General features: G+C 64.2%; 53 protein-coding genes (2 of these 53 only partly in view). 32 read left to right on the top strand and 21 right to left on the bottom strand.

From position 1 onward, the window contains the following. Positions 1–483: the 5' portion of a DUF58 domain-containing protein gene (locus NHAM_RS16660; protein ID WP_011511643.1), read on the bottom strand. Its footprint begins 459 nt before the window's first position; 483 of the gene's 942 nt are visible here — the first part of the coding sequence; its start codon is at positions 481–483; its stop codon lies beyond the left edge, outside the window. Further along, positions 483–1,523, bottom strand: a complete 1,041-nt coding sequence (locus NHAM_RS16655) for an AAA family ATPase (protein WP_011511642.1) — start codon at positions 1,521–1,523, stop codon at positions 483–485. The genes NHAM_RS16660 and NHAM_RS16655 overlap by 1 nt, the downstream gene beginning before the upstream one ends. A 338-nt stretch (positions 1,524–1,861) precedes the next feature. Between NHAM_RS16655 and NHAM_RS16650 the strand changes: the two genes are divergently transcribed. The 4 genes from NHAM_RS16650 to NHAM_RS16635 are packed head-to-tail and all read left to right on the top strand — an operon-like array spanning position 1,862 to position 4,654. Continuing rightward, positions 1,862–2,467, top strand: a complete 606-nt coding sequence (locus NHAM_RS16650; protein WP_011511641.1) for a DUF1285 domain-containing protein — start codon at positions 1,862–1,864, stop codon at positions 2,465–2,467. Positions 2,468–2,475: 8 nt separating this feature from the next. Then, entirely contained in the window at positions 2,476–3,141 is a 666-nt protein-coding gene (locus tag NHAM_RS16645; protein ID WP_011511640.1) for a CoA pyrophosphatase, read from the top strand. Then, a complete protein-coding gene (locus NHAM_RS16640; protein ID WP_011511639.1) occupies positions 3,138–3,401 on the top strand; it encodes a DUF6111 family protein in 264 nt (87 codons plus the stop codon). The genes NHAM_RS16645 and NHAM_RS16640 overlap by 4 nt, the downstream gene beginning before the upstream one ends. Further along, positions 3,398–4,654, top strand: coding sequence for a CCA tRNA nucleotidyltransferase (locus NHAM_RS16635; RefSeq protein ID WP_011511638.1), 1,257 nt, complete (start codon positions 3,398–3,400; stop codon positions 4,652–4,654). The genes NHAM_RS16640 and NHAM_RS16635 overlap by 4 nt, the downstream gene beginning before the upstream one ends. A gap of 7 nt (positions 4,655–4,661) precedes the next feature. Here NHAM_RS16635 and hemF read toward each other — a convergent pair whose 3' ends face one another. Next, positions 4,662–5,549: an oxygen-dependent coproporphyrinogen oxidase gene (gene hemF / locus NHAM_RS16630; protein WP_011511637.1), complete on the bottom strand. Its 888-nt coding sequence runs from the start codon at positions 5,547–5,549 to the stop codon at positions 4,662–4,664. A 369-nt stretch (positions 5,550–5,918) separates the two neighbouring features. Here hemF and NHAM_RS16625 point away from each other — a divergent pair, with 369 nt between their 5' ends. Then, on the top strand, positions 5,919–6,557 hold the full coding sequence (locus tag NHAM_RS16625) for a tetratricopeptide repeat protein (RefSeq protein WP_011511636.1): 639 nt from the start codon (positions 5,919–5,921) through the stop codon (positions 6,555–6,557). Between the two features lie 123 nt (positions 6,558–6,680). Here NHAM_RS16625 and NHAM_RS16620 read toward each other — a convergent pair whose 3' ends face one another. The 3 genes from NHAM_RS16620 to NHAM_RS16610 form a co-directional block, all read right to left on the bottom strand. After that, positions 6,681–7,046 (bottom strand): 6-pyruvoyl trahydropterin synthase family protein, encoded by a 366-nt coding sequence (locus NHAM_RS16620; protein ID WP_011511635.1) that lies wholly within the window; start codon positions 7,044–7,046, stop codon positions 6,681–6,683. 71 nt (positions 7,047–7,117) lie between these two features. Next, a complete protein-coding gene (gene queE / locus NHAM_RS16615; RefSeq protein ID WP_011511634.1) occupies positions 7,118–7,750 on the bottom strand; it encodes a 7-carboxy-7-deazaguanine synthase in 633 nt (210 codons plus the stop codon). Beyond that, positions 7,747–8,217 (bottom strand): tRNA (cytidine(34)-2'-O)-methyltransferase, encoded by a 471-nt coding sequence (locus NHAM_RS16610; protein WP_011511633.1) that lies wholly within the window; start codon positions 8,215–8,217, stop codon positions 7,747–7,749. Before NHAM_RS16610 ends, queE begins: the two co-directional genes overlap by 4 nt. A gap of 197 nt (positions 8,218–8,414) precedes the next feature. Here NHAM_RS16610 and petA point away from each other — a divergent pair, with 197 nt between their 5' ends. Continuing rightward, positions 8,415–8,942: a ubiquinol-cytochrome c reductase iron-sulfur subunit gene (gene petA, locus NHAM_RS16605; protein WP_011511632.1), complete on the top strand. Its 528-nt coding sequence runs from the start codon at positions 8,415–8,417 to the stop codon at positions 8,940–8,942. Positions 8,943–9,004: 62 nt separating this feature from the next. Then, on the top strand, positions 9,005–11,071 hold the full coding sequence (locus tag NHAM_RS16600; protein ID WP_011511631.1) for a cytochrome c1: 2,067 nt from the start codon (positions 9,005–9,007) through the stop codon (positions 11,069–11,071). Positions 11,072–11,147: 76 nt separating this feature from the next. On the opposite strand, the gene NHAM_RS16595 is transcribed toward NHAM_RS16600, so the two are convergent. Then, complete coding sequence (locus tag NHAM_RS16595; RefSeq protein WP_041359181.1) at positions 11,148–11,645, bottom strand: YbhB/YbcL family Raf kinase inhibitor-like protein; 498 nt, start codon at positions 11,643–11,645, stop codon at positions 11,148–11,150. Between the two features lie 320 nt (positions 11,646–11,965). On the opposite strand from NHAM_RS16595, the gene NHAM_RS16590 reads away from it, so the two are divergent. Together NHAM_RS16590 and NHAM_RS16585 are read left to right on the top strand one after the other, a co-directional pair. After that, positions 11,966–14,158, top strand: coding sequence for an anthranilate synthase component I (locus NHAM_RS16590; RefSeq protein WP_011511629.1), 2,193 nt, complete (start codon positions 11,966–11,968; stop codon positions 14,156–14,158). Positions 14,159–14,288: 130 nt separating this feature from the next. Then, entirely contained in the window at positions 14,289–14,828 is a 540-nt protein-coding gene (locus NHAM_RS16585; RefSeq protein ID WP_011511628.1) for an adenine phosphoribosyltransferase, read from the top strand. Positions 14,829–14,868: 40 nt separating this feature from the next. Here the strand turns inward: NHAM_RS16585 and NHAM_RS16580 are convergent, their stop codons facing one another. From NHAM_RS16580 to NHAM_RS16565, 4 genes are all read right to left on the bottom strand, one after another. Then, positions 14,869–15,537 (bottom strand): hypothetical protein, encoded by a 669-nt coding sequence (locus tag NHAM_RS16580; protein WP_041359179.1) that lies wholly within the window; start codon positions 15,535–15,537, stop codon positions 14,869–14,871. Positions 15,538–15,667: 130 nt separating this feature from the next. Then, positions 15,668–16,426, bottom strand: coding sequence for a hypothetical protein (locus NHAM_RS16575; protein ID WP_011511626.1), 759 nt, complete (start codon positions 16,424–16,426; stop codon positions 15,668–15,670). A 214-nt stretch (positions 16,427–16,640) separates the two neighbouring features. Next, entirely contained in the window at positions 16,641–17,804 is a 1,164-nt protein-coding gene (locus NHAM_RS16570; RefSeq protein WP_011511625.1) for a M48 family metallopeptidase, read from the bottom strand. Between the two features lie 168 nt (positions 17,805–17,972). Beyond that, on the bottom strand, positions 17,973–18,533 hold the full coding sequence (locus NHAM_RS16565; protein WP_011511624.1) for a LemA family protein: 561 nt from the start codon (positions 18,531–18,533) through the stop codon (positions 17,973–17,975). A gap of 280 nt (positions 18,534–18,813) precedes the next feature. Here NHAM_RS16565 and NHAM_RS16560 point away from each other — a divergent pair, with 280 nt between their 5' ends. Then, entirely contained in the window at positions 18,814–19,167 is a 354-nt protein-coding gene (locus NHAM_RS16560; RefSeq protein ID WP_198137048.1) for a YbaN family protein, read from the top strand. Positions 19,168–19,174: 7 nt separating this feature from the next. On the opposite strand, the gene NHAM_RS16555 is transcribed toward NHAM_RS16560, so the two are convergent. The 4 genes from NHAM_RS16555 to NHAM_RS16540 all read right to left on the bottom strand — a co-directional run bounded on the left by NHAM_RS16555 (position 19,175) and on the right by NHAM_RS16540 (position 25,463). Further along, positions 19,175–20,245, bottom strand: coding sequence for a small ribosomal subunit Rsm22 family protein (locus tag NHAM_RS16555; protein WP_011511622.1), 1,071 nt, complete (start codon positions 20,243–20,245; stop codon positions 19,175–19,177). 158 nt (positions 20,246–20,403) lie between these two features. Then, complete coding sequence (smc, locus tag NHAM_RS16550; RefSeq protein ID WP_041358263.1) at positions 20,404–23,910, bottom strand: chromosome segregation protein SMC; 3,507 nt, start codon at positions 23,908–23,910, stop codon at positions 20,404–20,406. A gap of 304 nt (positions 23,911–24,214) precedes the next feature. After that, positions 24,215–24,877, bottom strand: a complete 663-nt coding sequence (locus tag NHAM_RS16545) for a DsbA family protein (protein WP_011511620.1) — start codon at positions 24,875–24,877, stop codon at positions 24,215–24,217. 106 nt (positions 24,878–24,983) lie between these two features. Then, complete coding sequence (locus NHAM_RS16540) at positions 24,984–25,463, bottom strand: DUF721 domain-containing protein (RefSeq protein WP_011511619.1); 480 nt, start codon at positions 25,461–25,463, stop codon at positions 24,984–24,986. 29 nt (positions 25,464–25,492) lie between these two features. Here NHAM_RS16540 and NHAM_RS16535 point away from each other — a divergent pair, with 29 nt between their 5' ends. After that, a complete protein-coding gene (locus tag NHAM_RS16535) occupies positions 25,493–26,671 on the top strand; it encodes an A/G-specific adenine glycosylase (protein ID WP_011511618.1) in 1,179 nt (392 codons plus the stop codon). A gap of 151 nt (positions 26,672–26,822) precedes the next feature. Here the strand turns inward: NHAM_RS16535 and NHAM_RS16530 are convergent, their stop codons facing one another. Then, complete coding sequence (locus tag NHAM_RS16530) at positions 26,823–27,509, bottom strand: glutathione S-transferase family protein (RefSeq protein ID WP_011511617.1); 687 nt, start codon at positions 27,507–27,509, stop codon at positions 26,823–26,825. A 169-nt stretch (positions 27,510–27,678) separates the two neighbouring features. After that, positions 27,679–28,809 carry a site-specific DNA-methyltransferase gene (locus NHAM_RS16525; RefSeq protein WP_011511616.1) on the bottom strand — a complete coding sequence of 377 codons (1,131 nt, stop codon included), beginning with the start codon at positions 28,807–28,809 and terminating at the stop codon, positions 27,679–27,681. A gap of 386 nt (positions 28,810–29,195) precedes the next feature. On the opposite strand from NHAM_RS16525, the gene ypfJ reads away from it, so the two are divergent. The 5 genes from ypfJ (at position 29,196) to NHAM_RS16500 (ending at position 34,628) form a co-directional block, all read left to right on the top strand. Further along, positions 29,196–30,119, top strand: coding sequence for a KPN_02809 family neutral zinc metallopeptidase (gene ypfJ / locus NHAM_RS16520; RefSeq protein ID WP_011511615.1), 924 nt, complete (start codon positions 29,196–29,198; stop codon positions 30,117–30,119). Positions 30,120–30,256: 137 nt separating this feature from the next. Further along, positions 30,257–30,820, top strand: coding sequence for a molybdenum cofactor biosynthesis protein B (moaB, locus tag NHAM_RS16515; RefSeq protein ID WP_011511614.1), 564 nt, complete (start codon positions 30,257–30,259; stop codon positions 30,818–30,820). Positions 30,821–30,882: 62 nt separating this feature from the next. Continuing rightward, entirely contained in the window at positions 30,883–32,046 is a 1,164-nt protein-coding gene (locus NHAM_RS16510) for a PA0069 family radical SAM protein (protein WP_011511613.1), read from the top strand. Between the two features lie 240 nt (positions 32,047–32,286). After that, positions 32,287–33,015, top strand: coding sequence for a ribonuclease HII (locus NHAM_RS16505; RefSeq protein WP_049769360.1), 729 nt, complete (start codon positions 32,287–32,289; stop codon positions 33,013–33,015). A gap of 104 nt (positions 33,016–33,119) precedes the next feature. Next, positions 33,120–34,628, top strand: a complete 1,509-nt coding sequence (locus NHAM_RS16500) for a glycosyltransferase family 39 protein (protein WP_011511611.1) — start codon at positions 33,120–33,122, stop codon at positions 34,626–34,628. Between the two features lie 11 nt (positions 34,629–34,639). On the opposite strand, the gene NHAM_RS16495 is transcribed toward NHAM_RS16500, so the two are convergent. Then, the gene (locus NHAM_RS16495) at positions 34,640–35,509 is read right to left on the bottom strand and encodes a uracil-DNA glycosylase (protein WP_011511610.1); all 870 of its coding nucleotides are present in this window, start codon (positions 35,507–35,509) and stop codon (positions 34,640–34,642) included. A gap of 322 nt (positions 35,510–35,831) precedes the next feature. Between NHAM_RS16495 and NHAM_RS16490 the strand changes: the two genes are divergently transcribed. The 3 genes from NHAM_RS16490 to NHAM_RS16480 all read left to right on the top strand — a co-directional run bounded on the left by NHAM_RS16490 (position 35,832) and on the right by NHAM_RS16480 (position 40,533). Then, positions 35,832–37,493: an electron transfer flavoprotein-ubiquinone oxidoreductase gene (locus tag NHAM_RS16490; RefSeq protein ID WP_041359177.1), complete on the top strand. Its 1,662-nt coding sequence runs from the start codon at positions 35,832–35,834 to the stop codon at positions 37,491–37,493. A 196-nt stretch (positions 37,494–37,689) separates the two neighbouring features. Then, positions 37,690–39,471: a tetratricopeptide repeat protein gene (locus tag NHAM_RS16485; RefSeq protein ID WP_011511608.1), complete on the top strand. Its 1,782-nt coding sequence runs from the start codon at positions 37,690–37,692 to the stop codon at positions 39,469–39,471. A 150-nt stretch (positions 39,472–39,621) separates the two neighbouring features. Further along, on the top strand, positions 39,622–40,533 hold the full coding sequence (locus NHAM_RS16480; RefSeq protein ID WP_011511607.1) for a 4-(cytidine 5'-diphospho)-2-C-methyl-D-erythritol kinase: 912 nt from the start codon (positions 39,622–39,624) through the stop codon (positions 40,531–40,533). Between the two features lie 114 nt (positions 40,534–40,647). Here NHAM_RS16480 and NHAM_RS16475 read toward each other — a convergent pair whose 3' ends face one another. Beyond that, positions 40,648–41,658, bottom strand: coding sequence for a polyprenyl synthetase family protein (locus NHAM_RS16475; protein WP_011511606.1), 1,011 nt, complete (start codon positions 41,656–41,658; stop codon positions 40,648–40,650). 154 nt (positions 41,659–41,812) lie between these two features. Between NHAM_RS16475 and NHAM_RS16470 the strand changes: the two genes are divergently transcribed. From NHAM_RS16470 to glyS, 6 genes are all read left to right on the top strand, one after another. Further along, positions 41,813–42,061: a DUF2007 domain-containing protein gene (locus NHAM_RS16470; RefSeq protein WP_041358261.1), complete on the top strand. Its 249-nt coding sequence runs from the start codon at positions 41,813–41,815 to the stop codon at positions 42,059–42,061. Continuing rightward, entirely contained in the window at positions 42,042–42,830 is a 789-nt protein-coding gene (locus tag NHAM_RS16465; protein WP_041358260.1) for a tRNA1(Val) (adenine(37)-N6)-methyltransferase, read from the top strand. The genes NHAM_RS16470 and NHAM_RS16465 overlap by 20 nt, the downstream gene beginning before the upstream one ends. A 152-nt stretch (positions 42,831–42,982) precedes the next feature. After that, positions 42,983–43,888, top strand: a complete 906-nt coding sequence (locus tag NHAM_RS16460; RefSeq protein ID WP_430707709.1) for a S49 family peptidase — start codon at positions 42,983–42,985, stop codon at positions 43,886–43,888. A 224-nt stretch (positions 43,889–44,112) separates the two neighbouring features. Beyond that, complete coding sequence (locus NHAM_RS16455) at positions 44,113–44,304, top strand: hypothetical protein (RefSeq protein ID WP_011511603.1); 192 nt, start codon at positions 44,113–44,115, stop codon at positions 44,302–44,304. A 173-nt stretch (positions 44,305–44,477) separates the two neighbouring features. Continuing rightward, the gene (locus NHAM_RS16450; RefSeq protein WP_011511602.1) at positions 44,478–45,422 is read left to right on the top strand and encodes a glycine--tRNA ligase subunit alpha; all 945 of its coding nucleotides are present in this window, start codon (positions 44,478–44,480) and stop codon (positions 45,420–45,422) included. A 3-nt stretch (positions 45,423–45,425) separates the two neighbouring features. Beyond that, the gene (gene glyS / locus NHAM_RS16445; protein ID WP_011511601.1) at positions 45,426–47,720 is read left to right on the top strand and encodes a glycine--tRNA ligase subunit beta; all 2,295 of its coding nucleotides are present in this window, start codon (positions 45,426–45,428) and stop codon (positions 47,718–47,720) included. A 191-nt stretch (positions 47,721–47,911) separates the two neighbouring features. On the opposite strand, the gene NHAM_RS16440 is transcribed toward glyS, so the two are convergent. After that, positions 47,912–48,289 (bottom strand): DUF1236 domain-containing protein, encoded by a 378-nt coding sequence (locus tag NHAM_RS16440; RefSeq protein ID WP_011511600.1) that lies wholly within the window; start codon positions 48,287–48,289, stop codon positions 47,912–47,914. 238 nt (positions 48,290–48,527) lie between these two features. On the opposite strand from NHAM_RS16440, the gene NHAM_RS25160 reads away from it, so the two are divergent. Together NHAM_RS25160 and NHAM_RS16430 are read left to right on the top strand one after the other, a co-directional pair. Beyond that, the gene (locus NHAM_RS25160; RefSeq protein WP_011511599.1) at positions 48,528–48,683 is read left to right on the top strand and encodes a DUF3096 domain-containing protein; all 156 of its coding nucleotides are present in this window, start codon (positions 48,528–48,530) and stop codon (positions 48,681–48,683) included. A 578-nt stretch (positions 48,684–49,261) separates the two neighbouring features. Beyond that, positions 49,262–49,945, top strand: a complete 684-nt coding sequence (locus NHAM_RS16430) for a TetR/AcrR family transcriptional regulator (RefSeq protein ID WP_011511597.1) — start codon at positions 49,262–49,264, stop codon at positions 49,943–49,945. Positions 49,946–49,953: 8 nt separating this feature from the next. On the opposite strand, the gene cycA is transcribed toward NHAM_RS16430, so the two are convergent. Further along, positions 49,954–50,355 carry a cytochrome c-550 CycA gene (cycA, locus tag NHAM_RS16425; protein ID WP_011511596.1) on the bottom strand — a complete coding sequence of 134 codons (402 nt, stop codon included), beginning with the start codon at positions 50,353–50,355 and terminating at the stop codon, positions 49,954–49,956. 481 nt (positions 50,356–50,836) lie between these two features. Here cycA and NHAM_RS16420 point away from each other — a divergent pair, with 481 nt between their 5' ends. From NHAM_RS16420 to NHAM_RS16400, 5 genes are all read left to right on the top strand, one after another. Further along, positions 50,837–52,330 (top strand): FAD-linked oxidase C-terminal domain-containing protein, encoded by a 1,494-nt coding sequence (locus tag NHAM_RS16420; protein WP_011511595.1) that lies wholly within the window; start codon positions 50,837–50,839, stop codon positions 52,328–52,330. Positions 52,331–52,492: 162 nt separating this feature from the next. Next, positions 52,493–53,776: an FAD-binding protein gene (locus NHAM_RS16415; protein WP_430707708.1), complete on the top strand. Its 1,284-nt coding sequence runs from the start codon at positions 52,493–52,495 to the stop codon at positions 53,774–53,776. Beyond that, positions 53,773–55,089 carry a glycolate oxidase subunit GlcF gene (gene glcF, locus NHAM_RS16410; protein WP_011511593.1) on the top strand — a complete coding sequence of 439 codons (1,317 nt, stop codon included), beginning with the start codon at positions 53,773–53,775 and terminating at the stop codon, positions 55,087–55,089. The genes NHAM_RS16415 and glcF overlap by 4 nt, the downstream gene beginning before the upstream one ends. A 23-nt stretch (positions 55,090–55,112) precedes the next feature. Next, the gene (locus NHAM_RS16405; protein WP_011511592.1) at positions 55,113–55,571 is read left to right on the top strand and encodes a hypothetical protein; all 459 of its coding nucleotides are present in this window, start codon (positions 55,113–55,115) and stop codon (positions 55,569–55,571) included. Between the two features lie 635 nt (positions 55,572–56,206). Next, a protein-coding gene (locus NHAM_RS16400; RefSeq protein ID WP_011511590.1) for a TorF family putative porin crosses the window boundary here: on the top strand, positions 56,207–56,425 show its 5' portion. The gene runs 792 nt beyond the window's last position; 219 of the gene's 1,011 nt are visible here — the first part of the coding sequence; the start codon lies at positions 56,207–56,209; its stop codon lies beyond the right edge, outside the window.

Below are 56,425 nucleotides of genomic sequence, written 5' to 3'. Positions count from 1 at the left end.
CTGCGCCATCCTGTCGATGACGTTGCGGTTCGCGGTTGGGTTCATCAACCCGGGAACGCCGACGCGTTCGCCGCCGGCCACCAGCAATTCGGCCAGCGCGAAGGTCACGATCAAAGCGCGCTCGAGCTTGCTGTCACGCGCCTGTCGGGAGGCGAAGGCCATCGACGCCGAGCGGTCGGGCCAGACCCACACGGTGTGCGCGGCCTCCCACTCGTGCTCGCGGACGTAGAGATGATCGTCGCGCGCGGAGCGACGCCAGTCGACATTCTGCGACGGTTCGCCGGATACGAAACGGCGGTATTGCCAGAAGCTTTCTCCCGAGCCGGCGCGGCGGCGGCCATGCAGGCCGTGAATCACGTTGGCGGCGATGCGGCGGGCTTCCAGCACGAGACGCGGCAACGATGCCGCCAGCGTGCGGCTTTCACCATCGGCACGTCTGACAGCTTCGATTTCCTGCCTGGCACGCTCGGCCGCCGCGACCATCAACCGATCCGCGTCTTCAGTTGCCCGATCACGTCGGAAATGGTGCGGCCTTCGGCGCGGGCCGAGAATGTCAGCGCCATGCGATGCTTGAGTACCGGCTCGGCGAGGTCGAGCACGTCGTCGATCGACGGCGCAAGACGTCCGTCGAGCAGCGCGCGGGCGCGCACCGCGAGCATCAGCGACTGGCTGGCGCGCGGCCCCGGTCCCCACGCGATCAGTTTTCCGGTTTCGCCGCTCTCCGGGCCCGGGCGCGCAGACCTGACAAGTGAAAGGATGGCTTCGACCACGCTGTCGCCGACCGGCAGTCGCCGCACCAGCCGCTGCGCGGCGAGAACGATATCGGCGTTCATTGCGGCCTTCGCCAGGGTTTCCTCGGCGCCTGTGGTCTCGAACAGGATGCGGCGTTCCGCGTCGCGATCCGGGTAGTCGACATTGATCTCCATCAGGAAGCGGTCGAGCTGCGCTTCCGGCAGCGGATAGGTGCCCTCCTGCTCCAGCGGATTTTGCGTCGCCAGCACATGAAAGGGTTTCGGCAGGTCGTGGCGCGCGCCGGCGACGGTGATGTGCTGCTCCTGCATCGCCTGTAGCAGCGCCGATTGCGTGCGCGGGCTGGCGCGATTGATTTCGTCGGCCATCAGAAGCTGCGCGAACACCGGTCCGGCGATGAAGCGAAACGAGCGCTTGCCGCTGCCGCTCTGGTCCAGCACCTCGGCGCCGAGGATGTCCGACGGCATCAGGTCCGGCGTGAACTGGACGCGCTTGGCGTCGAGTCCGAGCGTGACGCCGAGCGTCTCCACGAGCTTGGTTTTGGCGAGGCCGGGAACGCCGATCAGGAGCGCATGACCGCCGGAGAGGATCGTCACCAGCGTGTTTTCGATAACCCGGTCCTGACCGAAGATGACGGTGGAAATCGCGTCCCGCGCCGCGCGAATTTGCTCCGCGACCTGCTCGGCCGAGCGGACGATCACGTCTTCCAGGTTCTCGACGCCCGGTTTCTCGACGCCCAGTTTCTTGACGCCTTTGTCAGGGTCCACAGCCATCCGTCACTCCTTGCGCGAGGCCGCGCCGTTTGCGTCGTCACGCCACGAACTGTTAAACATACGCGAACGCCATGTATTCATTGAATTAAAACTATTCCCACATTATCGGGTTCTCGGGCTATGAGCGGCATCACGAAGTGGCCAGTTATCGGTTCCGCCCCAACCGCACCCAGAGCGCGATCAGCGAAAGTCGATCCCGGTTTTGCGTCCGATAGCGCTCTAAACATCGAAAATACGCATGATCCTCTCGCCAAACCGCTCACACTTTAGCGGATCATGCGCTACTGGGCTTGTGTCCGCCTTTGTGCCAGAACAGGCGACCAACCTCGGGGTAAACCATGGCGAAGCAAGGGCGGTCCGAGAACCTGACACTGGACGGGCTGACGACCGCCGCGCGTGGTGCCGCCGGTTCGCCCGGCAAGGGTCTGCCGCCGGTACATTTGTGGAATCCGCCGTTTTGCGGCGATCTGGACATGCGAATCGCCAGCGACGGCACCTGGTTTTACATGAGAACGCCGATCGGCCGCCCGGCGCTGGTGCGGCTGTTCTCCACGATCCTGAAGCGCGAGGACGGCAAACACTTTCTGGTGACGCCGGTGGAGAAGGTCGGCATCTGCGTCGATGACGCGCCGTTTCTCGCCGTCGAGATGATCGTGGAGCGGGACGAAAACGGCCGCCGGCTCCGGTTCCGCACCAATGTCGGCGACTGGGTACCGTGCGATTTTGGGCATCGGCTGCGCTTCGAGCCCTCGGAGGGCGGCGGATTGAAGCCCTATCTGCACGTTCGGGCCGGCCTCTGGGCCAAGGTGACGCGGGCGCTGTATTACGATCTTGTTGACATGGGCGAGCAACGAATGATCGATGGACGGATGATGTTCGGGATCGAATCGGGCGGCGAGTTCTTTGCGATGGCGGATGCGGAACAGGTGAGGGACACAGGTTGACCGAGCCTATGGAGAAGAAAGGCGCCGCGACCACCGATGCCGGCACCGAGGATTTTTTCGACCGTGCGCGGGCGCGGCTGCGATTCGACATCCCCCCGGGGCTGACCGACGCCGGCATCGCTCCGTCGACTGGCGATCAGGGCCGCGATTTCATACTCCAGGAGACCGCCCGGGAAGAGCCGATGCGGGCGGCGGCGGTACTGATCGCGGTGGTGGCGCGCGACGAGCCGACTGTGTTGCTGACAAAGCGATCGGCCCGTGTCAGCGACCACGCCGGCGAGATCGCATTTCCCGGCGGCAAGATCGAGGCGACCGACGCCTCGCCGGTCGACGCGGCGTTGCGCGAGGCGTGGGAAGAAGTCGGGCTGCCTCGCGACTTCGTCGAGCCGATCGGGTATCTCGATCTCTACGGCACGAGTTTTGGCTACCGTGTCCTGCCCACGGTGGCGCGAGTGAGGCCGGGGTTCGACCTTCATATCAATGCGGGTGAAGTGGAAGAGGCATTCGAGGTGCCGCTGTCGTTTCTGATGAACCCGGACAACCACAAACAGGGTTGGAAGCTGGCCCGCGGCAGGATGCGCTCGTTCTACGAGATGCCGTTCGAGGAACGTTATATCTGGGGCGCGACCGCCGGGATCCTGCGCGTGCTGTACGAGCGAGTCTATCTCAAATGATGCGTCCGGTTCTTATGGAGCTCGGAATCTTCCTGATTCCGTTCGCGATCTATGCGGCGTTCCTTGCCGCTAACCGTGTGGACTTTATGATCGCCGCCTCGTGGCCGGCGCACATCGTCAAGAGGCTCACGCTGGCGGCGCTGCTGCTGGTCGTCGTCAGCTTCATTCTGCTGGCGCGGTTTTCGGGCGCGCCGCCGGATTCGACCTACATCCCGGCGCATGTCGAGAACGGCAAACTCGTGCCCGGAGTCGAGAGGTGACCACGGCCTGCTCGCTAAGCGAAGCGGGCTGGCTGAAATCGGGTCCTGCGGTGCGCGTTCTCGCGCTGCTCGGTGGAAACGGCGAGGAGGCGCGCGTCGTCGGCGGCGCGGTGCGCAACGCCCTGATGGGCCTGCCGGTCGGCGAGATCGACATCGCAACCACGGCGCTGCCCGAGGAGGTGATCCGCCGCGCGGCCGCCGCCCGCATCAAGAGCATTCCGACCGGTATCGAGCACGGCACCGTCACACTGGTCGTCGATGGCCGGCCATTCGAGATCACGACGCTGCGCGAGGACGTCGAGACTTTCGGCCGCAAGGCCAGGGTCGCGTTCGGCCGCGACTGGGCGCGCGATGCCGAGCGCCGCGATTTCACCATCAACGGCCTGTCGGTCGGCAGCGATGGCACGGTGCACGACCATGTCGGCGGACTCGACGACATCGCGGCGAGGCGCGTGCGCTTCATCGGCGATCCGGACCGGCGCATCGCCGAGGATTACCTGCGTATTCTCCGCTTCTTCCGCATCCACGCCGCCTATGGCGCAGGCGAACCCGACCGGGCCGGCTATCTCGCCTGCATCCGCGGTCGCGCCGGACTTGCCACGCTGTCGGCCGAACGATTGCGGGCGGAGATGCTGAAGCTGCTGGTCGCGGAGGGAGCCGTGGAGGCGCTGGTCGCGATGGAGGATGGCGGGCTGCTACTGGCCATTCTCGGCGGCGTCGCCTATCGCGGGCCGCTCGCGGCGATGATCGCCGCCGAGCGCGCGCTGGGGCTCGCGCCGGATCCGATTCGCCGGCTCGCGGCGCTTGCGGTATCGGTCACCGAAGACGCGCGGCGGGTCGCGCAGCGTTTACGGCTCTCCAATGCCGAGGCCAAGCAACTGGATTCGATGGGCCACCGCTGGTGGCGGCTCGGCAGCATGGACGAGGCCACCGCGCGGCGGCGGCTGTACCGGCTAGGAGCGCCGCGCTTCCGCGACCGGCTGATGCAGGCCTGGGCGCGGGCGGGCCTCGGCGCGGATCCGGGGCTGTGGCTAAACGTCGCAACCCTGCCGCAGCGCTGGCAGCCGCCGGCGTTTCCATTGAAGGCGGAGGACTTCGTCGGCCGCGGAATAGCGGCAGGTCCGGCGCTCGGACATGTTCTGACGATTGCGGAAGATGCCTGGCTTGCGGCGGATTTCCCGCTCGATTCCGCGCAGCTCTCGGCGATTGCGGATCAGACCGTCGCGCGTTTCACGCGCGATCACCGGTTGTGAACGTGATCTATGGCCACTTCACCTCGGGCGGCATCGAGGACAGGATCGACTCGACGTTGCCGCCGGTCTTCAGCCCGAAGATGGTGCCGCGGTCGTAAAGCAGATTGAATTCGGCGTAGCGTCCGCGCCGGATCAACTGCTCCTCGCGATCGGCCGCGGTCCACGGCGTGTTGAAGTTGCGCCGCACCAGTTCGGGGTAGACCTTGAGCAGCGCGCGCCCGACATCCTGCGTGAAGGCGAGGTCGGCGTCCCAGTCGCCGCTGTCATGCCAGTCGTAGAAGATGCCGCCGATGCCGCGCGCCTCGTTGCGATGCGGCAGATGGAAATACTCGTCGCACCAGGTCTTGTATTTGTCATAGTCCGCGATGGCGGCATGGGCATCGCATGCCGACTTCATCGCCGCGTGAAAGGCGACGCTGTCGGCATCCTCCTGGGTGCGTCGCCGCATAAGAACCGGCGTCAGGTCGCCGCCGCCGCCGAACCACGCTTTCGTCGTGACCACGAAGCGGGTGTTCATGTGAACGGCGGGAATATGCGGATTGCGCATGTGAGCGATCAACGAGATGCCCGACGCCCAGAATTTGGGATCGGCCTCGGCCCCCGGAATCTGGGCGCGAAACTCCGGCGCGAATTCGCCATGCACGGTCGAGCAGTGCACGCCGACCTTCTCGAACAGCCGCCCGTGCATCATCGACATGACGCCGCCGCCGCCCGGTTGGCCGGTGTGGTCGGTGCGCTCCCACGGCGTGCGGACGAAACGCCCTGCGCTGCCGGGGTAGAGCGAGGCGGGCGCGTCGTCTTCCAGCTTTTCAAAAGCGGCGCAGATATCGTCGCGCAGTTGCTCGAACCAGGCTCGCGCACGGGTTTTATGATCGTCGTACGAGGCTGCCTCCATGGAGGTCTCCTTCATGGGATGAAACCGGCTAGATCACGATGATTTTGGATCGAATCGATCCAAAATCATGAACGTGATCGATTCCAATATTATTTTAGAGCGGGATGCGGGCGGAAAACCGCCACACACTTTTCCTCATCCCGCTCTAGTGGTCCGATTCTAACATTCGCATCCCGTTGCAGCGCGCCTTCTTGCGAATGTTAGAATCTAAGGATCACTAGCAAATATAAGTTGCTAGCGGAGTTTTGAATTTGACATTCGCGTCCGAGACGTGCGGATAGGTGGGTCGCAATGTCAAATTTACTTCACTAGGCATATCGGCGTCCGCTTTTTTGCTAAACTCGTCTGTGCGTCAGGAGTGCACCATTCATGGCTGTGTCCGATATCATGCTTGCGGCGAAGCTAAACGATCAGGCCGAACTCTTCAAAGAGAAGGGTCGCTATACCGAGGCCGAGCCGCTCTACCAACAGGCACTGGCGATCGTCGAGAAGGCGCGCGGGCCCCATCATCCCTCTGTCGCGCTGGCACTGACCGATCTGGCCGAACTGTACAGCGCCCAGGCTCGCTACGCCGATGCCGAGCCGCTCTATAAGCGGTCGCTGGCGACCTGGAAAAGAGCCCTCGGGCTCGATCACCCCGAGGTCGTGCAAACGCTGAACGGTCTGGCCTCCCTGTACAGGACCCAGGGTCGCTACGCCGATGCCGAGCCGCTCTACAAGCGAGCACACGCGATCTTCCACAAGGTGCTCGGCCCCGATCACCCCTCTGTCGCGTCGGCGCTGAGCAATCTGGCCTCGGTCTACAAGGAAGAGGCCCGCTACGCCGATGCCGAGCCGCTCTACGAGCGGGCACTGACGATCCGGGAGAAGTCGCTCGGCCCCGATCACCCCGATGTCGCGTCGGCGCTGAACAATTTGGCCGACCTGTACAGCGCCCAGGGTCGCCACGCCGATGCCGAGCCGCTCTACAAGCGGGCGCTGGCGAAGGGGGGTACCCGCAGTTCTTAGAGCGTTTTCAAGCGAAGCATGTCCTCAGGCTTGACCCGGGGATGGATACCGGTTCGCGTGAAGAAAACGCGTCAAATCAAAAACATAGAGCCCGCTTCTGATTTCATCAGAAGCGAAAAGGCTCTAGATCCGCGGGCCGAAATAGGTGCAGCTTTCGCCGCAACTGTCGCGATGCACGCTGACGCGCGTCACTTGTCCTGCGGGCTGGACATGATCCCAGATGAAGCGCGCCAGATTCTCCAGCGTCGGCGGGCCGAGTCCTTCGACGTTGTTGAGGAGCTTATGATCGAGCTTGTTCCGGACCTCGCCCATGCCGCGTTCGAGCAGGCCGAGATCGAGCACCATGCCGGTCGCAGGATCAGGCGTGCCGCGGACGCTCACCTCGGCGCGGAACGAATGGCCGTGGATTTCCATGCTCGCGGCCCCAAATGTCGTTCCGGGCAGCGAGTGCGCCGCCTCGAAGCGGAACGATTTCGTCAACTCCCACATTCCTGAAAATCTGCCTCTATCTCATCCGAAGCCGCGCATGACGCTTTTATTCATTTGTATCGCGGCTTCGTCTACCTGATCCCCAGTGTCTTGTGCGTCTGCAGGCTGAGCCGCCACTGCGGATGCCGCATGCAATAGTCGATGGCGCGCGCGGTGTTGTCGGCCGCGTCCGGCCCGTCCATGGGCTGCAACGAAAATCGCTCGAAGGCGAGATCCTTGAAGTCCTCGGGCCGGGCACCTGCCTGCGGATAGACCAGCTTGAGTTCGTGACCTTTGGTGACGCGCAAATCCGCGCCGGCCTTCGGACTGACGCACAGCCAGTCGATGCCGTCGGGCGGCACGATGGTGCCGTTGGTCTCGATGCCGATCTCGAAGCCGCGGGCGTGCAGAGCGTCGACGAATGCCTTGTCCACCTGCAACAGCGGCTCGCCCCCCGTCAACACCGCGTAGCGATGGGGGGCCGATCCGGTCCATTGCGCAGCGACGGTGTCGGCCAGTTCGTCTGCGGCGGCGTAGCGCCCGCCCCGCGTTCCGTCCATGCCCACGAAATCGGTGTCGCAGAATCGGCAGATGGCCGAGGTGCGGTCTTCCTCGCGGCCGCTCCACAGGTTACAGCCGGCGAAGCGACAGAATACCGCAGCCCGGCCGGCATGGGCGCCCTCGCCCTGCAACGTCAGAAAAATCTCTTTGACCGCGTAGCTCACGAAATCCTTTCCGGGACAGCCGGCCCTGTCTGCCGCAAAGCCTCGCCCACCGCCATCGCGGCCGCCATGGCGACGTTGAGCGAGCGCAAGCCTGCCTTAACAGGTATCACCAGACGGGCATCGGCGGCCGCTGCGACGGCGTCCGGGACCCCGGCGCTTTCACGCCCGAATAGAAGAATATCGGTATCGGCATAGCGATGGTCCAGATAGGGCAGGGCGCCTCTGGTCGTGAACAGGACCAGCCGTCCACCGTTTGCGGCGCGCCATTGCTGGAATTTTGGCCAGGAATCGTGGCGCACGATGGCGACCTGATCGAGGTAGTCCATGCCCGCGCGGCGGAAATGGCGATCAGAGACCGGAAATCCGGCCGGCTCGATGATATGGGCTTCGACATCGAGGCAGGCACACAGACGGAGAATTGTCCCGGTGTTCTGCGGGATATCGGGTTGAAAAAGCGCAATCCGCATTGGCTCACGGCTCTCATGAAACGGCTTCGCGGCTGCCGGCAGATTTTGTGCACTGCACGAGTGAGCGAGTGAGACCGATAGCGCACTTGCGCTCATCCGGCGAGGGTGCCAATAGAACGGCCGCTCGCAAGATGCATCCCTGGAGTGGTTATACTAATAGCAACAAGACCGTCAGCGGATAAGAAAGGGCTGGAATCGTGACGACATCGTCTTCGGCAGGACAAAGCCGCCGTGATTTCCTTTTTGTAGCAACCGGCGCCGTCGCCGCCGTCGGCGCGGCTGCTGCTGCGTGGCCGCTGGTGGCTCAGCTGAATCCGGATGCCTCCACGATCGCCGCCGGCGCGCCCATCGAGGTCGATCTCGCTCCGATCGCCGAAGGGCAGGACATCAAGGTGTTCTGGCGCGGCAAGCCGATCTTCATCAGCCACCGCACCAAGAAGCAGATCGAGGACGCCCGTAACGTCAATGTCGCAAGCCTGCCCGATCCGGCGAGCGACCAGTCGCGCGTCAAGGAAGGTCATGACCAGTGGCTCGTCGTGATCGGCATCTGCACCCACCTCGGCTGCGTCCCGATCGCCCATGAGGGCGCCTATGACGGCTTCTTCTGTCCCTGCCACGGCTCGGTGTACGACACCTCCGGCCGTATCCGCCAGGGGCCTGCGCCGCTCAATCTTCCCGTCCCGCCTTACGCCTTCGTGTCCGACAGCAAGATCAAGATCGGATAAGGCCAAAAAGACCCGCCCCGAACGCGTCGTTCATTCCTCAGGATCGCATTCAGGATCGCATCATGAGCGGACCATCCAGCTTCCAGCCGCAAAATCCCGTCATCAAATGGATCGAGCGGCGCTTGCCGATCTTCGGCCTCGTGCATTCCTCGTTCGTCGCCTATCCGACGCCGCGCAACCTGAACTACTGGTGGACGTTCGGCGGCATCCTCTCCTTCATGCTTGCCGTGCAGATCGTAACCGGCGTGATCCTGGCGATGCACTACACGCCGGAAGCGACCATGGCCTTCAATTCGGTCGAAGCCATCGTCCGCGACGTCGACTACGGCTGGCTGTTGCGTTATCTCCATTCGAACGGCGCCTCGATGTTCTTCATCGCCGTTTATGTCCACATGCTTCGCGGCCTGTATTACGGCTCCTACAAGGAACCGCGCGAGGTCCTCTGGATCCTCGGCGTCATCATCTACCTGTTGATGATGGCGACCGGCTTCATGGGCTACGTGCTGCCGTGGGGTCAGATGAGTTTCTGGGGCGCGACCGTCATCACCAACCTGTTCTCCGCCATTCCCTATTTCGGCGAGAGCATCGTGACCCTGCTGTGGGGCGGCTATTCGGTCGGCAATCCGACGCTCAATCGCTTCTTCTCGCTGCACTACCTGCTGCCGTTCGTGATCGCGGGCGTGGTTGTGCTGCACGTCTGGGCGCTGCATGTCGCCGGTCAGAACAATCCGGCCGGCGTCGAGCCCAAGACCGCGAAGGATACGGTGCCGTTCACACCTTACGCGACCACCAAGGATGCATTCGGCCTGTCCTGCTTCATCCTGTTCTATTGCTGGTTCGTCTTCTACATCCCGAACTATCTCGGAGATCCCGACAACTACATCCCGGCCAACCCGGGCGTGACGCCCGCGCACATCGTGCCGGAATGGTACTATCTGCCGTTCTACGCGATCCTGCGCTCGATCCCGAACAAGCTCGCGGGCGTGGTGGCGATGTTCAGCGCCATTCTGGTTCTGGCCTTCCTGCCCTGGCTCGATTCCGCCAAGACCCGCTCGGTGCGTTATCGTCCGCTCGCCAAGCAGTTCTTCTGGATTTTTGTCGCGGTCTGTCTCGGCCTCGGCTATCTGGGCGCGCAGCCGCCGGAAGGCATTTATGTGATCGTCGGGCGCATCCTGACGGTGTGCTACTTCGCCTATTTCCTGATCGTGCTGCCGACCCTGAGCCGCATCGAGAAGCCTCGCACTGTTCCCAATTCGATCGCCGACGACGTGTTGGGGAAGAAACGCTATGTGGCCTCGGCCTTGGCGGTGCTCGCGGCCGTCGGATTGCTGGCGCTGGATAGCGGCTCGACGGCGCGGGCGGCGGAGGGGCATGGCCCGCCGGCTCCGTCCTCGCTGAGCTGGTCGTTCGCGGGCCCGTTCGGAAAATTCGATCAGGGCCAGCTGCAGCGCGGCTACAAGGTCTACAAGGACGTCTGTGCGTCCTGCCATTCGATGAACCTGCTGCACTATCGCAACCTGGCCGATCCCGGCGGTCCGGGCTTTTCCATCGCCCAGGCCGAAGCGCTGGCTTCCGAGATCCAGGTGAAGGACGGTCCCAACGACGCCGGCGACATGTTCGAGCGGCCGGGACGTCTCGCCGACAGGCTTCCGGCGCCGTTTCCAAACGAGAACGCCGCTCGCGCGGCCAACGGCGGTGCGGCTCCGCCCGATCTTTCCCTGATGGCCAAGGCGCGCGGCTACGAGCGCGGCTTCCCGCAGTTCATCTTCGATGCCTTTACCCAGTTCCAGGAAAAAGGCCCGAATTACATCTATGCACTCCTGACCGGTTTCAAGGACGAGCCGCCCAAAGGGTTCGCGCTGCCGGAGGGCTCGTTCTACAACCAGTACTTCCCGGGCCATGCCATCAAGATGCCGAACCCGCTGTCGGACGACCAGGTGACGTATGACGACGGGACGCCGCAGAAGGTCGATCAATATGCGAAGGACGTGTCCGCCTTCCTGATGTGGGCCGCCGAGCCGAAGCTGGAGGAGCGCAAGCGGATCGGTCTGCAGGTCATGATTTTCATGCTCGTGTTTGCCGGGCTGCTCTACTTCACCAAGAAGGCGGTCTGGGCCGACGCGCATTGAATTTGTGTGGGACGCGCTGAATCAAAACGGCTCTCTTGCGGGAGCCGTTTTTCGTTTCGGGAACGCGGGCCCGCCGTCAGCGCTTGAACAGGCCCATCACCGCCGATTTCGCCAGCGTGTTGAAATGAAGCTGGAACCCGATCACCGCCGCCGAGGTGTCGGCGTTGGCGTTGATGTCGCCGCCGACGGCATACACGGTGAAGAAATACCGATGCGGGTGATCGCCTTCAGGCGGGCAGGGGCCGCCATAGCCGGCGGCGCCGAAATCGGTGCGGGTCTGCAGCGCACCCTTCGGAAGCTTGCCGCTTTTGGGATTGCCGGCGTCGAGCGTAAGCTCCGTCACCGAGACCGGAATATTGATGACGACCCAGTGCCAGAAGCCGCTGCCGGTCGGCGCGTCCGGATCGTAGCAGGTCACGGCGAAGCTCTTCGTGCCCTCCGGCGCGCCGCTCCAGCGCAGGTGCGGCGACCGGTTGCCGCCCGCGCAGCCGAAACCGAAATCCGCCGACAGGACATGATCCTTGCCGAGGTAGTCGCCGTCCTTGAAACTGTCGCTCACGGCTTTGAACGTCATGATGTCCTCCCGGTTCAGGGTCACGTCGAATCTAGCCCGGATTGCTTGATGCGCAACCGCGTGATCGCAGCGGGTTCGAATTCGCTGCAAAAGCGGCCCGCGCCCGGCCGTGAACGCCCTTGACATCGCGCAATCAGGGTGATGATTTCGCGGCTATGAACACCGTCGCCCGCCTGACCCGTCTCTGGTGGCCCACCTTCTGAAGGTGGCCGGTGCGATTTTGTTTCAGTTTTGATCGTCAAAGGCCGTCATGCAGAACGACGGCCTTTTTTCGTTTGTCCTGTGTGGCGCTCCCTCCGCAAGTCTCGTAAGAGGACCGCATGAACAGGACCGTCTTTTCCCTTCCCGCGCAAAGCGAGTACGCGACCGCCGGTGGTCTGGTCATCAGCCGGTCGATCGAGCATTTTACCGGCGGCAGCCGGCTCGACGATCTGATCGGCCTACTCGACCGCCGCCGCGGCCTGGTGCTGTCGTCGGGCACGACGGTGCCGGGACGTTATGAGAGTTTCGACCTCGGCTTTGCCGATCCGCCGCTCAAAATCGAAACCACCGGACTGAATTTTGCCATCGAAGCCACCAATGCCCGTGGCGAGGTGCTGATCGCTTTCCTCGGCGACACCTTAAGCGAACCCTGTGCGGTCGTCACCGAAAAGACCGCGCGCCGGATCGCCGGTCACATCGTGCGCGGCGAGGCGCCGGTGGAAGAGGAACAGCGCACCCGGCGCGCCAGCGTGATGGCGCTGGTGCGGGCGCTGGTGGCGGCGTTCGCGTCGCCGGACGATCCCATGCTCGGGCTCTACGGCGCCTTCGCCTACGATCTCGTGTTCCAGATGGAAGATCTGGTGCAGAAGCGCGCGCGCGAGGCCGACCAGCGCGACATCGTGCTGTTCGTCCCGGATCGGCTGCTCGCCTATGACCGCGCCACCGGCCGCGGCGTAACGCTGAATTTCGAGTTCGCCTTCGGCGGCCGGTCCACCGAAGGGTTGGCCACGGACACCGGTGATAGCGTTTACACCAAGACCGGGCGGCAGGGTTTCACCGATCACGCACCTGGGGAGTATCAGGCCACGGTGGAAACCGCGCGTGCGGCGTTCGCACGCGGCGACCTGTTCGAGGCGGTGCCCGGACAGTTGTTTGCCGAGCCGTGCGAGCGCACGCCGGCCGAAGTGTTCCAGCGGCTGTGCCGGATCAACCCGTCGCCCTATGGCGGGCTGGTCAATCTCGGCGACGGCGAATTTCTGGTGTCGGCCTCGCCGGAAATGTTCGTGCGCAGCGACGGCCGCCGGATCGAGACCTGCCCGATCTCCGGCACCATCGCGCGCGGCGCCGACGCCATCGGCGACGCCGAGCAGATCCGCGAGCTGCTGAACTCGGAGAAGGACGAGTTCGAGCTCAACATGTGTACCGACGTCGATCGCAACGACAAGGCGCGCATCTGTATGCCGGGAACGATCAAGGTGCTCGCGCGCCGCCAGATCGAGACCTACTCGAAACTGTTTCATACCGTCGACCACGTCGAGGGAATCTTGCGGCCCGGCTTCGATGCGCTCGATGCGTTTCTCACCCACGCCTGGGCGGTGACGGTGACCGGTGCGCCGAAGAAGTGGGCGATCCAGTTCGTCGAGGACAACGAACGCTCGTCGCGGCGCTGGTACGCCGGCGCGTTCGGCGTCGTCGGCTTCGACGGCTCGATCAACACCGGCCTGACCATCCGCACCATACGCATGAAGGACGGGCTCGCGGAGGTGCGCGTCGGCGCCACCTGCCTGTTCGACAGCAAGCCGGAGCTTGAGGACCGCGAGTGCCAGACCAAGGCGGCGGCGCTGTTTCAGGCGCTGCGCGGCGATGCGCCGAAGCCGCTCTCGGCGGTGGCGCCGGACGCGACCGGCTCCGGCAAGCGCGTGCTTTTGATCGACCACGACGACAGTTTCGTGCACATGCTGGCGGATTATTTTCGCCAGGTCGGCGCCCGCGTCACCGTGGTGCGCTACGTCCACGCCCAGGACATGCTCGACAAACAGAGCTACGACCTGCTGGTGCTGTCGCCCGGTCCCGGCCGGCCCGAGGATTTCGGCATGGCCAAAACCATCGGCACCGCGCTGGAGAAGAAGCTGCCGGTGTTCGGCGTCTGCCTCGGCGTGCAGGCGATCGGCGAGTATTTTGGCGGCCGTCTCGGCCAGCTCGCACAGCCGGCGCATGGCCGGCCGTCGCGGGTACAGAATCGCGGCGGGCGGCTGATGCGCAATCTGCCGAACGAGATCGTGATCGGCCGCTATCATTCGCTGTATGTCGAGCGCGACGGTCTACCCGACGTGCTGGAGGTGACGGCGACCACCGACGACGGCGTGCCGATGGCGATCGAGCACAAGACGCTGCCGGTCGGCGGCGTGCAGTTTCACCCCGAATCGCTGATGTCACTCGGCGGCGAGGTCGGCTTGCGGATCGTGGAGAATGCGTTCCGGCTGGCTCTATCTCCCTCCCCCCTTGGGGGGGAAGGTCGGGGAGGAGCGTGACCTGGATTTCGGCCCGTCATTGCGAGGAGCGTAGCGACGAAGCAATCCAGACTGCGCTCCCTAGGTCACTGGATTGCTTCGCTGCGCTCGCAATGACGATGCAGCGGTCATCTCGATTTGGGAAAGCCACATGACATTCGAAGACGATCTGCAGGCCTCCGTCCGCACCATTCCGGATTATCCGAAGCCGGGGGTCATGTTCCGCGACATCACCACGCTGCTTGGCGACGCGCGCGCGTTCCGCCGCGCGGTGGATCAGCTTGTGCATCCCTGGGCCGGCTCGAAGATCGACAAGGTTGCCGGCATCGAGGCGCGCGGCTTCATCCTCGGCGGCGCGGTGGCGCACCAGCTCTCTGCCGGATTCGTGCCGATCCGCAAGAAGGGCAAGCTGCCGCATCAGACCGTGCGGATGGCCTATGCGCTCGAATACGGCACCGATGAAATGGAAATGCATGTCGACGCCATCGCCAAGGGCGAGCGCGTCATTCTGGTCGACGATCTGATTGCGACCGGCGGCACGGCCGAGGGTGCGGTGAAGCTGCTGCGCCAGATCGGCGCCGATGTCGTTGCGGCTTGCTTCATCATCGACCTGCCGGACCTTGGCGGCGCCGCCAAGCTGCACGCGATGGATGTCCCGGTGCGGACGCTGATGGCGTTCGGGGGGCATTGAATTCTTCACCCACTCGGGAGGGTGAAGGCGATGGACTTGCTCACCCCCGCTGCTGCGCCAGTTGCAGTTCGATCTCGCGGAAACTGAAATAGTTGTTACGGGTCCACTGATGCAGTTCGGTGGATGTATCCTTCTCCGTTCGCAGATAGTCGGTGAAGGAGAAGGTCAGTCGGTCGATGTAACTCTTGAGGAACGCCGGAAGTGCTGCGATGTGCATCACCCGACTGTGTATGAAGGTCTCGGGCAGTTCTCCGCGCAGGACGAACTCGTTATCGACGATAACGACCGCGCCGGGCGGCAGCGTTGCCCGCAGGGTTTGGTAGCCGCGTGCGGAAACGCGGTCGCTGTCGGCGATGAACAGGACAACCGGCGCTACACCACGCCGGGCGGCTTCCTTGACGAAGCCGATTTCCTCGATCATCCCGAAGAATTCATCGAAGGCGTGGTAGCCGAGGTCGATCACCTTGGCGAGCCCGTCATCGACGATCAACTGGTCCATCAGCGCCATCTTGCCGAAGGTGTCGTCGATCTCCGCGGTCTCGGTGAGGCGCGGCAGGTAGTCGACCAGCGAGGGTTCCTTCAGGTTGACGTCGAACGCAAGGACATCGCCCCGCTGCAAGCGGAGATACTCGCTGAGCTGCCGCGCGATCAGCGTCTTGCCGACCTGGGGACGGGGCGAACAGATGATGTAGACAGGCGTGCGGGGCATGACAGACATATCGGAGAGATGATCCCGATCTAGCAGGATGTCGAAAAACTCTCCACCGTCATTCTCGATGCGCAATTGCGCACATCTGAGGACGCCGCTTCGGCGGCGGTCTGGAATCTCAAACGACCGGCTACTTGCTCGATGCGCGGGAGCTGCCCTTCTCCTTGGAGGCGACAATGTCGGTGAGCTTGATGCGGTCGAACTCGCGCCAGACATTGGCGAGCCAGTGGCGGACATAGCCGCGCAGGACGAACGAGTAGTTCGCGGACTCGTTCTTCTGTCCCTTGTTGGCCACGAACTTGAGGAACGGCACCGAGGAGACCTCGACCTGCTCGTAGGCCATCTCGTTGAGCTTCGGAATGGTGATCTCGGTCGCGTCCTTGATCTTGTGGAAGTAGGAGTTGTAGGTCGCCTGGTCCCACTCGAAGAAGCTCGTGTTGTTGATGAAATTCTTCACCAGGAAATATTTCGCGCCGGACATGAAGTTCGCGGTCTCCGCGATCTCGTCCAGCGAGGCGATCGAGGGGCCGAGGATGTGGAACACCGCGAAGGTGATCTGCCCGGCCTTGGCCGCATCGAGGAATCCGATGTCGCGAAGCGAGCCCAGCGCCGGGGACAGCATTCCGGCGCGGACGTCGATCACGGTGACGCTGGCTTTGGCCGTGTTCAGCGTGTCGAAGATTTTCATCTGGTCCGAGGTCGTCGTCATGTCGACGATCTCGGTGATATCCGGGTGAAAGCGTCTCAGCGTGCCGCGCGGCGATTCAGTGTCGAAGGCACGGGTGGGCACGTTGTTGGCGTTGAAATAGTCGAGCACGGTGCGCGAAACCGTGGTCTTGCCGACCCCGCCCTTGTCCGCACCGACCACAATCACTGCTGGCTTCGCCATGAGACCCCTTTGAGCAAGCTGAAATCCGCAACCGCGCCTGGTCGCGTGGCCGGAATATCCCCAATGCTGGCTTGGGGCGCGACCATGGCAGAAACGAGGGAGAATTCAATTCGATATGTTAAATCTGGTAAAATTCGTTAAGGCGTGAAGATATCGCGGCCGCTTGCGCGCTGCGCGAGCAGGAACCGGCTTCGACACGGCGACGATCAGAAGATCAGGAGCGATTGCCCCACGGGCCGGGAGCGGGCGGCGGCGCGCTGGCCGGCGGCGTGGGCTCGCTCCACGGCCCCGGCGCGAGTTCCTGTCCGCCGGGCAGTTTGGGATCGGTCGCGGCGCGCTCGGGCTGGTTGTGCGGCTGCATCGGGCCGGGATCGTGGCCGCCGGCATATGTCACCAGCGCGCGCACCCGCGTCTCGATCGACGGATGGGTGGCGAACAGGTCGGCGAAGCCTTCGCGCGGGTTGTCGACGCACATTTCCATCACGGCCGAGGTCGCGCCCGGTAGCTCGCCGCGGTTCTCGATCTTGCGCAGCGCCGAGATCATGGCATCTGGATCCTTGGTCAATTCGACCGAGCCGGCATCGGCCATTAGTTCGCGCGAGCGCGACAGCGCCAGCCGCACCACCTGCGACAAAAACCAGGCCAGCGCGATCAGGGCCACGGCGAGAATCACGGCGATGATGGCGCCGCCTCCGCCGCCCTTGCTGTCGCTGCTGCCGCTGGACGAGGACGAGCGGGACGAGCGCCAACCTCCGCCGCTGATCCGCGTGCCGCTGTTGAAGAAGATGCGGAAGAACAACTCGGCGACGAAGCCGATCACCCCGGCGATGACGACGGCGACCACCATCAACTGCACGTCGCCGTTGCGGATGTGGGTCAGCTCGTGGCCGAGCACCGCTTCCATTTCCCGGTCGTTGAGCGCCTTCATCAGACCGGTGGTGACGGTGATGGCGTATTGGCGGCGGTTCAGGCCGGTGGCGAAGGCATTGACCGCGTCGGTGTTCACCACCTTCAGCTTCGGCATCGGGATGCCGCGCGAGATGCAGAGGTTTTCCAGCAGGTTGTAGAGCCGCGGCTGGTCCTTGCGGCTGACATCATGGCCGCCGGTGACCGCATCGATCAGCCACTGATGGAAGAAATAGGCGATCACGATCCACAGCGCCGAACCCGCCGTGGCGAAGGGGAAGGCGACGATCAGGTCATGCCAGGCCCGGGTGAGATAGAACGTCGCGGTGCGGCTGGCGTCGAACTGCAGGACTTCGCCGATCAGCGCGCCCGCGAACACCATCACGTAAATGAGGACGAACAGCCCGGCGAGCAAAAACATCGAACGGATCTTGTTCGATGCGATGTGGGTGTAGAGACCGTAGACTGCCATCGCTGTGCCGGGTTGGAATGCTTGAGGTGTGAAATCAGGTCGCCGTCATTGCGAGTGAAGCCAGTAATCCAGTTGTTCTCAGAAAGACTGGAGGGCCTCGTCGCTGTCGTTGCTCGAAGACGAGGAACGGGGTTCCTCGTCTTGACAGTCGAATTGCATTCGTTCCGCTCAGAACTTCACCTGCGGCGTCTGCTCCACCACGGTGCGGCTGGCGCCGAGGTCGAAGAACTCCTTGCGGGTGAAACCGAACGTCCCGGCGAACAGCGCCGCCGGCATCTGCTGGATGGCGGTGTTGTATTCCTGGACCGCGTTGTTGAAGAAGCGGCGGCTGGCGGCGATCTTGTTCTCGAGGTCGGACAGTTCGCCGGCGAGCTGCTGGAAGTTGGCGCTGGCCTTCAGGTCCGGATAGGCCTCCGACAGCGCGATCAGGCGGCCAAGCGCGCCGCTCAACTGGTTCTCGGCGGCGCCGACCTGCGCCGGCCCCTGCGCCGACATCGCGGCGTTGCGGGCCTTGACGACATCGTCCAGCGTCCCGCGCTCGTGAGCGGCATAGCCTTTCACGGTTTCGACAAGGTTCGGGATCAGGTCGTGACGCTGCTTGAGCTGCACGTCGATGTCGGCGAAGGCCTGGCCGACGCGCTGGCTGAGTGCGACCAGTCGGTTATAAGCGACAAGCGCGAACACAGCGAGAACGACGATGGCGCCGAGAACAATCCAGCCGGTCGACATGAGAAGGGCTCCTGAATAAGATGATGCGAAGGCGGCTACCGTAGGCGAAATCACGCGCGAGCGGCAGCAAACGGCAGGTTCCGCCGGGAGGCGGCACCTTTAGGTCTGGAATATCCTTAGAAAAGTTCAAGTTGTCCGGCATTTTGTTCTATGGGAAGCATGGACCTGCAGGATTTTTGATGTGGCGGATCAGGACGGCGAGCGAATGATCGCGGACGAACAGTCTTTCGGCGCAGCGGTGGCCACTGCCGTGGACCCGCGGGCCGCCACGTCGCGGATGATGCGCTGCGTGTTTCTGGTACTGGGTATCGGGCTGGTTGCACTCGGCTTTGTCGGCGCGTTCCTGCCGGTGCTGCCGACGACGCCATTCCTGATCCTGGCCGCCGCCTGTTTTGCGCGCTCCTCACCCCGGCTGGAAAACTGGCTGTTGCAGCATCCGCGTTTCGGCTCGCTGCTGCGCGGCTGGCGCGAGCGCGGCGCGATCCCGGCAAAGGCCAAGCTGATGGCGCTGGGCGGCACCGCGATCGGTTTTGCCGGTTTCTGGTTTGGCAGCCATCCGGGGCCGTGGCTCACTGCGGCGGTGGCGCTCCTGATGCTGACCGGGCTGACTTACGTCTTTACGCGGCCGTCATAGGCGAGAGTTACGTCTCGATCAGGTTGACGGTGTCGCCCCAGCCGAGCCGGCGCACGCGGGCATAGGCGGCCTTGTCACGACGGCGGAATGTCGCGAGGCTGGCGTGTCCGTCCGGCCGGCATAGCTTGACGCGCATCTCGGCCTTGGTGACCAACGGCGGCGCCAGCACCCGCGCCGGATGTTGCCGGGCGGGCGTTCGGGCCAGCGCGACGTAGCTGAATTTCTCGTCCTCGAAGGGAAGCTCAGCGCCCTTGATGTGCTTATGCGCGCGCGATCGCGGCAGTCGCTGCACGAAATGGCACCAGTCCGGCGCGGCTTTTTGTTTTGACGCGTTTTCTTCACGCGAAGCGGTGCCCATCCTCGGGTCACGCCCGAGGACATGCTTCGCTGAAAACGTTATGAGCGGGCATTCTTCGTTGTGCGGGCAGGGCGCAACGACATGCGCGCCTTGGGCGACCAGCCTGCGGCGCAGGTCGAGGATACGTTGATAGCCCGCAGGCGTGCCCGGCTCGACGACCAGCAGCGTGTCGCGGGTTGCGGCCCACATCAGGTCAGCGAGCGCGTCCTGCCGGTCGGCATTCATTTCGCCGATGACATAGCTCGCGACGACGAGATCGGCGCTCGCGGCCGCGTCGCGCAGTCCGGCCGACGCTTCGCTTTGCGCATAGCGGAGGCCGTGCAGCCGCGCGTGATCGGCGGCGAGGTCGAGCGCGAGAATCCGCAGCGCCGGATTGGCGTCGAGCGCGGTGAATTCGTCGAGGGAATCGAACGCCTGCGCCGCCGCCCATGTCGCGGTACCGGGTCCGGCGCCGACGTCGAGCAGGCTTCCCGGCGCGAACTCGGGGCGTATTTCGCGGAGCGCATTGAGGCTGGCGACGACGGCCGCATAGGTCGCGGGCATCCGCGCCAGTGCATAGGCGAGTGCGTCGGATTCGCCCCGGATCGCACCCGAGCCGCCGCCGCCGCGATAGGTTTGCGAGATCGCCGCCGCGCGCGCGGCGGCATCGCTGCGGGAGAGGCCGTGCGCCTTGCGATCGAGCGCGGCGCGCAGTGCGGCGGGAAGGGCGGGCGGGATCATCTCAGAACAGATGCCATCTGCTACATGAAAAACCGTCATGCCCGGACTTGATCCGGGCATCCATCCAGGAAGGAGGATGGATTGCCGGGTCAAGCCCGGCAATGACGGGAAGCGCGACTCGCGTCGCCCCTCTCCCACGAGGGGAAAGGGAAGAGGTCTCACGCCACGTTCTGGTCGAGGATCTTCACCGCATTTTCGAGGTCGACCGACACCAGTTGCGAGACGCCGCGCTCGGCCATGGTGACGCCGAACAGCCGGTTCATCCGCGCCATGGTGATCGGATTGTGGGTGATGACGATGAAGCGCGTTTCGGTGGCGCCCGTCATCTCGTGCAGCAGGTTGCAGAACCGTTCGACGTTGTGGTCGTCGAGCGGCGCGTCGACTTCGTCCAGCACGCAGATCGGCGACGGATTGGTGAGGAACACCGCGAAGATCAGCGCCAGCGCGGTCAGTGCCTGTTCGCCGCCCGAGAGCAGCGACAGCGTCTGCGGTTTCTTGCCCGGCGGCTTGGCGATGATCTCGAGGCCGGCTTCGAGCGGATCGTCGCTCTCGATCAGGTGCAGCGCCGCCTCGCCGCCGCCGAACAACTGTGTGAACAGCCGCTTGAAGTGGGTGTTGACGGTCTCGAACGAGGTCAGAAGCCGCTCGCGCGCCTCGCGGTTGAGGCTCTGGATGCCGGTGCGCAGCTTCTTGATGGCCTCCACCAGATCGTCGCGTTCGGTGGCGAGCGAGGTGTGCTGAGTCTCGACCTCGCCCAGTTCCTCCTCGGCGCGCAGGTTGACGGCGCCAAGGCGTTCGCGGTCGCGGCGCAGCTTCTCGAGATCGACTTCGATCTCCGGCAGCGGCGGCAGTTCGACGCCGGGCTGAATCTCGGCCAGCGAGGCGACCGCGTCGGGCTCGACCTCGAGCATGTCGCGGATTTCCCGTTCGGTATCCTCGAGGCGGCGCTTGCTGCCGTCCATGCGTTCCTCGGCGCGCGCGGTGGTCTCCCGCGCGCCCGACAGCGCCTCCAGCGAGATCTTCGCGGCGCGATCGGTTTCCGCCATCACGGCCTCAGCCGTGGCGAGCGCGTCGGCCGCGTCGCGGCGATCCTTCTCGGCGTGCTCGATCTCGCTGATGACGGCGCTGCGCTTTTCCGCGAACAGCGTCGGTGCGTTGTCGAGGTCGGCGCGTTCGGTCTTCACTTCGGTGACGCGCGCCTCGATGGTCGCGATCTGCGAAGCCGCGCTCTGGCTGCGGGTCTGCCATTCGTTGCGTTCGGCCGATATCGCCTGCAGGCGGCGATCGGCGAGTTCGGCTTCGCGCGCCAGCGCCTGGGCCTCGGCGCGCACCTGCGCGGCGAGGCGACGATGGCCGTCGATCTCGGTCCGCACCTCGCCGAGCTTCGTCTCGGTGTCGAGGCTCGGCGGCAACGCGTCAAGAGCCGCCGTCGCGGTCTCGTGGGCGGCGGCGGCCTCAAGGCGGTTGCTGGTCAGGCGGCTGTGCGCTTCGGTCAGCGCCGAGCGGCGCGCCGCGTGGCGGTTGATCTCGCGTTCGGTGCTCGCATGGCGTTCGCGCGCGGCATCGACCTCGCGCTGGCCCATACGCCATGCATTGCGCGCCTCGCTCTCGGCTGACGCGGCGGCGGCGACGGCCTGACTGGCGGCGGCGACGGCCTGCTGGGTCGCTTCCAGCGCATGCCGCCGCTCGGTGACCTCAGTGCGCGCGCGCTCGATCTCGCTCTCGATATCGGCCAGCCGGGCGCGCTCGGCGAGACGGCGCGCCGCGCCGGTCGGCGCATGCGCCGCGGTCACAAAGCCGTCCCAGCGCCAGACATCGCCTTCGAGCGACACCAGCCGCTGGCCGGTTTTCAGATGCGCAACCAGCGCCGCGCCGCGCTCTTTGGCGACGACGCCGATCTGGGCGAGACGGCGTGCCAGTTCCGGCGGCGCCTGCACATGGGCCGCAAGGGATTCCACGCCCTCGGGCAGCGCCGGATCGTCTGCCGTGACCGTCGCGCCGGTCCAGCGCATCGGCGCGGACGGATCCACCGGTGCGTCGAGGTCGTCGCCGAGCACGGCGCCGATCGCTTTCTCGTAACCCTTGTCGACGCTGATGCCGTCGATGATCGGCGGCCACAGGTTCTTGCTTTCGCCGTTGAGAATCTTGGCGATGGTCTTGGCTTCGGTCTCGAGCCGCTGGGCGCGCTTGTCGGCATCCTGCAGCGGTCCGCGCGCGGCTTCGACGCCGGAGCGCGCCATGTCGAGCCGGCTGCGTGCGGCGGCATGTTCGGCCTCGCGCTCGCGGCTCAGGCTTTCCGATTGCGCCAGCGCCTCCTGCGCGCCTTCGATCGCTGCGGCCAGCGCATCGAGATCGCCGAAACCGCTGGTCTGCTGCGCCAACGCTTCGCTCTCGCGCTCGACGCCCGCGATGTCCTGATCGATGCGCGCGAGACGGTCGCGATGGGTCCGCACGTTCGATTCAAGCTGGTTGCGCTTGGCGGTGAGGTCGGCCAGCGCCCGCGTCAACTCCGCAAACGTGGCTTCGGCCGCGGCCAGCGTCGCTTCCGCCTGCGTGCAGCGCTCGTCGACACCGCTGCGCGTCTCGATGCGCGACTTGATCTCGTCCTTCAGCTCGACGTCCTCGACGTCGAGCCGCCGCAAGGCGTCGTCGGCATCGGATGATTGCCGCTGCTCGCGCTCGATGTCGGATGCAAGCTGCGTCAGCCGGCGATCGAGCTCGGCGGCGCGCTCCCTGGCGCGCTCCTCCTCGCGGTCCAGCGCTTCCCGCGCGCTGGTGAGGCGCTGCAGACCGGCGGCGGCGCGGGCTTCCGCCTCGCGCAGCGACGGCAATTCGGACGCACGCTCCGCCTGGAGGCGGGCGGCTTCGGCCTGTTCGCGGGTGCGTTCGGCCAGTTCGCGGACATTGAGGTCGTGGATCCTGGCGGCTTCCGTCACCTCGGCCTGGGCTTCCAGCCAGCGCAGGTGAAACAGCATGGCCTCGGCCTTGCGCACTTTCGCCGCGACATCGCGATAGCGGATCGCCTGCCGCGCCTGCTTCTTGAGGCCCTCCATCTGGCCTGCGAGCTGGCCGATCACATCCTCGACGCGGGTGAGATTGGTTTCAGCGGCCTTCAGCCGCAACTCGGCTTCATGACGGCGCGCATGCAGGCCGGCGACGCCGGCGGCGTCTTCCAGCACGCGGCGGCGCTGCTCGGGCTTGGCCTGGATGATCTCGCCGATCTTGCCCTGGTGAACCAGCGCCGGCGAGCGTGCGCCGGTGGCGGCGTCGGCGAACAGGATCTGCACGTCCCGCGCACGAACGTCACGGCCGTTGATGCGATAAACCGAGCCGGCCTCGCGCTCGATCCGGCGCGAAATCTCCAGCGTCTCGGAATCGTTGACGGCAGACGGCGCGGTGCGATCGGAATTGTCGATCGACATCACCACTTCGGCGTGGTTGCGCGCCGGACGGTTGCCGGAGCCTGCGAAAATCACCGCTTCCATATCGGCGGCGCGCAGCGACTTGTACGAGGTCTCGCCCATCGCCCAGCGCAGCGCCTCGACCAGATTGGACTTGCCGCAGCCGTTCGGCCCAACCACGCCGGTGAGGCCGGGCTCGATCACGAAATCGGTGGGTTCGACGAACGACTTGAAACCGTGAAGACGAAGGCGCGTGAGTTTCATGGGCATTCTGCTCTGCTGGCAAGACGCGAATCAGCCCACAATTACAATACCATATGCAGTATTGCCGGCAGCTCCTGAGTCGCGCATCTCGCGAGGTTCGACAATGGCGAGGGCGGCGCATCAGGGCAACCGCGCAAACCGGCTTTTCCAGAGGCTTTTGCGGGAGTTAGGTTGGAACCCGCGCCGGGCTTGTTTGAAACTGAGTCAGAGCTGGTCAGGGCGCCAACCAAAACTGTCAGCGTCGTCCCCGCCTCGTGCGCAATTGCGCACGAGGCGGGGACGACGGCAGGGAGCGTTTCGCCCATCAGCTCTTCAGCAGGGGATCAATCTTCTTTTTGAGGTCCTCGAACGAGACCTCGCCCTTCACCATCTCGCCGTTGATGAAGAACGTCGGCGTCGAGTTCACCTTCAAAACCTCGTTGGCGTACTTCTGGTCGGCCGCGATCTTGTCGAGCAGGGCCTGATCCTTCAGGCAGGTTTCGACCTCCGGTCCGCTGAGGCCGGCCTGCTTGCCGATCAGCTTCAGCGATTCCGTGGTCTTGGGCCCGGCCCATTCATCCTGCGACTTGAACAGCGCGTTGATGATGGCGAAATATTTCCCGGCGTCGTCCTTGGCGATGCAGCGGGCCAGCATCGAGCCGGCGGCGGCCTTGAGGTCGAGCGGGAATTCGCGGAATACGTAGCGGATCTTGTTGGTGTCGATATAGGCCGCCTTGATTTTCGGGAACACGTCTTCCGCAAAGCGCGCGCAGTGCGGGCATGTCATCGAGGCGTATTCGGTGATGGTAACGGCGGCGTCCTTGGGACCGAGCGCCATGTCCGGCAGTGAGACCGGTTTGGCAACCTCCGCGGCGGTGGCGCTCTGGGCCATGGCCTCGCCGATCAGGCGCCAGGGCGAAAGAGTTGCGAAGGCGGCGAGCCCGCTCAGCGAGAGGGCGGCGTTAAAAGCGCGGCGCGTGATGATCAAGGGTCTGCTCCCGAAACGGCGCGGCGCGCCTGAAAACATTAATTCGCTAACTTGAAACGGCAATTGTGGCAATGGCGCGCCGTCGGCGGCCCACGCAACTGTCGCGTCAATTTCGCTTGATCGAGGCGCCGAGTCGCGCCAGCGTGGTGCGCAGATCGTCGTCCCCGATCGATGACAGCGTTTCGGCGACCCTGGCGACATCCGTTTCGCTCGGTGAACTAGCGGTCCTTCGCAAGGTCTTGCGCGACAGGGGCGCTTGCCGCAAGGCCAATCGGCCGACCGCGTTCCAGCCGAAGAAGCGGTTGACCCGCTGCAGGATGACATCGGAGGTGTGCTGGATCTCCAGCGCCACCGGGCCTTCGACCCGCAGCACCAGCGTCGCCGGCTCCCGCGGCTGCCCGTCGACGGGGCGAGGCCACTGGATTTTCATCGGTTCGGAATGCGCGGCGATCTCGGGTCCCGCGATCTCCGCCCAGCGCGTCACCAGTTCGCGCGACGCAAATCCCTGCCGCGCATAGGCATCGGAGAAGACATCGCCGAGCAGCGTGGAGAGCGGCTTGGCCGAGAGGGGGCCGGGCTTGGACATGCACTGACGCTTTGCAATAGATTAAGGGCATGACCCTAGCAGGTGCGGCCAACAAGCGAAAGAAACCAGCGATCGCCGCTGCCGCTCCGCGTTCGCAGGACAGGCCCGGACTCCTGCTCGCCTGGTACGATTTGCACCGCCGCCGCCTGCCGTGGCGCGCGCTGCCCGGCAAAGCCGTGGATCCTTATTTCGTCTGGCTGTCCGAGATCATGCTGCAGCAGACCACCGTGAAGGCGGTCGGGCCCTATTTCGAAAAGTTCCTGGCGCGCTGGCCGGACGTTGACGCCATGGCGCGCGCCTCGCTCGACGATGTCCTGCGGATGTGGGCCGGGCTCGGTTACTATTCGCGCGCGCGCAATCTCCATGCCTGCGCGGTGGCGGTGCGGCGCGATCATGGCGGCACGTTTCCCGATACGGAAGAAGGTTTGCACGCGCTGCCGGGGATCGGTCCGTACACGGCGGCTGCGATCGCCGCGATCGCGTTCGGCCGCCGCACCATGCCGGTCGACGGCAACATCGAGCGGGTAGTGTCGCGCCTGTTCGCGGTGGAGGAGGCGCTGCCGAAGGCGAAGCCGCGCATTCGGGAGCTTGCGGCGACGCTGCTCGGGCCATCGCGATCCGGCGACGTGAAGACACGCGCCGGTCGCGACGGCAAGAGCCGCGCTGGCGACGGCAAGAGCCGCGCTGGAGATTCCGCGCAGGCGCTGATGGATCTCGGCGCCACCATCTGCACGCCGAAGAAGCCGGCCTGCGCGCTATGTCCGCTCAGTGACGATTGTGCTGCACGGTTGCGCGGCGATCCGGAGACGTTTCCGCGCAAGGCGAAGAAGAAGGCGGGCGCGTTGCGGCGCGGCGCGGCCTTCGTGGTGACGCGCGGCGATCATCTGCTGGTTCGCACCCGCCCCGAAAAGGGTCTGCTCGGCGGCATGACGGAAGTGCCGACGTCGGTCTGGCTCGCCGCGCAGGATGATGCGGCCGCGCTGAAGCAGGCGCCGTCACTCGGGAGCGCCTCGCGCTGGCGGCGCAAGGCCGGCACGGTCACGCACGTCTTCACGCATTTTCCGCTGGAGCTTACGGTCTATACCGCGACCATTCCGGCAGGTGCCCGCGCGCCCAAGGGTATGCGCTGGGTGCCGATCGCAACGCTGAAGGATGAAGCGTTGCCGAATCTGATGCGCAAGGTCATCGCGCACGGGTTAGAGCAATGATCCCGAAAAGTGGGAACCGGTTTTCGGACAAGATCACGCTCAATCAAAAACAGGCGAAAAAATCTGACGCCGTCGCGGCCGCATCGCGCCGCGCAAACAAAAGACCCTCCGGTGGGAGCCGAAAGGCCTCGTTGCCGTTGATGAAGGACGATCAGGCTACCTTCGTCGTCATATGGCGGTACAGGAAGCCCTTGGCCTCGTCATCGTTTTCCGTTTTGAAGGTGAACTTGTCCTTCAGCGCGATCGCCCGGGCCGCCGCTGGTCGGGCCGAGACCTCGTCGAGCAGCCGCTTGAAGTTCGGATATTTGGCAACGGCACTCTCTCCGATCACGCGGGGCGCCATGCGCGCCCAGCCCCAGAACGCCATATCGACAATCGTGTAGGTATCGCCGACCATGTAACGGCTGTTGGCAAGATGATCGTCGAGGACCTTGTAGTGACGATGCGCCTCGAACAGGTAGCGGTTGATCGCATAGTCCATGCCCTTCGGTGCGTAATCCTTGAAGTGCACGGCCTGGCCGGAATACGGCCCGAGACCGCTCGCGATAAACATCAGCCACGACAGCAGTTGCGCGCGATTGGCCGGCGTATTGGCCGGCATGAACTTACCGGTTTTTTCGCCGAGGTAAAGCAGGATGGCATTGCTGTCGAACACGAAGATGCCGTCGTCGTCGATCGCCGGCACCTTGCCGTTCGGATTCACTTTCAGGAAATCCGGCTTGAACTGGTCGCCCTTGCGGGTGTCGACCGGCACGAGTTCGCAGGGCAGGCCGGCTTCTTCCAGGAACAGCGCGACCTTGTTCGGGTTCGGCGCGCCATTGAGATAGAACGTGAGCATCAAAAGGGTCCTCTGTTTGTTCTTGACATGAATTGGGACGCGGGCGGATGTCCGCGAAGGGTCATTCCATGCTCGGATTTTTTGCTCAATGCAACCGACGAGTCGCGTGTACGGCTGTGCGTTGTCCGCACAGCCGTCCGCTGTCAGATCGGAATTCGAACGGAACGTCTCAGCCGGCCGCCATCTCGCTGCGGATTTCGGCGCGCAACTCGTCGATCAGCCTGAGGCCCTTGCTGGTTTCGATGTGCCAGAAGGTCCAGCCGTTGCAGGCGCCCGCACCTTGCGCCACCGCGCCGATGCGGTGAATCGATCCGACCTTGTCGCCGAGCATGATGGCGCCGTCGGCGCGCACCAACGCGCCATGACGCTTCTTTGCGTCGACGAGTTTCGCACCGGGCGAGATCATGCCGCGCTCGATCAGTTCGGAGAACGCCACGCGCGGCGCTTCGCGCGCGGTCATGAACGGGGCGATGGTGGCTTCCGGCAGCGGTTCGATGGCCGCGATGCGTTTCTCGGCGGCGGCGGCGTAGGTCTGATCGCGCTCGAAGCCGATATAGTTGCGGCCGAGACGCTTGGCGACCGCTCCGGTGGTGCCGGTGCCGTTGAACGGATCGATGATGAGATCGCCGGGCCTTGACGACGACAGCAGCACCCGCGCCAGCAGGCCCTCGGGCTTCTGGGTCGGATGAACTTTCCTGCCGTCTTTGTCCTTCAGCCGTTCGTTGCCGGTGCAGAGCGGAATCAGCCAGTCCGATCGCGCCTGCACGTCCTCGTTGGAGGCCTTCAACGCCTCGTAGTTGAACGTGTAGCCCTTGGCGTTCTCGTCGCGCGCGGCCCAGATCATGGTTTCGTGGGCATTGGTGAAGCGACGGCCGCGGAAATTCGGCATCGGGTTGGTCTTGCGCCAGACGATGTCGTTGAGGACCCAGAAGCCGAGGTCCTGCATGATCGCGCCGACCCGGAAGATGTTGTGATACGATCCGATCACCCAGATGGTGGCCGTCGGCTTCATGACGCGGCGGCAGGCGAGCAGCCAGGCGCGGGTGAAATCGTCGTACGCTGCGAAGGACGAGAACTTGTCCCAGTCGTCGTTGACGGCATCGACGTGCGATTCGTCGGGACGCTTGAGATCGCCCTTGAGTTGCAGATTGTAGGGTGGATCCGCGAAGACCAGATCGGCTGATCCGGATGGAAGCTTCGACATCGCGGCGACGCAGTCGCCAACGATGATGCGCGAAGCGGGAGAGTCAAATTTGGTGCGGGGCGCCCTTGCAGACGCCCCGCGACGCGACACACCCATGACTCGACTACTCTGACTCAGGCGACGCTGTCGGCGACGCGGGACCTAACAACCGACTGGCGCTACAGTGACCTGCCAAAGTAAAAATCGACTTAACTGCAGAACGTCTTTCGTTTGATTTGCGGACGCGTTTCGCAACGTGGCGCGCAGAACCGATATCGTTCTCGATGACCGATATCATTTTCCGATTCATGTGCGCGGTTGCGGTCGCTGGACTTCATCGTCGGCGCCGGTCGAGGCGTCGCCGTGCGCCCCGGACGCAACTATCAAATTCACTCCACTAGGCAATTATTGCCGGGCAGGCTATTGATTAACGAGGTGGAAATTTTACGTTGGTGTCGCCCTTGCGGCGATGTCATGATCGATCTGACACGAGGACGGACGCCATGCGTTATGACGATTTTCGCCGCAGCGACAACATCGACGACCGTCGCGACGACGGCGGCGGCATGGGCGGAGGCGGTGGGTTTGGAATCGGCCGCGGCGGCCTCGGCGTCGGCACCATTGTCGTACTCAGCCTGGTTGGCTATGCATTCGGCATCGATCCGCGCATCCTGATCGGCGGCGCGGAAATCCTGACCGGCGGCCAGGCGCCGACCCATCAGACCGACAGCCGCTCGTCGTCCGGCAAGGCCGGTGCGCCGTCCGACGACATGGGCAGCATGATCTCCGGCGTGCTCGGCGAAATCGACGACCGCTGGAGCGAAATCTTCAGGGCGAGCGGGCAGAGCTATTCGGGGCCCCGCATCGTGCTGTTTCGCAACGCCACCAATGGCGGACGCTGCGGCATGGCGCAGTCCGCGATGGGGCCGTTCTATTGCCCGCCGGACAAACAGATATTCCTCGACACCAATTTCTTCCGGCAGGTGGAAACCCGCTTCCATGGCTGCTCGGGCAACGCCTGCAAGTTCACCGCGGCCTACATCATTGCGCATGAGGCCGGGCACCACATTCAGAACCTGCTCGGCATCCTGCCGCGCGTGACGCGATTGCAGCAGCAGGCGGGCAGCAAGGCCGAGGCGAACGCGCTGCAGGTCAGGGTCGAACTGCAGGCGGATTGCCTTTCCGGCGTCTGGGTCAATCGCGAGGAGAAGAAGCGTCCGGGCTTCCTCGAAGCGGGCGATATCGACGCGGCGCTGACCACGGCGTCGGCGATCGGCGACGATACGCTGCAGCGGCAGGCGACCGGCCGTGTGGTACCGGACTCGTTCACGCACGGTTCGGCAGCGCAGCGCAAGCGCTGGTTCATGACCGGCTACCAGCAGGGCACCGTGCAGGCCTGCAATACCTTCGCGACGGATCGTTTGTGAAGGCGCAGTTCGATCCGTCATTGCGAGCGCAGCGAAGCAATCCAGAACTTCACCGTCGGGACGACGCTACGCGCCGCCCTTGAGCTCCTCGCAATGACGGTGAGGTTGCCGTCAAAGCGCGCGAAGGAATGAGGTCCATGCCCTCCATCGACGAATCGAAACCCTTCATCCCGCTCAACGTCGCGGTGCTGACCGTTTCCGACACGCGCTCGCTCGCCGACGACAAGTCGGGCACGACGCTGGCGGAGCGGTTGACCGCCGCCGGTCACAAGCTCGGCGCGCGCGAGATCGTCACCGACGATGTCGAGGCGATCCAGGCCCTGGTGAAAAAATGGATCGCTGACGCGAGCATCGATGTCGTCATCACCACCGGCGGAACCGGTTTCACCGGGCGCGACGTCACACCGGAGGCCGTCGAGCCGCTGTTCGAGAAGCGGATGGATGGCTTCTCGATCGCGTTCCACATGTTGAGCCACGCCAAGATCGGCACCTCGACGATCCAGAGCCGCGCCACCGCCGGCACCGCGGGCTCGACCTTTATCTTCTGCCTGCCCGGCTCGCCGGGCGCCTGCCGCGACGGCTGGGACGGTATCCTCGCGCCCCAGCTCGATTACCGCACGCGTCCCTGCAACTTCGTCGAGATCATGCCGCGGCTCGACGAACACCTGCGCCGCCCGAAGGCGAAGGGCGCGTCGGCCTGACGGCGTGCAAGAACGCCGGACTATGTTCTTGATTTGTTCTGATCGCGTGCTATGGTCTTGCCATGAGCAGAGCGTCTTCTGTTGCCCGCAAGCACCCGCCGGTCACGCCGCCCCCCGGATCGGCGGGCACCTTGACTCCTTTTACCGAGCTTGAGGCCGCCATCGATCGCGAGCGGCGGAGGGGGCGCGGCGCGCAATCCAATGTCAGCGGCCGCTACGAGACTGAGGCGCGGACGGCCTTCGACGACGGCTGGCAGAGTCTCGACGAGTTGCCGCCGTTCAAGACCACGGTTGCGGTCGATACCGCGCGAAAAGTCATTACCCGCAACGACTCGCCCGACATCGGCTTCGACCGCTCGATCAATCCCTATCGCGGCTGCGAGCACGGCTGCGTCTACTGCTTCGCGCGGCCGAGCCACGCCTATCTCGGCCTGTCCCCAGGGCTGGATTTCGAATCGAAGCTGTTCGCGAAGCCGGACGCTCCGGTCTTGCTGGAGAAGGAACTGGCCGCGGAGGGCTACGAGCCGAAGATGATCGCGATCGGGACCAACACCGATCCCTACCAGCCGATCGAGCGCGACAGTAAAATCATGCGCGGCATCCTCGAAGTGCTGGAGCGCACCTCGCATCCGGTCGGCATCGTGACGAAATCGGCGCTGGTGACGCGCGACATCGACATCCTGTCGCGCATGGCGAAGCGCAACCTCGCCAAGGTCGCGATTTCGGTGACGTCGCTCGATTCCAAGCTTGCACGCACCATGGAGCCGCGCGCGTCGACCCCACAGAGGCGGCTGGAAGCGCTGCGAATGCTGTCGGAAGCGGGCATTCCGACCACGGTGATGGTGGCGCCTGTGATTCCGGCGCTGAACGACTCCGAGATCGAGCGGATTCTCGATGCCGCCGCCCATGCCGGCGTCAGGGAAGCGAGCTATGTGCTGCTGCGCCTGCCGCTCGAGGTGCGCGATCTGTTCCGCGAATGGCTGATGGCGAACTACCCCGACCGCTACCGTCGTGTCTTCGCGCTGATCCGGGACATGCGCAACGGCCGCGACTACGATTCGCAATGGGGCGAGCGGATGAAAGGCACCGGGCCGATGGCGTGGATGATCGGTCGCCGCTTCGAGATCGCCTGCGAAAAGCTTGGCCTCAACAAGCGGCGTTTGAGGCTGACGACGGATCATTTCGCGAAGCCGAAACGCGGCGGGCAGCAGTTGAGTTTGTTTTAGAGTCCTCCCGCGTTTGATCGAAGCATCATCGTCATGCCCGGACTTGATCCGGGCATCCATCTTCCAAAAGACGGATGGATTGCCGGGTATAGGCAAGCGGAAGCGACGCCGTTCTTCGCATAGGCGAGCGGAAGTGACGCCGTCGTCGAACGGCTATGCCCGGCAATGACGCGCCGGAATAACGGGCACAGCGCCCGGTTCCTGGTTGCGTCGGCGAGTTGGTTTTCGCACCATTCCGGCATGATTCGGGAACCATCCAGGGACAGACCGGGGAGATCGCCGGCCGTCGCACCGAGCTTCCAGCATGAGCGCGCGCTCCTCAAGCGCGGCGTCTGGCCGGTCGCGGGTTGCGACGAGGTCGGGCGCGGGCCGCTGGCGGGACCTGTGGTCGCCGCCGCGGTGGTGCTCGATCCGAAGCGTATTCCCAAAGGCATCGACGATTCCAAGCGTCTCACGGCGGCGCGGCGGGAGGAACTGTTCGAGGAGATCACAGCAACCGCGTCTTTCGCGGTGGCCTTCGCGTCGACCGCTCGGATCGACCGCGACAATATCCTGCGCGCCTCGCTGTGGGCCCTGGCGCGCGCGGTCCATGCGCTGCCGGATATGCCGCGGCATGTGTTCGTCGACGGCCGCGACCGGATCGAGATCGCTTGCGCGTGCGAGCCGGTGATCGGCGGCGACGGTATCGTGCTGTCGATCGCGGCCGCCTCGATCGTCGCCAAGGTCACGCGCGACCGGCTGATGTGCAAGCTCGCGCAAGACTGCCCCGGCTACGGCTTTGAGACTCACAAGGGCTATGGCGTCCCGGCGCATCTCGAGGCGCTCGGCCGTCTCGGGCCGAGTCCGCATCATCGCAGCTTCTTTGCGCCGGTGGTTGCGGCGCGCGAACGTCACCGCGCGCCACCGATCGGGGAGAGCGCCTCCGCGACCGAAACATCGGCCGGGATATCGATCGAGGCGACGATCTGACCGGTCGGGCCGGTTGCCTCGCCGGCTCACGCGCCTTATCACTCACAGGCACCTCACTCACGCGCACCCGGAACTCCGCAAGACCCGCCGCCATCAGGCCCTTCATGCGCTTCACCTCGCTGGTTGTCGAACTGATCCGCGCCCGGCCGCTGCTGGTGTTCTGGATCGTGGCGCTGTTCCAGGCGGCGATCTGGCTGCTGGTGCCGCTCTTGTTGTACCGAGGTCCGCCTGGTGATCTCGCGACCGCGCTGGCGTTCGGCCGGGAATATCAGGTCGGAACGGATCTCGGGCCGCCGCTCGCATTCTGGCTCGCCGACATCGCCTATCGCGCCGCCGGCAACCACATGTTCGGCGTCTACGTGCTGTCGCAGCTTTGCTTCATCGTTGCATTCCGGGTTCTGTACGAACTGGCCCGGACCATCGTCGGCAGCCAGCAGGCGGTCCTTGCCGTCCTGCTGACCATGACGGTCACCGCGTTCGGGGCGCCCGGCCTGACATTCGGTCCGCTGGTGCTCGCTTTCCCGCTGTGGGCGCTGCTGCTGCTGCATGCCTGGCAGGTCATCGGGCAGGGTCGCCGCAATGCGTGGTTCGCGCTGTCGATCGAAGCCGGCCTGTTGCTGCTGACCACGCCGGCGGCGGCCGGGTTGCTGCTGGCGCTGGCCGTGTTCGCCCTGGCGACGGAGCGCGGACGAAACGCCTTGGAGTCGATCGATTGGCTGTTCGCGCTGCTGGTGATTACGGTGCTCGCGCTGCCGTACCTGATCTGGCTGGTGCGTGCCGACGTGCTCGGTGCGCCGCCCTGGCCGGCTTTGGACGTACTGCATCTGCGGCTGTTGCGCTGGGGTGAACTGCTCCTCTCACTCATGGTCGCGATGGCCGGCCTTGTGCTGCTGGTCGTCCTCAATTCCGAACTCGTCAATTGGAAGCCTGAAGACGCGCCGGTGATCGTCCGGCCGCCGGCCGATCCGTTGGCGCAGAATTTCGTCTACGTCTTCGCCCTCGCGCCGGCGCTTGGCGGAAGTCTCGTTGCGGCGCTGTTCGGGGTCGATCACGTCGTCGGCGGTGTGGCGATTGCGCTGTTGATGTCGGGTCTTGCGGTCGTCCTGCTCTCCGGCGACCTGATTCATCTGCGCCGCCTGCGTGTGCTGCGCGTGGCGTGGCTCGCCGCCGTCGTGGCTCCGGCGCTTGCGGTGATTGCGACCACCGTTGTTCAGCCGTGGTTCGCAAGCACCGAGGTTGCAACATCTATACCAGCGTCGGCGATCGGCCGTTTCTTCGGCGAGAATTTCGAGCGTCGCACCAACCGCCCGCTGCAGGCGGTCGCCGGCGATCCGCAACTCGCGGCCCTCGTCGCGCTCGGTCCGTCGCGGCCGCATCTTCTGCTCGATGCCGCGCCTGAGCGCACGCCGTGGATGACGTTTGCGAGGTTCAACGAACTCGGCGGCGTCGTGGTCTGGCGCGCGTCCGATACCGCGGGCACGCCTCCCGAGGCCATCGCAAAGCGGTTTCCGGGCATCGTTCCGGAGATTCCGCGCGCGTTCGAGCGCCTCGTCAACGGCCGGCTGCCCTCGTTGCGGATCGGTTGGGCCATCGTCCGGCCGACAGCGCCGTGACGCCAAGCCAATCAAGCCTGCGCCGACCGCTCCAGCGCCATATCTTTCAGCGCCTTGGCGATGGCGCGCAAATCGAGCCACGCCATCCGTTTGGAGGACGGCGAGCGCAGAAGGTATGCCGGATGGAACGTCGCCATCGCGCGGATCGTTCGCGTGTCGGTGTCGTAGTCGAACCATTTGCCGCGGGTCTTCATGATTCCCTCGCGGGTCGGCAGCAGCGTTTGCGTCGATGGATTGCCGAGCGTGACCAGAACGTCGGGGTTCACCAGTTCGATCTGGCGCCGGATGAACGGCAGGCATATCTGGGTTTCCTGCGGCGTCGGCGTCCGGTTGCCGGGCGGCCGCCATGGAATGACGTTGGCGATGTAGACGTCGCTGCGCGTGAGGCCGATCGCCGCGATCATCCGGTTGAGAAGCTGGCCTGAACGGCCGACGAACGGCAGGCCCTCGATATCCTCGTCGCGTCCCGGCGCCTCGCCGACGAACATCAGGCGCGCATGCGGATTGCCGTCGGCGAAAACCAGCCGCGACGCGGTGAACTTCAACGCGCAGCCGTCGAAAGTGTCGAGCAATGTCCGCAGCGCTTCGAGCGAAGGGGCGGTGCGCGCGGCCTCGCGCGCGGATTCGATGGCAATCTCCGGAGGCGGCGCGATCCCGACGCGAGGCGCTGCCGTGACCGCGCGGTCTGGCGGTTTCCCCGCAGGAACGGGACCGGTTCCCGCCGGCGCGACGACCGGCCGGTCGGGGGCGGCCAAATCGGGGGCGGCCAAGTCGGGCGCGGACAGGCGGTCGACCGGCCCATCCCCCAGCGCACAATCCACCCCGGCCTCGAGATAAAAGGCCATGAGTTCTCGGACGGTGGGTGCGTGATCGGAGGTCATGCTGGTATCCGAGAGTTCGCCGAAAATTAACCTAGTGGTTCGGGTTCTAACGTTCGCATCCCGTTTCAGCAGATCCTTTTGCGAATGTTAGAACCATGAGACCACTGGCAACTCCAAGTTTCCAGTGGAGTTTTGAATTTGACATTCGCTTGCCGGATTTGCTGCAAGGTGGGTAGCGAATGTCAAATTCACTCCACTAGGCAGGGCTCTGCGTGGCACCCCGGAGGGGCGCTTTCCATGGTTGTTCTCGGGCAAAAAATCGGAAACAACAAGCTTTGGAAAACATGACAGACGCAAAGGTCGCCGGTTGCCGAAGCAGATCATGAGCAGCGACGAATTGCCGCCCCGTGAATCCATGGATTTCGACGTCGTTATCGTCGGCGCGGGACCGTCGGGCCTGTCGGCGGCGATCCGGCTCAAGCAGCTCGATGCCGATCTCGGCATCGTTGTCGTCGAAAAGGGGTCGGAAGTCGGCGCGCATATTCTGTCCGGCGCGGTGATCGATCCGGCCGGGCTCGACGCCCTGGTGCCGGACTGGCGCGACGACGCCGACTGCCCGCTCAAGACCAAAGTCAAGGACGACCGGTTCTACTGGATGACGCCGCGCCGCGCGATCCGGTTGCCCAACGCCCTCATGCCGCCGCTGATGAACAATCATCGCTGCTACATCGGCTCGCTCGGCAATGTCTGCCGCTGGCTTGCGCAGAAGGCGGAAGCGCTCGGCGTCGAAATCTATCCCGGCTTCGCCGCCGCCGAAGTGCTTTACGACGACAGCGGCGCGGTCCGCGGCATCGCGACCGGTGACATGGGCATCGCGCGCGACGGCTCGCACAAGAACTCCTACGTGCGCGGCATGGAACTGCGCGGCAAGTACACGCTGTTCGCCGAAGGCGCCCGCGGCAGCCTGTCCAGGCAGTTGATCGCAAGGTTCGGACTCGACAAGACCAGCGAACCGCCGAAATTCGGCATCGGCCTCAAGGAAGTCTGGCAGGTCGATCCGGCCAAACACCTGAACGGGCTGATCCAGCACTCCTTCGGCTGGCCGCTGAACAATTCCACGGGAGGCGGCTCGTTTCTCTATCATTATGACGACGATCGCGTCGCGGTCGGCTTCGTCGTGCACCTGAATTATGACGATCCGTACCTGTCGCCGTTCGAGGAATTCCAGCGCTTCAAGACCCATCCCGCGATCCGCGGCGTGTTCGAGGGCGGCAAGCGGCTGGCCTACGGCGCGCGCGCCATCACCGAGGGCGGCTATCAGTCGGTGCCGCGCCTGACGTTTCCGGGCGGCGCGCTGATCGGCTGCGCGGCCGGGTTCGTCAACGTTCCGCGCATCAAGGGCGTTCACAACGCCATGGGCAGCGCTATGCTGGCCGCCGAGCACGTCGCGGCGGCGCTCGACGCCGGGCGCGCCAACGACGAGATCGCCGGGTACGAGAATGCCTGGCGCGATTCCACGGTCGGCAAGGATCTGTTCAAGGTCCGCAACGTCAAGCCGCTGTGGTCGAAGTTCGGCACCATTGCCGGCGTGGCGCTGGGCGGCCTCGACATGTGGACCAATACCCTGTTCGGGTTCTCGCCGTTCGGCACCTGGCCGCACACGAGGCCGGACGGCAAGACGCTCGATCCGGCCAGGGCCCACACGCCTGTCGTCTATCCGAAGCCGGACGGCAAGCTGACCTTCGACAAGTTGTCCTCGGTGTTCCTCTCCAACACCAATCATGAAGAGGACCAGCCGGTTCATCTGAAGGTCGCCGACATGGTTCTGCAAAAGACCTCGGAGCACGACGTCTATGCCGGGCCGTCGAATCGCTACTGCCCTGCCGGAGTCTACGAATGGGTCGAGGACACCGCCGGCCCGCGTTATCAGATCAACGCCCAGAACTGTGTCCACTGCAAGACCTGCGACGTAAAGGACCCCAACGGCAACATCACCTGGGTTGCGCCCGAGGGCGGCGGCGGACCCAACTATGAGGCGATGTGACCACAATCTCGTGAGCGCCTGACGGCACGGCGTTTTGCGGCGGCCACGATGCCGCCACAGTAGGCGTGCTTTCGCAAAGACGCTCGCGCAAACCCAATGCGAATGTTAGAAGCGGATCGTGCCATGCTGGCGGTCGGGTCGCGCATCGAGTTCGCCTGACGTTCGTGCCGTGAAACCTGGAGCTACGCGAATCCCGATGTTGTCCATTCGTTTCAATCGCCTGGCGATGGCCGTTGCCGCCGCGACGTCGTTGGTGCTGTCCGGCCCGCTGGCAGCACAGACGCCGGATCATCCGACCGACACCGCGCAGTTTCCCAGCGCTCACGATTTGCGCACCATGACGAGGGCGGGCAGCTATCTCGCCGCGCGCCATGCCAGCGTGGAGCGCGACGCCAAGTCCGCGGCGGCGTTCTATCGTTCGGCGCTGCGCACCGATCCGAAAAACAACGAGCTTCTGGATCGCGCGTTCATCTCGTCGCTGGCCGAGGGCGAGATTGCCGACGCCGTGAAACTCGCCGACCGCATTCTGACCATCGACAAATCCAATCGCGTCGCGCGGCTGGTCATCGGCGTCCATAATCTCAAGTTGAAGAAGTACGCCGCCGCCCGGAAGAACATCAATCAATCCGTCCGCGGGCCGATCACCGATCTGGTGGCGACGTTGCTGTCGGGCTGGGCCGACTATGGCGCCGGCGACGTCAAGCAGGCTGTCGCCAATATCGACAAGCTGACCGGCCCGGAATGGTATCCGATTTTCAAGGACCTGCATTCGGGGATGTTGCTCGATCTTGCCGGCCGGGAAAAGGACGCCGGCGTTCGTCTCGAGCGTGCCTATAAACTCGACGATTCCGCGCTCCGCGTTGCCGATGCCTATGCGCGGTGGCTGTCACGCAACAAGGGCGACGCGGCGGCGCTGGCCGTGTATGAGTCGTTCGACAAGAAACTGGCGCGGCATCCGCTGATTCTGGAAGGCATCAAGGAGACCAAGGCCGGCAAGAAACTGCCGCAGCTCGTCAGTTCGCCGCAAACCGGTGCCGCCGAAGCTCTTTACGGCATCGGCGCGTCTCTGACCCGGCGCGGCGGCGAGGATCTGGCGCTGGTCTATCTGCAACTCGCGCTTTATCTCGCGCCCAATCAGCCGATGGCGCTGTTGTCGCTCGCCGACCTCTATGAATCGGTGAAGAAGCCGGAGATGGCGATCGGCGCCTATCAGCGCGTACCTGCCGATTCGCCCCTGAAACGCAATGCGCAGATTCAACTCGCGACCAACCTTGATGCCGTCGATCGCAGCGACGAGGCAATCAAGATTCTCAAGGATGTCACCGAGCAGGACCCGAAGGACCTGGAAGCGATCATGGCGCTCGGCAACATCGAGCGCGGCCACAAGAAGTTCGCCGATTGCGCAAAAACCTACGCCAAAGGCATCGACGTGATCGCCGAGGCGAAGGACAAGCCGAACTGGGTCTACTACTATTTCCGCGGCATCTGCGAAGAGCGGTCGAAGAATTGGGACAAGGCGGAAGTCGACATGAAGAAGGCGCTCGAGATTCAGCCCGAGCAGCCGCACGTGCTGAACTATCTCGGCTATTCCTGGATCGACCGCGGTCTCAACCTCGACGAAGCCATGAAGATGATCAAGCGCGCCGTCGATCAGCGGCCGGACGACGGCTATATCGTCGACAGCCTCGGCTGGGCCTATTACCGCATCGGCAACTACGAGGAGGCGGTCAAGACGCTCGAGCGTGCCATCAACCTCAAGCCCGAAGATCCGACGGTGAACGATCACCTCGGCGACGCTTACTGGCGCGTCGGCCGGACGCTGGAGGCGAAATTCCAGTGGGCGCACGCGCGCGACCTGAAGCCGGAGCCGGACGAACTGCCGAAGATCGAGGCCAAGATCGAAAACGGCCTGCCGGCGGATGAAACCCCGGCGGCGGCGTCGGCTGACAAGAAGAAGCAAGACGGCAAGGGCGGCTGAGCGCGCGGCGAACCGGCCGCGCCTTCGGTCCGATTAAGATGTCTCTGCTCATGATGTCTCCGCAGCTTCCGGCTCCCTTGCGGATCGTGAAGCCGGACGTAATCGCAAAAACCATTTGATTCGCGCGCGGTTTTGGATTTGACACCCGCCATGATCGTCACCGGCGCCACCAACGTGAAATCGACAGAACTGAGCGAGACCGCGCGCGCCAAGGTCAACCTGACCCTGCGGGTGGTGGGCCGGCGCGCCGACGGTTTTCACGATCTTGAAAGCGTGGTCGCATTTGCCGATTGCGTCGATCGCCTGACCTTGATGCCGGGCACGGACCTGTCACTCGTTGCCGGCGGCCCGCGCGCGCAGGAGTGCGGCCAGGCAGCCGACAATCTCGTTCTCAAGGCGGCGCGGCTGCTCGGTGAGCGGGTCGCAAATCTGACGACGGGCGTTTTCGCGCTGGACAAGCATTTACCGGTCGCGGCCGGCATCGGCGGCGGCTCGGCGGATGCGGCTGCCGCGTTGCGGCTGCTGGCGAGGGCGAACGGCATTGCGATCGGCGATCCGCGATTGATCGAGGCGGCGCGACTGACCGGCGCCGATGTACCGGTCTGTGTCTGCTCCGAGGCCTGCGTGATGACGGGCGTCGGCGAGACCCTGCAGCCGCTGGGTTTGCCGGCGATGCCGGCCGTGCTGGTCAATCCGCGCGTTCCCGTCGCCACGAAGGATGTTTTCGCCGCGCTCGGCCTTCGGAAAGGCGAACTGCACGTCGGCGTCTCCGACGTGATCGAAGCGATCGTGTGGCCGAAGACCGGTGCGCCGATGAACGACTGGCTCGCCATGCTGGCGGACGGCACCAACGATCTCGAACCGCCTGCGATCCGCGTTCAGCCGGTGATCGGCGAGGTGCTTGCGAGGTTGCGGGCAACCGGCGCGCGGCTGTCGCGGATGTCGGGCTCGGGCGCGACGTGCTTTGCGATCTTCGGCAACGAGGCCGACGCGCGCAACGCCGCGCAAACAATCCGGCTCGATCGCCCGCAATGGTGGGTTCATGCGGGGACGCTGAGTTAAAATCTTTTCGTATGCCCGACTTTATGCCGGGCATCCACGTCTTGAAAACGGTTCAAGGACGTGGATGGCCGGGACAAGGCCCGGCCATGACGCGTTGATCGTCGTCAATCTGGCTTAGTGCGACCGCGCCAGGCAGAACGCCACGACCTGCTCCAGGGCGCTCTTCATCGGCGACGGCGGAAACAGCGCCAGCGCATCGACCGCCATCGCGCCGTAGTGCTGGGCGCGGTTGAGGGTATCCTCCAACGCGCGATGCTTGGTCATCAACCCGATGGCGTGATTGAGGTCGTTGTCGCCGATCTCGCCTTGCTCGAGCGCTCGCACCCAGAATTCCCGTTCGATATCGTTGCCGCGGCGGAACGCCAGCACCACCGGCAGCGTGATCTTGCCCTCGCGGAAATCGTCGCCGATGTTCTTGCCGAGCTTTGCCGACTTGCCGCCATAGTCGAGCACATCGTCGACGAGCTGGAAGGCGATGCCGAGGTTCATGCCGAAGCTGGCTGCCGCCATTTCCTCGGCCTTCGGACGACCGCCGAGCACCGGACCGACCTCGCAGGCGGCGGCGAACAGCTCTGCGGTCTTGCCGCGGATGACCGCGAGGTATTCGTCCTCGGTGGTGGCCGTATTCTTCGCCGCCGCAAGCTGCATGACCTCGCCCTCGGCGATGGTGGCCGCCGCCGCCGACAGGATGTCGAGCGCGCGCAGCGAGCCGACCTCGACCATCATGCGGAACGCCTGTCCGAGCAGAAAGTCGCCGACGAGAACGCTGGCCTCGTTGCCCCACACCATGCGCGCCGACAGTTTGCCGCGGCGCAGCTCGCTCTCGTCGACTACGTCGTCATGCAGCAGCGTCGCGGTGTGCATGAATTCCACGGAGGCCGCGAGCTTGATGTGGCCTTCGCCGGAATAGCCGGCGAGATGGGCCATCGCCAGCGTCAGCATCGGGCGCAGCCGCTTGCCGCCGGACGAGATCAGGTGGTTGGCGACTTCCGGGATCATCGTGACGTCCGACCCGGTCCGCGACAGGATAGTGGCGTTGACGCGTTCCATGTCGGCGGCGACGAGCTCGACGATCTGGTCGATGGAGCCTGTCGAGTGGCTTTCGAATGGGACAATGACCGCCAAGCTAAGGATCTCCGGATTGCGGAATTCGCGCCGTTTCCAACCGCCGCACAATAGAAAGTGCCGGTCGGCCCGGCAAGCGCAGGTAGTTGTTGACATGGAGCCGTTGACATGGGCCACAGGGGTGTGAAGCTGGGCGCGCCGGGAGAACGTGACGTTGCGGGAATTGGTTCGAACCAACGACGTGGTGCTGGTGTCGGCGATCGGCGCGCTGCTGGACGGCGCCAGTATTTATCACCTGGTGCTGGACCAGAACATGAGCGTGATCGAGGGGTCGCTCGGCGTTCTGCCACGCCGCATTCTGGTGCATGACGACGACAATCGCGAGGCACGCCAGCTTCTCACCGAGGCCGGGCTGGGCCACGAATTGCGGCCCGACGACGCCGATGACCGGCGCACGATCTGACATTGGCGAGGATGCATTTCTCGGCGGGCGGCTGCGGCTGTATCAGCCTCTGTCCGGCCATCGCGCCGGTCACGACGCGATGCTGCTCGCCGCCGCGACGCCGGGCAAGCCCGGTGACCGTATCGTTGATTTCGGGGCGGGTGTCGGCGCCGCCGGGCTCGCGGTAGCGACGCGGGTTGCCGGTATCGACCTGGTGCTGGTCGAGCGCGATGAAACCCTCGCCGATCTGGCGCGCCGCAACGCGGTTCTCAACGCCATTGCGGCGCAGATCTGCACCCTCGATGTCACAGGCCGGGCGGAGACTTTCGCAAGCGCCGGCCTCGGCCCCGACAGCGCCGACGTGGTCCTGATGAATCCTCCGTTCAACGATTCGGAGCGGCACCGGCCGTCGCCGGACGAGGGCCGGCGCGCGGCGCATGTCGCGGAGCCTGCCACGCTCGAGGCATGGGTCCATGCGGCGCGGCGCCTGCTGAAATCCGGCGGCGTGCTCAGCCTGATCTGGCGGAGCGACGGTCTGGCCGAGGTGCTGGCGGCGCTTGGCCGCGGCTTCGGCGGCCTCGCGATCCGGCCGGTGCATCCGGACGCGCGCAAGCCGGCGATCCGCGTCCTGGTTCGCGCGGTCAAAGGGAGCCGGGCGCCGCTCAGGCTTTGTCCGGGTCTGATGCTCAGCGACGAGACCGGCCGGCCCGGCAAAGAGGCTCAGGATGCTCTCGCCGGCGGTCAAGGCTCTTGCCCTGACAGGAGAGCTCCCGTGAACCCGCGCGGCTAACCGCGCTGCCTCTCCCAACCAGACCGGTGTTGCAACTCGCCCTGCTGCTTTGGAGCGGATCTGAAGCGAATTGTCGTGAGAAGGCTACCGATAGCCATCCCCAGTGGATAGATATTATCTTCATGTTAATCAGGCAGTTGCGTGATGATGGAATTGCCGAGTTTCAGGGAAACGCCATGAGCGACGGGACGAGAGCAGCGCTGATGAAACTGGTTCCCAAGCGATGGCGGTCCGGGAAGCCGGTGGTGCCGGTGGTGCGGTTGTCCGGCGTGATCGGCGCGGTGACGCCGCTCAGGCCGGGCATGACGCTTGCGGGCGTCGCCAAGACGCTGGAGCGGGCGTTCGCGGTGGACAATGCCAAAGCGGTGGCGCTGCTGGTCAATTCGCCGGGCGGCTCGCCGGTGCAGTCGCGCCAGATTTTTCTGCGCATCCGGCAGCTCGCGCAGGAGAAAAAGCTTCCGGTGCTGGTGTTCGTCGAGGACGTCGCCGCCTCCGGCGGCTATATGATCGCCTGCGCAGGCGACGAGATTGTCTGCGATCCCTCGTCGATCCTGGGTTCGATCGGCGTGGTCGGCGGCAGCTTCGGTTTCACCGAACTGATCGGGAAGATCGGCGTCGAGCGCAGGCTGTATACGGCGGGCGAACACAAGGCGACGCTCGATCCGTTCCTTCCCGAAAACCCCGACGATGTGGCGCGGCTGAAAGCAATCCAGCGCGAGATCCACGCCACCTTCATCGAACTGGTCAAGACAAGCCGCGGTGCGCGGCTGAAGGGGGAGGACGATCTTTTGTTCACCGGCGAATACTGGGCGGGCGAGCGATCGGTCGCACTCGGCCTTGCGGACGCGATCGGCGATCTCCGCTCGACTCTGCGGGCGCGGTTCGGCGACAAGGTCTTGATGCCGCTGATCGCGCCTTCGACCGGTCTCTTGGCGGGGCTGCTTGGCCGCAAAGCGGGAGCCGGAACCCTGACCTCGTTCGATGCCGCCCTGGGGTTGCCGGACGACCTGATCTCCGCGCTTGAGACCCGGGCGATTTGGGCCAAGTTCGGATTTTAGAGCGTTTTCGAGCGAAGTGGATGCCGGTTCGCGTGAAGAAAACGCGTCAAATCAAAATCATAGAGCCCGCTTCTGATTCCATCAGAAGCGAAAAGGCTCTGGGCCCGACTCTCGCCGAAATCCCGTGCCAATTGGTCTCGATAAGAGCGATTGCGGGAATGATCGGGTTGGACGAGAATATATATCAGTATCGATAAGCCGACGATGAAGACGAGGATCGAACGATGCCGCCGCTGATTGCACTTGCAGCTACCCTGGGCGGACTGGTCGCAGTCCGCTGGCTCTACCGGATCGCCAAGCGGGTCAATCACGAACTCGAGGAGGTCCGAATGGCCCGCGTCGCCGAAGCGGCGCGCTCCCGCGATATTCCGACGCTGCGGCGCGATCCCCGCACTGGTGCCTATCGGCCTGACTAGGAGCGTTTTCGAGCGAAGCATGTCCTCGGGCTTGACCCGAGGCCCCGCCGCAATTCGCACGATTTCCGGCATTTCCGGTAACCGTTGTTCCGTCATCGCCTTGATTTGGCGGACACGCGCCGATACGGTCCCCGCGCGCCGCCAAACTCCGCGAATCCCCGAAAAACGGCCCGATGGACTCCTTGCCCCCGCACATGCGCCCGGAACGCTCGTTCCAGGGCCTGATCCTGACCCTGCAACGCTACTGGGCAGACTTCGGCTGCGTGATCCTGCAGCCCTATGACATGGAGGTGGGGGCGGGCACCTTTCATCCCGCGACCACGCTTCGCGCGCTGGGTCCGAAGCGCTGGAACGCGGCCTATGTGCAGCCGTCGCGCCGGCCCAAGGACGGCCGCTACGGCGAGAACCCCAACCGCCTGCAGCACTACTATCAGTTCCAGGTGATCCTCAAACCGTCGCCGCCGGACATCCAGGACCTCTATCTGAAATCGCTGGCCGCCATCGGCGTTGACAGCGCGCTGCATGACATCCGCTTCGTCGAGGACGACTGGGAAAGCCCGACGCTGGGGGCGTGGGGGCTCGGCTGGGAGTGTTGGTGCGACGGCATGGAGGTCAGCCAGTTCACCTACTTCCAGCAGGTGGCGGGCGTCGAATGCGCGCCGGTGGCGGGCGAACTTACCTACGGGCTGGAGCGGCTCGCGATGTTCGTGCAGGGCGTCGACCGCGTCTACGATCTCAACTTCAATGGCCGCGAGGGTGCCGACAAGGTGACCTATGGCGACGTCTTCCTGCAAGCCGAGCAGGAATATTCGCGGCACAACTTCGAGCATTCCGACACCGCGATGCTGTTCGAGCAATTCAGGATGGCCGAGAGCGCGTGCAAGACATATCTCGAAGCGGGGTGGCAGGACAATCCGCAAAAGCCCGGCAAACGCGAGGCTCATCTGATGGTGCTGCCGGCCTACGACCAGTGCATCAAGGCGAGCCATGTCTTCAACCTGCTCGACGCGCGCGGCGTGATCTCGGTGACCGAGCGCCAGAGCTACATCCTGCGGGTGCGCGAACTGGCGAAAGCCTGCGGCGAGGCGTGGCTCCATACCGAAGCGGGCGGCGTCTAGGCGATGCCTGATCTTCTGCTCGAACTGTTCTCCGAGGAAATTCCCGCGCGCATGCAGGCGAAGGCGGCGGACGATCTGCGCAGGATGGTCACCGACAAGCTGGTCGCCGAGGGTCTTGTCTATGAGGGTGCGAAAGCCTTCGCAACGCCGCGCCGCCTCGCGCTGACCGTGCACGGCGTCCCGGTGCGCCAGCCCGATCTCAAGGATGAGCGCAAGGGGCCGAAGGTCGGAGCACCCGACGCCGCCGTGCAAGGCTTTCTGAAAGCCACTGGGCTGAAATCGCTGGATGAGGCAAAAATCCAGCGCGATCCGAAGAAGGGCGATTTCTACGTCGCGCTGATCGAGAAGCCGGGCCGTCCGGCGATCGACGTGCTGGCGGAATTCTTGCCCGTCATCGTGCGCACCTTCCCGTGGCCGAAGCAGATGCGCTGGGGCGAGCGCTCGGCGAAGCCCGGCGCGCTGACCTGGGTGCGGCCGCTGCATTCGATCATCGCGACCTTCGGGCCCGAAACTGAAGAACCCGACGTGGTGCGGTTCGATGTCAGCGGCATCGCGGCGGGGCAAACTACGCGCGGTCACCGCTTCATGGCGCCGAACGAATTCAGCGTGCGCCGCTTCGAGGATTACGAGGCGAAGCTGCACGAGGCGAAAGTCGTGCTCGACCCGCAGCGCCGCAAGGACATCATCCTCGCCGACGCGAAAGAACTGGCGTTCGCGCAAGGGTTCGGCCTGGTCGAGGATCAGGTGCTGCTCGACGAGGTCGCGGGGCTCGTCGAATGGCCGGTGGTGCTGATGGGCTCGTTCGACGAGGAGTTTTTGTCGATCCCCGGCGAGGTGATCCGCGCCACCATCCGCAACAATCAGAAGTGTTTTGTGGTGCGGCAGCCTCACCATCCCCTTGAGGGGGGAGGTGAAAGACTCGCCAACCGCTTCATCCTCACAGCCAACATCGAAGCCAGCGACGGCGGCAAGGCCATCGTCGCCGGCAACGAGCGCGTGATCCGCGCGCGGCTGTCGGATGCCAAATTCTTCTACGAGACCGACCTGAAAACGAAGCTGGAATACCGGCTGCCGAAGTTCGAGAAGATCGTGTTCCACGAAAAGCTCGGCACGCAAGCCGAGCGCATCGCGCGCATCGAGCGGTTGGCCGCCGAAATTGCGCCGCTGGTCGTGCCAACCGCGCAAGGCGCGGAAAAAGAAAAACTCGTTGCGAAGGCGAAGCGCGCGGCTCAACTGTGCAAGGCCGATCTGCTCACCGAAGTCGTCGGCGAATTCCCCGAGCTGCAGGGCCTGATGGGGAAATACTACGCGCTGGCACAGGACGAGGATGCTTCCGTCGCTGCCGCGTGCGAGGAGCACTACAAGCCGCAGGGTCCGAACGACCGCGTACCGACTGATCCTGTTTCGATTGCGGTGGCGTTGGCCGACAAGATCGACACGCTGGTTGGCTTCTGGGTCATCGATGAAAAGCCGACGGGATCGAAAGACCCGTATGCGCTGCGCCGTGCGGCGCTGGGGGCAATTCGCCTCTTGCTTGAAAACAATCTTCGATTGTCATTTCGTCGCTTAGTGGGTTGCGCTATCCCAGAAATCCAAGTCAAGGTTAAGCTTGCTCCGTTGACGCGTTCTGCCATTGCCGCTCAGGAAGCTTTGTATAAGGCTGATTTTGATAGTAGCGCGAAGGCTGTTTATCGGGAATTCAGGAGGAAATTGCGGCAGGATGCTTCCGACGAAGTTGATGCCGCTTATGAAGCGCAATACGAGCAGGCCTCTTCTGACCTCCTCTCATTCTTCGCCGACCGCCTGAAGGTGCAACTGCGAGAGCAGGGCGCGCGGCATGATCTGGTGGACGCGGTGTTCGCCCTCGAAGGCCAAGACGATCTCCTGATGATCGTCCGCCGCGTCGAGGCGCTCGGAAAATTCCTCGATACCGACGACGGCAAGAATCTGCTGGCGGGTACCAAGCGCGCCTCCAACATCCTCGCCATCGAGGAGAAGAGGGACAAGCGCACTTTCGACGGTGCGCCGGACGCCTCGCTTTATAGGCTGGACGAAGAGAAGACGCTCGCCGCCGCCATCGATCAAGTAACGGCCGAAGCGAGCGCTGCTGTTGCGAACGAAGACTTTGCTGCCGCCATGGCGGCGATGGCGAAACTGCGCCCGGCGGTCGATGCGTTTTTTGACAAGGTGAAGGTCAACGACGACGACCCGACGATTCGTGAAAACCGCCTGAAGCTGCTCAACGAAATCCGCGCCGCCACGCGCACGGTCGCGGACTTCTCCAAAATCCAGGATTGATGACACCGCAGCGCCAACACTCGCCGAGGTAAACCGGAAACCCCGTCCCTGGAGGTGACGGGACGGGGTTCCGGTCGCCCGCGTGACGGCGGCTCCGATCGTGCCGTATCGTCACGCGAACCGACACCCGCATCGCTTGAAAGAACACGCCGCCAGCGCGCGTCCGAGCGATGTGGGCCTGGCGCAAAGTATCAGTCGATCACCTGCATGATGCGCCGCGTGCGCGGCTCGATCAGCACGGTTTCACCATTCACAACGGTGTAGCGATACGGTGTCGCACCGAAACGCTGCGGCACGTCGTAAAGGGCGACGCCTTCGTCGGCGATGGTCGCACCGACGACGATGTTTTGCGGAACGGTGAAAGAGGGAACGCGCTCGGTCACGACGTATTCGCGAAACGCCGGGCGCTGCTCGTAAGTAATTCCGCCGTCGGCGTCGACCTCGACCGGCTGGGTGACGACCACATCGGTCGACGGCGCGACCCCGACCGTGACGCCTTGCGCGTGAGCGGCGAGGGCTCCGCCGAGCGCCGTCACAAGTGTGGCAATAGCCAGGGCGGTATTCCGCATGGTTGGCCTCCTTATGAAATCGGGCGCGCATCTTTTAACGCGCGCCGTTCGCTTGGTGTCATGCCAATTCATCCGGCCTGCCATCGTTCCCCCGCGCATGTTGGCATTTCCAGGGCGATTTGCGGCAAGGCCACAAGATGAAGTGGAACCCGTCGATGTCGCAGCGGCCGCTATCGTGAAGCCGGCGCGGCGGATAAAGTTTCTGCGATTCGTCAATCGCATCAGCGGAGGTTCCCCAATGGTCATCACGGCAGCAAATATCCAGCCCATCGTGGCGCTGATCGCAGGCGTTCTCATCTTGATCATGCCGCGTTTCCTGAATCTGGTTGTCGCGATTTATCTCATCTTCATCGGTCTCTCAGGCCTTGGTGTGTTCAAGATGTTGCATTTCTGATTTCCAGAGCCTTTTCGCTTCTGATGGAATCAGAAGCGGGCTCCATGATTTTGATTTGACGCGTTCTCTTCCCGCGAACCGGAACCCATCCTCGGGTCAAGCCCGAGGACATGCTTCGCTCGAAAACGCTATAATGGTGTCCTGATCGTGTTGTCTGTCGCAGTGGATGACGGAGCGAGCTGGAACGGCGGCTAGCCGCGCTCCGCTTGTGACGCGCTCATCAGAGCCGCGAGGTGGGACATTCTGCGCTGGCGGTGATTGCCTTGCTCGCGCTCGCACTTGCTCCGTTTCCAGATCGCTGATCGAGCAAAGGTCGAGCAGCGACGCCGAGTCGCGTTCGCGTCTCGTCTACAATTCGATTCAGTATTCCGTGGTGCGGGCGAACGCGGACGGCGATCCGGTCACCGCTGGGCGATGACCACGTCGGTCTGCCTGGGCGCAGATATCGAAAGCCGCTTGCCTTCCGGTCTGAATAGGTGTTCAGCTTTTCAGAACGCCTTTTGCGCGAACTCGCGCAACGTATTGAACGCACGTACGTTCCGGCCAACGCCGCGGCGGTCGATGGACATGAAACGCGCATGGTGTATCGGCGGACCCATCAGGTCTTGAAGCGCCTCGCGGCGCGGCGCCGCGCCATCCTGGCGGCAGCGCGGGATACGGCCAGCAACAGCGGCATGGCGGCAGTGCAGATCGCACCGGTCGCGCTTCGCGCCAATGTCGCGGCCGGCACCGTCTATCGTTATTTTCCCTCGAAAGCGGATCTGATTTCCGAACTGATCATGGAGGTTGCGCGCGACGAGCTGGCCGCGATACGTGCTGCCGCCGACGCCGCGCCGGGTCCATCTTCGGCGCTCGCGGCCGCGGTCGCTACCGTCGCCGTGCATATGGTGTCGCACCGGAAACTGGCGTGGGGTATTCTGGCCGAGCCGGTCGATGTCGATGTGGCTGCGACGCGGTTGGCAAGCCGCCGCGACATCGCCGGCGAGATTGAAACGCGTATCATCGCCGCGGTGCGCGCCGGACATCTGCCGGCGCAGGATACGTCGCTGGCCGCTACCGCGCTGCTTGGCGCACTGAATGAATCTCTTGTCGGCCCGCTGGCGCCCGACAACCTCGATGATCCGGCGAGGCTCCGCGACGTGGTGCAGACAGCGACCCTGCTGGCGTTGCGCGCGGTCGGCGTGACGGATGCCCGCGCCCGCGGTCTTGTGGTGCAGGCCGCCCTGCCGGCAAGGATGCCGGCAGGGGAGCACACGGGCTGAAGCGCGCCTTACTTCGCCTTGACCTTGCCGTCCTTGTCGAACTCCGAGACATAGGCCCAGAGGTTGTCGAGTTCGCTTTGCTTCTTGATGCCGGCGAACGACATCTTGGTGCCCGGGACCTTGGCCTTGGGGTCCTTGATGTATTCCTTGAACTCTGCCTCGTTCCAGGTGATGCCGGAATTCTTGTTGGCGTCCGAATAGGCATAGCCTGCCACGGCGCCGGAATGGCGGCCATCCAGGCCATTCAGCTCCGGTCCGACCTTGTTCTTGGCGCCTTCGCCGATGTCATGACATGCCTTGCACTTGTTGAAGGCTGCCTTTCCGGCGGCCGCATCCTGTGCGCTTGAGGTGCCCACGCTTGCAAGCGCGACGCCGAGAACAGTCAGTGCGGAGATGGCGAACGTTTTCATGGAGACCTCTGAGTTGTGGTGGCTTCAGGCTAAAGCGGTTGGGATTTGCCTCCCCAGAAAGGAAGAGGCCGTGCCTCGATTCTGAAGCTCGCACGTCGTTGCGATAACCCCTGATGCGAACCGCAGAATCAAAGGATACCACTGATCTTAGAATGATTCGAGCATGATTTTTGGTACAAAAGGCCGCTTGACGGGCTCGCCGGGTTGCGGCAGCCGATTCAATCCTTCAGGCGGCCGTGCTCGGAGCACCGTCGCGCCCTGCAATCGTAGCATTCGACCGGAGTCCCATCAATCCTATTTAACTAAAGACCGGCGATACCTACACAAGACATATGAAATGTGGTTGATCCGGTTGGTGTTGTAGCGATCCCACGATTGGCGCGTAGTCCGCAAACGTGGATACCGGTTTTGCGATCAGAATACGCGCGAGTTATTGACTAAGAGCATTTGCTCTAGGTCGCGATGCAGGAGCGCCTGCCTTATGCCCATCATGATGCCCGCATCGGATCAGTTGGTCCTTAATCGCCGCGACGCCATCGTTGCGGACTTGCGCGCGATCGTGCCGGGCGAAGGCGTGATCTCCAGTGCCGCGGAAATGCTGCCGTATGAGTCGGACGCCCTGACCGCCTATCGCCAGCCGCCGATGGTCGTGGTGTTGCCGGAAACCACGGAGCAGGTGTCGCGCGTTCTGAAATACTGTTTCGACAACGGCATCAAGGTGGTGCCGCGCGGCTCCGGCACCTCGCTGTCCGGGGGAGCGTTGCCGCTTGAGGACGCGGTGCTGCTGGGCTTAAGCAAGTTCAAGCGCATCCGCGAGATCGATTTCGATAATCGCGTCGTCGTCACCGAGCCCGGCGTCACCAACCTCGCGATCAGTCAGGCCGTGGCCCATGCCGGCTTCTACTACGCGCCCGATCCCTCGTCGCAGATCGCCTGTTCGATCGGCGGCAACATCGCGGAAAATTCAGGCGGCGTTCACTGCCTGAAATACGGCATGACCACCAACAACGTGCTCGGCTGCGAGCTTGTGTTGATGTCGGGCGAAATCCTCCGCATCGGCGGTAAGACGGCGGAGAGCGCGGGTTACGACCTGATGGGCATCATCACCGGCTCCGAAGGCTTGCTCGGCGTCGTCACCGAAGTCACCGTCCGCATTCTGCGCAAGCCGGAAACCGCGCGGGCGCTGCTGGTCGGCTTTCCGCAAGTCGAGGCGGCCGGAGAGTGCGTGGCGCGGATCATTGGCGCCGGCATCATTCCCGGCGGCATGGAAATGATGGACAAGCCGGCGATCCACGCCGCGGAAGCCTTCGTTCATGCCGACTATCCGCTCGATGTCGAAGCGCTGCTGATCATCGAACTCGACGGCTCGAGCATTGAAGTCGATGAACTCATCAAGCGGGTCGAGGCCATCGCGCTCGGCTGTGGATCGACCACCTGCCGGATTTCCGGTTCGGAAGCCGAGCGCGACCTGTTCTGGGCCGGCCGCAAGGCGGCGTTTCCGGCTGTCGGCCGCATCTCGCCGGACTATCTCTGCATGGACGGCACCATTCCGCGCGGCGCGCTGCCGCGGGCGCTTTCGCGCATTCGCGATCTCAGCGAGAAATACGGTCTCGGCGTCGCCAACGTGTTTCATGCCGGCGACGGCAATCTTCACCCGCTCATCCTCTACGACGCCAACAAGCCCGGCGAGATGGACAAGGCGGAGGCGTTCGGCGCGGAGATTCTGTGCTGCTGCGTCGAGCTAGGCGGCGTTCTGACCGGCGAACACGGCGTCGGTATCGAGAAACGGGACCTGATGCCGTACATGTTCAGCGAGGCCGATCTCAACCAGCAGCAGCGGCTGAAATGCGCGTTCGACGCGCGGGGGCTGCTTAATCCGGGCAAGGTGTTTCCGACGCTGCACCGCTGCGCCGAGCTTGGCCGCGTCCATGTGCACGGCGGCAAACTGGCGTTTCCGGATTTGCCGAGATTTTGAGGCGATCATGACGTTGCTGGAGTACGGTGTCGTTTCCGCACATGCGGAAGCGTTCTCTTCCCCCCATAAGGGGGAAGAGAACCGGTTGTGCCTAGTGGCCGATGGCAGGCCCTGCATCTTCTCGGCCCACTTCTCGAAGCATCAGGCAGCGCCGTGAACATCCTGCAAATACGCGACGCCGCCGACGTGGAGGCCGCGGTGCGCGCCGCCATCGCCGGCGAACAGCCGCTCGAGATCAGGGGGCACGGCTCGAAGCAGTCGATCGGCCATGCGATGGCGACCAATGCGGTGCTCGATGTCTCGGCGCTGAACGCGGTGACCTGTTACGAGCCGAACGAACTCATCATCACGGTGCAGGCCGGCGCACCGCTGGATGACGTGCTGTCGCTGATCGATTCCAAAAACCAGGAGTTTGCGTTCGAGCCGATGGACACCGCCGTGCTGCTCGGCGCCAGGTCCGGCCGCGGCACCGTCGGCGGCATGATCGGTGCCGGGCTCGCCGGCCCGCGCCGCATCAAGGCCGGCGGCGCGCGGGACCATCTGCTCGGCGCCCACGCCGTCTCCGGCTTCGGCGACAGTTTCAAGGCCGGCGGCAGGGTGGTGAAGAACGTCACCGGCTACGATCTCTGCAAGCTGCTGGCCGGATCGTGGGGTACGCTTGCGGTCATGACCGAGGTGACGCTCAAGGTGATGCCGAAGGCCGAGACCGAGCGCACTCTGGTGTTGCGCGGGCTCGACGACGTCACCGCCAATCGGGCGATGACCGCCGCGTTGGGTTCGCCGTATGACGTTTCGGGGGCGGCACACGCGCCGCATCCGGCGCTCAGGGCGGCCGCCCAAGGCTTGGCTCAAGGCTTGGCTCAAGGCTTGGCTCAAGGCTCGGCTCGAGGCGCGCTCGCCGGTCTCGCATCAACGGGGCAGGCCGCGACACTGTTGCGGCTGGAAGGCATCGCCGCCTCGGTTAGTCACCGCGCGACGGCGCTCGCAGCGGAGCTTGCATCGTTCGGAACGGCCGAACTCATCGGGGGTGCAGAGTCGGCTGCGCTGTGGCGTGACATTCGCGACGTCATGCCGTTCGCGGCCGACGGCGCACTTGGCGCGTGGCCGGTGTGGCGGATCGTCTGTCCGCCTGCGTGCGGCGGCGCCTTCGGGCAGGCGCTGGCGCGCGACACCGGCGGCGAGGTGATCTATGACTGGGGCGGCGGGTTGCTCTGGGCGGCGCTGCCGCCAGCGACCGACGCCCACGCTACGATGCTGCGCCGGCGGCTCGCCGCGATCGGCGGCCACGCAACCTTGCTGCGGGCTGACGAGGGACTGCGGCGAACGGTCGATGTATTTCATCCGCAGGCGAAAGGCGTCGCAGCCCTGGCCGAGCGGGTGCGGCAGAGCTTCGATCCGAAAAGCATTCTCAATCGCGGCAGGCTGGTGCGGACGTCGATCTCATGAAAACCGAATTCACGCCCGCTCAGCTGGCCGACCCGGATATCGTCGAAGCCGACAAGATCCTCCGCAAGTGCGTGCATTGCGGGTTCTGCACCGCGACGTGCCCGACCTATGTGCTGCTCGGCGACGAACTCGACAGCCCGCGCGGCCGGATTTATCTGATCAAACAGATGCTCGAAAAGAACGAGCCGCCGACGGCCGAGGTCGTGAAACACATCGACCGCTGCCTGTCGTGTCTCGCCTGCATGACGACCTGTCCCTCCGGCGTCAACTACATGCACCTGGTCGATCAGGCGCGGGTCAGGATCGAGAAGGAGTATGTGCGGCCGCTGCCCGAGCGGCTGCTCCGGGCCGTTCTCGCCTATGTGCTGCCGCGGCCGAGAGTCTTTCGCGCCGGCATGGTTCTGGCGCGCCTTGGCCGGCCCCTCGCGGCGCTGCTGCCGGGCTCAAAGCCGGGCGCGACGACGCCGACGTTCTTGCACAGGATCAAGGCGATGCTGGCGCTCGCGCCGGCGTCGCTGCCGGCTCCCGGAGCGCGCGCCGGCAGCGTGTTTCCGGCGCAGGGTGCGAAGCGTGGCCGCGTTGCGCTGCTGCAGGGCTGCGCCCAGCAGGTGCTGGCGCCGCGCATCAACCAGGCCGCGATCAGCCTGCTGACCCGTCACGGTGTCGAGGTGGTGCTGGTGGCGGACGAGCAGTGTTGCGGCGCGCTGACGCATCATATGGGCGACGACCGGGATGCACTGGCGCGTGCGCGGGCCAATATCACAACCTGGATCGCGGAAGCGGAGCGCGGCGGCCTCGACGCCATCGTGGTGACGGCGTCGGGCTGCGGTACCGTCATCAAGGATTACGGTTACCTGTTGCGGGAGGACCGCGACTACGCCGGGCCGGCCGCAAAGATATCAGGCCTGACCAAGGACATCACCGAGTATGTCGCGAGCCTCGATCTGCCGCCGCCGCGCAGTCGCAGCGATCTCGTCATTGCCTATCACTCCGCCTGTTCGCTTCAGCACGGCCAGAAAATCACGCAGCTTCCGAAAGATTTGCTTTCCAAGAATGGATTCGTGGTGAAAGATATCCCGGAGAGTCATTTGTGTTGCGGTTCGGCGGGGACCTACAACATTCTCCAGCCTGACATTGCGAACAGACTGCGCGACCGGAAGGTCGCCAATATCGCAAGCGTCAAGCCGGACATGATTGCCGCCGGCAATATCGGGTGCATGGTTCAGATTGCCGGTGGAACGTCGGTCCCTGTTGTTCACACGATTGAACTTCTCGATTGGGCAACGGGCGGCCCCCGGCCAGGACTGAATTGATCGGCGGCAACAGGAGGACCACGATGGCTAAGAAATCCAGGAAGGCGAAGAGCGTTAAGGCCAAGAAAAGCAAGAAGAAGGTCGTAGCGGCAAACAGGAAATCGGCGAAGAAAGCTACAAAGAAAGCTGCGAAGAAATCCACGAAGAAGGCGGTGAAGACGGTTTCGGCAAAGAGGACGGCGAAGAAGAAATCGGCGAAGAAATCCGCCAAAAAATCCGCCAAGAAGTCTCCGAGGAAAGCCGCCAAGAAATCTGCCAAGAAGTCCGTCAAGAAATCAGCCAAAAAATCTGCCAAGAAGTCCGTCAAGAAATCCGCAGGGAAGCCGGCGACCAAACGCAGGGCTTCGGTGAAAAAAACCGCGGCCAAACGTGCCGCGCGAAAGCCAGCCGTTGCCGCGATGCCGGCCCCGAGTTGGGCCATGCCCGAGCCCGCGGCTCCGGCCGATGACCATACGGACGACGGCCATGGCTCGGGCTCGTGAGGTGACGGCAACTAGAGCTATTCCGGCTTTAATGGAATCAAAGCCGGCTCCAGCTTTCTGTTTTGACGCGTTTTCTTCACGCGAACCGGTATCCGTCCTCGGGTCAAGCCCGAGGACATGCTTCGCTTGAAAACGCTATAAAGCAGGATGAGGTTGGGTTGACAGCTTCGGGCGACGATCGCGTGCCGTCTCCATCCAATACTTGAGTTCCGGGTCGCAGCGTCTCCGCTGCGGCCCTTTTCATTGGAAACAGTCAGGTCATTGGAATCAGTCCGACGGCCATCGGACCGGCCATCGTCGGCGGCATGATGTGGCGCGAAAAGCGTCAGGCGAGGATGCCGCTCGCACCGCCGAGCCGTACGGGATTCTGTGATTGATATTCTGCAAGACCGGCGAACAATGTGTTGCAAACAGGCCGGAACGCCCGGATAGGCGGCAAATGCTCGCTATTTCGGCTTCCCGGTTTTCGTCTTCGGCCTCAGTATGGTTAACAAAAAAGGAATCATTTGCGGCCAAATGTCGCTCGCCTTCGCGACCTTCGGGATTTGGGCCGGTTTACTTGGGTCCGGTTTACTTGGGCCCGGTTTGCTTGGGCCGGTTTACTTGCGCGGCTTTTCGGCGGATGAGGGTTCGTCATGAAGACAATGGTCCTGGCAGCAACGGTGCTGGCGATGACGGCAAGTTCGGCGCTGGCGGCGGATATGGCGGTGAATGCCTACAAGGCGCCGCCTCCGGTCGCATTCGATCCGTGGGACATCGCCTTCGGCGCCGGCGTCATGAGCGACTACGTGTTCCGCGGCGTGACGCAGTCGAACCACAAGCCGTCAGTGACCGCCTACTTCGAGCCCCGCTAC

The sequence above is a fragment of the Nitrobacter hamburgensis X14 genome, from assembly GCF_000013885.1.
Lineage (GTDB): Bacteria > Pseudomonadota > Alphaproteobacteria > Rhizobiales > Xanthobacteraceae > Nitrobacter > Nitrobacter hamburgensis.
The sequence above is the reverse complement of the archived record's forward strand: the minus strand, read 5'-3'. Positions and strand labels throughout refer to the sequence as shown.

Bases quoted from the DNA above. Each gene is read 5' to 3' on its own strand.
- NHAM_RS16490 (WP_041359177.1), top strand. From the start codon at position 35,832: ATGAGCAGCGACGAATTGCCGCCCCGTGAATCCATGGATTTCGACGTC.
- NHAM_RS16565 (WP_011511624.1), bottom strand. From the start codon at position 18,533: ATGTCGACCGGCTGGATTGTTCTCGGCGCCATCGTCGTTCTCGCTGTG.
- NHAM_RS16495 (WP_011511610.1), bottom strand. From the start codon at position 35,509: ATGACCTCCGATCACGCACCCACCGTCCGAGAACTCATGGCCTTTTAT.
- NHAM_RS16440 (WP_011511600.1), bottom strand. From the start codon at position 48,289: ATGCGGAATACCGCCCTGGCTATTGCCACACTTGTGACGGCGCTCGGC.
- NHAM_RS16555 (WP_011511622.1), bottom strand. From the start codon at position 20,245: ATGATCCCGCCCGCCCTTCCCGCCGCACTGCGCGCCGCGCTCGATCGC.
- NHAM_RS16620 (WP_011511635.1), bottom strand. From the start codon at position 7,046: ATGTGGGAGTTGACGAAATCGTTCCGCTTCGAGGCGGCGCACTCGCTG.
- moaB (WP_011511614.1), top strand. From the start codon at position 30,257: ATGCCCTCCATCGACGAATCGAAACCCTTCATCCCGCTCAACGTCGCG.
- NHAM_RS16610 (WP_011511633.1), bottom strand. From the start codon at position 8,217: ATGCGGATTGCGCTTTTTCAACCCGATATCCCGCAGAACACCGGGACA.
- NHAM_RS16535 (WP_011511618.1), top strand. From the start codon at position 25,493: ATGACCCTAGCAGGTGCGGCCAACAAGCGAAAGAAACCAGCGATCGCC.
- NHAM_RS16525 (WP_011511616.1), bottom strand. From the start codon at position 28,809: ATGGGTGTGTCGCGTCGCGGGGCGTCTGCAAGGGCGCCCCGCACCAAA.
- NHAM_RS25160 (WP_011511599.1), top strand. From the start codon at position 48,528: ATGGTCATCACGGCAGCAAATATCCAGCCCATCGTGGCGCTGATCGCA.
- NHAM_RS16500 (WP_011511611.1), top strand. From the start codon at position 33,120: ATGCGCTTCACCTCGCTGGTTGTCGAACTGATCCGCGCCCGGCCGCTG.
- ypfJ (WP_011511615.1), top strand. From the start codon at position 29,196: ATGCGTTATGACGATTTTCGCCGCAGCGACAACATCGACGACCGTCGC.
- NHAM_RS16455 (WP_011511603.1), top strand. From the start codon at position 44,113: ATGCCGCCGCTGATTGCACTTGCAGCTACCCTGGGCGGACTGGTCGCA.
- NHAM_RS16420 (WP_011511595.1), top strand. From the start codon at position 50,837: ATGCCCATCATGATGCCCGCATCGGATCAGTTGGTCCTTAATCGCCGC.
- NHAM_RS16595 (WP_041359181.1), bottom strand. From the start codon at position 11,645: ATGACGTTCAAAGCCGTGAGCGACAGTTTCAAGGACGGCGACTACCTC.
- NHAM_RS16600 (WP_011511631.1), top strand. From the start codon at position 9,005: ATGAGCGGACCATCCAGCTTCCAGCCGCAAAATCCCGTCATCAAATGG.
- cycA (WP_011511596.1), bottom strand. From the start codon at position 50,355: ATGAAAACGTTCGCCATCTCCGCACTGACTGTTCTCGGCGTCGCGCTT.
- NHAM_RS16625 (WP_011511636.1), top strand. From the start codon at position 5,919: ATGGCTGTGTCCGATATCATGCTTGCGGCGAAGCTAAACGATCAGGCC.
- NHAM_RS16655 (WP_011511642.1), bottom strand. From the start codon at position 1,523: ATGGCTGTGGACCCTGACAAAGGCGTCAAGAAACTGGGCGTCGAGAAA.
- NHAM_RS16510 (WP_011511613.1), top strand. From the start codon at position 30,883: ATGAGCAGAGCGTCTTCTGTTGCCCGCAAGCACCCGCCGGTCACGCCG.
- NHAM_RS16450 (WP_011511602.1), top strand. From the start codon at position 44,478: ATGGACTCCTTGCCCCCGCACATGCGCCCGGAACGCTCGTTCCAGGGC.
- NHAM_RS16540 (WP_011511619.1), bottom strand. From the start codon at position 25,463: ATGTCCAAGCCCGGCCCCCTCTCGGCCAAGCCGCTCTCCACGCTGCTC.
- glcF (WP_011511593.1), top strand. From the start codon at position 53,773: ATGAAAACCGAATTCACGCCCGCTCAGCTGGCCGACCCGGATATCGTC.
- NHAM_RS16570 (WP_011511625.1), bottom strand. From the start codon at position 17,804: ATGGCAGTCTACGGTCTCTACACCCACATCGCATCGAACAAGATCCGT.
- NHAM_RS16505 (WP_049769360.1), top strand. From the start codon at position 32,287: ATGATTCGGGAACCATCCAGGGACAGACCGGGGAGATCGCCGGCCGTC.
- NHAM_RS16575 (WP_011511626.1), bottom strand. From the start codon at position 16,426: ATGGCGAAGCCAGCAGTGATTGTGGTCGGTGCGGACAAGGGCGGGGTC.
- NHAM_RS16590 (WP_011511629.1), top strand. From the start codon at position 11,966: ATGAACAGGACCGTCTTTTCCCTTCCCGCGCAAAGCGAGTACGCGACC.
- NHAM_RS16480 (WP_011511607.1), top strand. From the start codon at position 39,622: ATGATCGTCACCGGCGCCACCAACGTGAAATCGACAGAACTGAGCGAG.
- NHAM_RS16560 (WP_198137048.1), top strand. From the start codon at position 18,814: ATGCGCTGCGTGTTTCTGGTACTGGGTATCGGGCTGGTTGCACTCGGC.
- hemF (WP_011511637.1), bottom strand. From the start codon at position 5,549: ATGGAGGCAGCCTCGTACGACGATCATAAAACCCGTGCGCGAGCCTGG.
- NHAM_RS16430 (WP_011511597.1), top strand. From the start codon at position 49,262: ATGGTGTATCGGCGGACCCATCAGGTCTTGAAGCGCCTCGCGGCGCGG.
- NHAM_RS16580 (WP_041359179.1), bottom strand. From the start codon at position 15,537: ATGCCCCGCACGCCTGTCTACATCATCTGTTCGCCCCGTCCCCAGGTC.
- NHAM_RS16585 (WP_011511628.1), top strand. From the start codon at position 14,289: ATGACATTCGAAGACGATCTGCAGGCCTCCGTCCGCACCATTCCGGAT.
- NHAM_RS16465 (WP_041358260.1), top strand. From the start codon at position 42,042: ATGACCGGCGCACGATCTGACATTGGCGAGGATGCATTTCTCGGCGGG.
- NHAM_RS16530 (WP_011511617.1), bottom strand. From the start codon at position 27,509: ATGCTCACGTTCTATCTCAATGGCGCGCCGAACCCGAACAAGGTCGCG.
- glyS (WP_011511601.1), top strand. From the start codon at position 45,426: ATGCCTGATCTTCTGCTCGAACTGTTCTCCGAGGAAATTCCCGCGCGC.
- NHAM_RS16405 (WP_011511592.1), top strand. From the start codon at position 55,113: ATGGCTAAGAAATCCAGGAAGGCGAAGAGCGTTAAGGCCAAGAAAAGC.
- NHAM_RS16645 (WP_011511640.1), top strand. From the start codon at position 2,476: ATGGAGAAGAAAGGCGCCGCGACCACCGATGCCGGCACCGAGGATTTT.
- NHAM_RS16650 (WP_011511641.1), top strand. From the start codon at position 1,862: ATGGCGAAGCAAGGGCGGTCCGAGAACCTGACACTGGACGGGCTGACG.
- smc (WP_041358263.1), bottom strand. From the start codon at position 23,910: ATGAAACTCACGCGCCTTCGTCTTCACGGTTTCAAGTCGTTCGTCGAA.
- NHAM_RS16640 (WP_011511639.1), top strand. From the start codon at position 3,138: ATGATGCGTCCGGTTCTTATGGAGCTCGGAATCTTCCTGATTCCGTTC.
- NHAM_RS16485 (WP_011511608.1), top strand. From the start codon at position 37,690: ATGTTGTCCATTCGTTTCAATCGCCTGGCGATGGCCGTTGCCGCCGCG.